This window comes from Citrobacter sp. Cpo037 (assembly GCF_030332945.1).
Classification (GTDB): Bacteria; Pseudomonadota; Gammaproteobacteria; order Enterobacterales; family Enterobacteriaceae; genus Citrobacter; species Citrobacter portucalensis.
On sequence record NZ_JAOWGW010000053.1, the window covers coordinates 1 to 48917 of the forward strand.

The window sequence follows — 48917 nt, forward strand, 5'->3', positions numbered from 1 at the left end:
GGTGTGTTCGAGTCTCTCAAATTTTTGCAAACCGATGATGAATCGAAAGAAACATCTTCGGGTTGTGAGGTTAAGCGACTAAGCGTACACGGTGGATGCCCTGGCAGTCAGAGGCGATGAAGGACGTGCTAATCTGCGATAAGCGTCGGTAAGGTGATATGAACCGTTATAACCGGCGATTTCCGAATGGGGAAACCCAGTGTGTTTCGACACACTATCATTACGTGAATACATAGCGTAATGAAGCGAACCGGGGGAACTGAAACATCTAAGTACCCCGAGGAAAAGAAATCAACCGAGATTCCCCCAGTAGCGGCGAGCGAACGGGGAGCAGCCCAGAGTCTGAATCAGCATGTGTGTTAGTGGAAGCGTCTGGAAAGTCGCACGATACAGGGTGATAGTCCCGTACACAAAAGTGCATGTGTTGTGAACTCGAAGAGTAGGGCGGGACACGTGGTATCCTGTCTGAATATGGGGGGACCATCCTCCAAGGCTAAATACTCCTGACTGACCGATAGTGAACCAGTACCGTGAGGGAAAGGCGAAAAGAACCCCGGCGAGGGGAGTGAAAAAGAACCTGAAACCGTGTACGTACAAGCAGTGGGAGCACCCTTTGGGGTGTGACTGCGTACCTTTTGTATAATGGGTCAGCGACTTATATTCTGTAGCAAGGTTAACCGAATAGGGGAGCCGAAGGGAAACCGAGTCTTAACTGGGCGTTAAGTTGCAGGGTATAGACCCGAAACCCGGTGATCTAGCCATGGGCAGGTTGAAGGTTGGGTAACACTAACTGGAGGACCGAACCGACTAATGTTGAAAAATTAGCGGATGACTTGTGGCTGGGGGTGAAAGGCCAATCAAACCGGGAGATAGCTGGTTCTCCCCGAAAGCTATTTAGGTAGCGCCTCGTGAATTCATCTTCGGGGGTAGAGCACTGTTTCGGCTAGGGGGTCATCCCGACTTACCAACCCGATGCAAACTGCGAATACCGAAGAATGTTATCACGGGAGACACACGGCGGGTGCTAACGTCCGTCGTGAAGAGGGAAACAACCCAGACCGCCAGCTAAGGTCCCAAAGTCATGGTTAAGTGGGAAACGATGTGGGAAGGCACAGACAGCCAGGATGTTGGCTTAGAAGCAGCCATCATTTAAAGAAAGCGTAATAGCTCACTGGTCGAGTCGGCCTGCGCGGAAGATGTAACGGGGCTAAACCATGCACCGAAGCTGCGGCAGCGACACTATGTGTTGTTGGGTAGGGGAGCGTTCTGTAAGCCGTTGAAGGTGTACTGTGAGGTATGCTGGAGGTATCAGAAGTGCGAATGCTGACATAAGTAACGATAATGCGGGTGAAAAACCCGCACGCCGGAAGACCAAGGGTTCCTGTCCAACGTTAATCGGGGCAGGGTGAGTCGACCCCTAAGGCGAGGCCGAAAGGCGTAGTCGATGGGAAACAGGTTAATATTCCTGTACTTGGTGTTACTGCGAAGGGGGGACGGAGAAGGCTATGTTAGCCGGGCGACGGTTGTCCCGGTTTAAGCATGTAGGCGGGAAGTTTAGGTAAATCCGGACTTCTTTTAACGCTGAGGTGTGATGACGAGGCACTACGGTGCTGAAGTAACAAATGCCCTGCTTCCAGGAAAAGCCTCTAAGCATCAGGTAACACGAAATCGTACCCCAAACCGACACAGGTGGTCAGGTAGAGAATACCAAGGCGCTTGAGAGAACTCGGGTGAAGGAACTAGGCAAAATGGTGCCGTAACTTCGGGAGAAGGCACGCTGATATGTAGGTGAAGTGGTTTACCCATGGAGCTGAAATCAGTCGAAGATACCAGCTGGCTGCAACTGTTTATTAAAAACACAGCACTGTGCAAACACGAAAGTGGACGTATACGGTGTGACGCCTGCCCGGTGCCGGAAGGTTAATTGATGGGGTTATCCGTAAGGAGAAGCTCTTGATCGAAGCCCCGGTAAACGGCGGCCGTAACTATAACGGTCCTAAGGTAGCGAAATTCCTTGTCGGGTAAGTTCCGACCTGCACGAATGGCGTAATGATGGCCAGGCTGTCTCCACCCGAGACTCAGTGAAATTGAACTCGCTGTGAAGATGCAGTGTACCCGCGGCAAGACGGAAAGACCCCGTGAACCTTTACTATAGCTTGACACTGAACACTGGTCCTTGATGTGTAGGATAGGTGGGAGGCTTTGAAGTGTGGACGCCAGTCTGCATGGAGCCATCCTTGAAATACCACCCTTTAATGGCTGGTGTTCTAACGTAGACCCGTAATCCGGGTTGCGGACAGTGTCTGGTGGGTAGTTTGACTGGGGCGGTCTCCTCCTAAAGAGTAACGGAGGAGCACGAAGGTTAGCTAATCCTGGTCGGACATCAGGAGGTTAGTGCAAAGGCATAAGCTAGCTTGACTGCGAGAGTGACGGCTCGAGCAGGTGCGAAAGCAGGTCTTAGTGATCCGGTGGTTCTGAATGGAAGGGCCATCGCTCAACGGATAAAAGGTACTCCGGGGATAACAGGCTGATACCGCCCAAGAGTTCATATCGACGGCGGTGTTTGGCACCTCGATGTCGGCTCATCACATCCTGGGGCTGAAGTAGGTCCCAAGGGTATGGCTGTTCGCCATTTAAAGTGGTACGCGAGCTGGGTTTAGAACGTCGTGAGACAGTTCGGTCCCTATCTGCCGTGGGCGCTGGAGAATTGAGGGGGGCTGCTCCTAGTACGAGAGGACCGGAGTGGACGCATCACTGGTGTTCGGGTTGTCATGCCAATGGCATTGCCCGGTAGCTAAATGCGGAAGAGATAAGTGCTGAAAGCATCTAAGCACGAAACTTGCCCCGAGATGAGTTCTCCCTGACTCCTTGAGAGTCCTGAAGGAACGTTGAAGACGACGACGTTGATAGGTCGGGTGTGTAAGTGTAGCGATACATTGAGCTAACCGATACTAATGAACCGTGAGGCTTAACCTTACAACGCCGAAGATGTTTTGGCGAAAGACAGAGACAATATTCAGCCTGATTACAGATTAGATTGACATGCAAAAGCGTGTTGATAAACAGAATTTGCCTGGCGGCTGTAGCGCGGTGGTCCCACCTGACCCCATGCCGAACTCAGAAGTGAAACGCCGTAGCGCCGATGGTAGTGTGGGGTCTCCCCATGCGAGAGTAGGGAACTGCCAGGCATTAATTAAAGTGAAGAAGCCCATCCTGCCGGATGGGCTTTTTTGCGTCTGTGCGGGATGAAAACCGCCGGATGCGGCGTGCCGCCTTATCCGGCCTGCAGGGGCTGGGTTGAACGTATTTTGTAGGCCTGATAAGCGCAGCGCATCAGGCACATCACATCGCAGTACCATCGGGTGCAAAGCAATATCCAAAACCTCCATAACACAAGCCTTCCTGCGGCATATGCGGTAAACCCCCAATCTGAATTTTCTGTATTACCTCCCGAAAATATCAGGATCGCCTGCGACAGTTACGTGTACCTTTATCTATTAGTAAGGGTCTATCCGGAGAATAAAGTGTTCGGAAAAATGGTATTAAACTACATGCCGGGGCTAAAAAATTTATTAGCGTACGATAAAAGCTGGCTAAAACATGATGTTAAAGCCGGGTTATCCGTTGCTGCCGTAGCACTACCGGTTGCGATTGCTTACGCTGAGTTGGCGGGAGTCGGGGCTATCGTCGGGTTATATTCCTGCGTGTTGCCAATGCTAGCTTATGCGCTGTTTGGTTCTTCCCGCCAATTGATTGTTGGTCCTGATGCCACGACCTGCGCGGTGATTGCGGCCGTTGTGGTTCCTCTTTCTGCCGGAAACCCAGAACTTCACTGGCAGTTAACAATCGTCATGACTGTGATGATGGGAGGATGGTGCCTGCTTGCCAGTAAATTTCGCCTGGGGGCGCTTGCTGACCTGCTTTCTCATCCCATTCTAACGGGTCTGCTTAACGGCGTTGCCGTGACGATTATTGTCGGGCAACTCGGTAAGGTATTGGGGATTACGCTTGATGAAGAGCAAGTGATTGAGAAGATCATTGCCCTGCCTGGTCGACTCTCAGAAATTCATTTATTAACCTTAGGGATCGCCATCCTAACGTTAGCGATTTTAATAGCTATCAAGACGTTTCGTAGCCAATGGCCAGCACCGTTGATTGCTATTGTGATAACAACGGCGCTGGTATGGATTACATCTGCGCAGCAGTATGGGATTGCCACTATTGGGGGATCGGGCTTTCAGTCTGGTTTGCCCGTCGTTCACTGGGGATCGTTTCAGCCTGGTCTGGCGCGTGATTTATTGATCCCTGCGCTGAACCTGGCGTTAGTCAGTTTTGTTAGCCTGATGCTCACCGCTCGCAGTTTTGCCGCGAAAAACGGATACGAAATAAATGCTGATGCTGAGTTCAGGGCTTTGGGGGTCGCGAATCTAATGTCTGGCTTATCTCAGGGGTTTGCGATTAGCGGAGCCGATTCCCGGACTGCGGTAAATGATTCCTCTGGAGGGAAAAGCCAGCTTGTTTCAGTTGTTGCTGCCTTAATCATCGGAATCGTCGTGGTATTTTTCACGCAGCCATTACAATTTATTCCGGTATCTGCATTAGGCATTGTTCTAATTTATGCATCGTGGTCATTAATTGATTTACGCGGACTCTGGAACCTGAGGCGAAGAAATAAACCCGCATTTCGCCTGGCGTTCTTCACCTTTGGCTGTGTTCTGATTATTGGTGTTATTCAGGGGATTGGCCTTGCGGTATTGCTGGGTCTGTTGCAGTTCCTGCGCACAGTTTTTCGTCCCACTGAACACTTATTGGGAATTGACGAAAATGGGATGATTCACTCATTAGGTAATTCAACTGATGTGAAAATGATCCCTGGCGTGTTGATGTACCGATTTAACTCACCGCTGACCTATTTTAATGTGGCTTATTTTAAGCGCCGCGTTTTGAATTTAGTCGATGGTGCAGTATTACAACCTAAATGGGTGGTCATTGACGCCGTTTCTTGCTTTACCTATTCAGATATCAGCGTTCTGGCAACCATTAATGAGTTAAAACGGGATCTGAAGGGGCGGCAGATTAAGTTAATTCTTGCGGGCCGGAAAACGGAGTTAACACGCTGGTTTAAGGAGAGTCGACCGACAATGAAAGACGACGACATGATTCTGGCACCAGACCTTTATTTGGCGCTCCGGTTTATTCAAAGCAAAGAAAGCATGAGTGAGGATGAATCTGGCGTTATTGAATAATGCAGATTTAGGTAAGTGATCAGGCTGGATGGAAGGGCTGGGGACGGATTTCTCGTCCAGCAGGACCTGACATTGACCGGAACCCACAAAGCAAGGAAATCAGCCCGTAAACTGATTTTGCCGAATCAACATAACGCCGGGCCCGAGGTGCCTGTGGCGATGAACATGCCCAGGCACCCATTTGCTAAAGGGCGATCAGCATCCGCGCGGGGACGGTGAGATCCCCGGCAGAGCATTGATACCGACATGCTACCTGAAATATAGACAGCGTGACTGTTGTTAACCTTACGCTATGAATGCGACAAATCGCTTAAATGCTTTCCTTCCCATTGCTGGCTTCGAGCTCGCGGATCAAGCGCTTGTTGATCTTGCCGACGCTGGTTTTGGGAATTTCCGGGACTATCCTTATCTGTCGTGGGATCGCCCATTTGGTTATGTGGCCGCGGTCGACAAATCCTTGTAGATGTGCCGCTATGGCCTGCGGCTCCAGGTCCTCCCCTTCCTTGCAAACCACCAGAGCCAGGGGGCGTTCGCCCCACTGTTCATCAGGTATCCCGACGACGGCTACCGACCTGACCGCCGCGTGTGAGCTGATGAGGCTCTCCAGCTCCAGCGTGCTTATCCACTCACCGCCCGTCTTGATTACGTCTTTGATGCGATCCTTGATTTCCACTATCCCATGGGGATCGATAGAGGCAATGTCACCGGTATGCAGCCAACTGCCATTCCATAGCTCAGCCCCTTTCTCGGGTTCCTTCAGATAGCCCTGAGTCAACCAAGGGGCTCGCACCACTATTTCACCCAGGGCTTCGCCGTCGTGCACTACCTCCCGACCTTCGCCATCGACGATACGCAGATCCACCAACGGAACAGGCAGGCCGGTCCGAATCCGCAGGGGTAGCTGCTCATCCATGGGAAGGGCCAGCTCGGCATCGCTTAAGTGGGTCATACAGAGCAGGGGACAGGTCTCAGACATGCCATAGCCGGCGTGAATGCGTATGCCCTTATGGTGGGCCTGTGTTGCCAGTCCAAGGGACAGTGAACTGCCACCCAGCAACATCTTCCATCCCGACAGGTCGGTCTGTGTGGCTTCGTCGCACTCAAGGATCATCTGCAAAATGGTTGGCACACAGTGCGAGAAGGTTACACCCTCATCGCGATAGAACCGCACCAGCTTGTTGGGTTCGTAACGACCGGGGTATACCTGCTTCACACCCAGCATTGTTGCGACATAGGGAGCGCCCCAGGCGTGCACGTGAAACATAGGAGTGATCGGCATGTAGACATCGTTCGATCGTAGCAGCGACTGTCCCTCGTGGGCTGCCAGGAGGCCCAGTTCATTGAGCGTGTGCAGGACCAGCTGACGATGGCTGAAGTAGACCCCCTTGGGATTGCCCGTGGTTCCAGTGGTGTAGAACAAGGTCGCTACCGAGTTTTCATCGAAGTCGGGGAAGTCAAAGCGATCTCCCGCTGCGGCCTGAAGGGTCTCATATTCCCCCAGCACCGGCAGGCTGGTTGCCTTCGATTCTTCGTCGCTAAGCTGGATGTATCCCCGGACAGTGGTTAGCGTCTCTGCCAGTGACTCGACAACCGGCAAGAAGTCGTCGTGCACCAGTACCAGGTTGTCCTCGGCATGATTCATGGTGTAAGCGATTTGGTCCGCCGAGAAGCGGACGTTCACCGTGTGTAGCACGGCACCAATCATAGGCACCGCAAAGAAGCACTCGAGGGCGCGATGGCTGTCCCAATCTAAGAGGGCGACGGTGTCTCCAGGCATGACACCGGCCGCTGTCAGCATGTTTGCCAGGCGATGGATACGCTGTTTGAGGGTGCGATAGTCGTAACGCAACTTGTCGGCGTAGACGATTTCTCGCTCGGGATGAGAACGCCCACCCGACAGCAGCAAGCTCTTGATCAGCAGCGGATAGGCATGGGCTCCCTGCGCTGACTGTATGACTCTTGTTTTCACCATCCAGGTTCCTCGTTGACTCATTATTTGCTCGGTATGATGGCAATTGTAGATGAAGGTTGGTATTTACTCCCTGGCGTTTGCTTCAGATGTCGAGGCGGCGCACCAACTCCAGCCCCTGGGGATGAATGTGCGTACCCTGCAACGCCATCTGGAAGAGGGTGATGCGACCTTCAGCGAGCTTATCAATGAAATGCGGCGCGACCTGGCGCTCCCGCAACAGTATTGTGCCCAAGGTTGTTCAGATAAATTACTCAAATCTGGCCTACGGTTAAGCACGCCAGAAAAAGAGGTGTGTCTGATACCGCTATATTTTTTGCCGTACTATGGTGGTTCCAGTGAAGGTTTAAGTGTCGTGATGAGGTGGGGTAGGAGTTGCTGTGGTCAGAAAGATAAGAAATCTCGCGGAGCCCAGAAAGCAAAAAACCCGCCATAGGCGGGTTCTTCTAAATAGTGGTGCCGGACTCGGAATCGAACATCACCATACCTCATTGATTTATATGATTAAGAATTGTTTATGGTATTTTTTACCAACTTGTTTTTACCAACAAATCATAGCGTATGTCAATTTAAATCAATGATTTACTTAGCCACTCTGCAGTAGACATTGTTAGACATTAAGAGCGAAAAGCAGTAGAGATCTACTCTCTTGTATACCATTTCCACACACTCGAAAATAAAAGCACTTTTTGCTAAAAATTATAACATTTTGTTTTTTAAGGGTATTTTATGTGTGTTTGTGGATTATATCTTAACTTTTATATTAAAGCTAGTGTTTTTTTTAAGTTGCTTATTGATTGTTACCTTCGAAATATAAGATAATAACGTCTCCAAAATAACAGAGAGGAATTATATGAAAAAGACAAAAAGACTTATTAGACTTAAAGAGGTGATCGAGAAAACTGGCTATTGCAGAGCGTGGATTTACAGACTGATTAAAGATAACAGTTTCCCCGCTCCGGTAAAGATTGGTGAGAGATCTATTGCTTTTATTGAAAGTGAAGTTGATCAGTGGATAGATAGCAAGATATTCAATTCACGTAATAAAGCCGCCTAAAATCATTATCAGCTATTGGATTTATACTTAACATATTTATTGTTGAAGTATAAAAGTTCAAAAATCGAGCGCAAAGCGTTTCAGAGCTAAATATGAAAAACATAAGCAATTAAAATAATACAAACCATCAGTGTGGCTTGTATTATTATTGTTTTTTCTGTAATAAATACCTTCTGTAATATGCGATAGCACTGTTTTGAGTTGTATTCATTCTTTCTGCAATTTCTTTCCATTTTAATCCCGACTCTCTTAAACTAAAAGCAAGATTTCGTTTCTCTTCGGCCTCTTTCTCGTATTCATCACGAGGTAAAGAAATGTATCTTTTTACTGTTGAAACCGACACGCAGAATTTTTTTGCCATCTCTTTTTGTGTCATTGGTCTTTTAACCCTTTTATTTACTATCATAATTCCTCCAGAAATTTAATTAGTTCTTTTGTTTTTCTTGGTGCTGTGTTTTTCCTTGCCCGTGCAGACTGAATTTCAGAAAATCGACTTTGGGAAAAATTTCTCCATGTCCATTTGCAAATACTTTTACAAATTTGGTTAACTTCATTATGTGATAATAGATCGTTAACATTACAATGGTTGTTTAACATAATTGCACGAGAAAGAATATGCTCATAAAAATCATAATATGTTTTGTTTGCTTTATATTTTAAAACATCTTTATAAGATAAAATTCTTAAATCTTCAAATAAATTAACATTACGGCCTAAACCATATACTGGACTTGGTTTAGTATTTTTAGTAATTCTAATATCAGGCACAAAATCTGCTAAATAATCTAAATCATATTCTGGAATGTTTGTCCAGGTACTTCTCCATTCATTTATATTGATAGGGTTTTTCATTAAAATATCAGCATAGGCTCTGTCTGCGTCCAGTCTTTCCGTAAAACCTCGCTGAACAATTGAGGCTAATCGCAACGGCTTTATTCTTGCAAAGTCAGTCTTCAGAACTGGGTTCTTTAAAGCATAAAGTAGGTGTGCGTGACCGTTTTTGGTATTTTGAATTATTATATTAGGTTTGGGTAAGTCAGCTAAATCCCAGGCAATTGCTCCATTTTGATGGTCTACATCGAAGACCAAACCATTTATAAATGACTTATTATTAAAAGCAATGTATTTTTTTAATAGTGCTTTATCTTTGGGGCTTCTGTAAACACCATCATTAAAATCGTCACAGCACAAAGCGTATTTTTGAATTTTATTTTCAAATTTTTCTATGTTATATATCTCTTGTTCTAATAGCATTTTACATTTCCTTTGAGTAATTACTCCTTTTTGATAGTTAGTGAAACTTTTCAAATATGAGTCTTGTTGTTAGTTTTATTTTTTAATAATACATTTAAAAATATTGTCAAGTGGTTAATAAGCCATATCAGATATTATGTTTTATTGTGGCTCAATTTTATAAGGGAAAACAATATATGTCTTTTTTGTGTAAAAGGTTGTTATGAGTGATTAAGTAGGTTCTGATGATGTAAATAAAAAGAATAAATATAAGTAAGAGGGATGGTATTTATTTTGATAATTATGTTTATTAATGAAATGAAAGTTATAGAATACCATGAGGAATTGTTAATAGAATTAAGTGCGAGTGAGCTTAAATGTGCTTTTAAGTGATGTTTATTTACCCTTAATAGAATTGGATTATCATAATATAAAACGTCTCAAAATAATTTACAGGACATATAAGAGTGAATGTAAGAGGAACGTTGAAATTAAAACTAAATATGAGATCGGAAACTGTATTCGATCCGTTCGTTAGCGTTTCATACTGAGAGACTAACACACATATCCTGCGACGCGTAGAAAAAGTACAATAAGACAGAAAAAAGTGGATAGAGGAGAACAGGCACGATTTTTCAAAAACACACCCCAGATACATGACATCATCATATCTTTATTATGGTAATATACAAGACCAAAACAAGAGGGTTAAATAAATGCACATTTTTGAATTTAAAACAACACATAGATTTACAGAACATGAGATTATGAATTACTTAAAAAGCAAAAAAATAAAAGATTTAGATCACTTTAATGTTGAAGTGCTTATTGAACAAATAGCAAAGAATGAAGGGATTGATTATTACGATATTATCCATCCCAATGATGAAGAAAAAAAAGAAATTATTGAAGAGGCACGGATTGTTTTAGATGAAATAAGAAGAGGAGTAAGAATAGAAAAAGGATTTGAATATTTGAAAGAATAAAACGGTTTAACAGGTGGAAGGTTCACTTTGTTCTCCTTCCACCTTTGCCAGTGTGCGGGGCGTTCCAAGCCGTCAAGGGTTCGCTATCGCCGCTACGCGCCCTTGACTGCTTTCCTCTTAAAATAATTAATAACCCTGAATATAAAAACAGCCGACAAGTTGTCAGATGAGTTTGTGAGAATTAAAAAAAATCTTATTTTAATCTATCACTTTGGTTTTTTTAGAACTTTTTGAATGTTCGTGCTATTTTCTTATCTTTTCTTTCTTTGAGTTCGTTTTCTGCCCACGCAATTATTCCATTTTTAAAGTCTTCACTCTGATGCTCAAAATATGTCAGCAATCCAACCAGTTTCTTAAAGTTGTTATATTGTGGAATATCATACTTTAAAATTTCAGCCATAATTGCCTTAATGTTTTTGGCTTCCGCCTGTTTCTTTAAGTACTTTTCTTTTTGCTCTAATCGTGCGAGTTCACGCTTTAATCGCTCTTTTTGTTGGTTTAAGTCCATACATTACCTCTTTTTGTAATATTTATTCTTTATCCTTGACTGATTTTTGTCTTTCTTTGATTTTTTCATTAATTATCTTTATGAAATACTCTTTCACTTCATTTAAATACTCATCACCTCTGGTTTCATATTCTTTTTTATTTATAGTAAATGCGGGGTAATAAAATTTATTTTTTAAGTCTTTTATTGCCATAGTAAAATAACTACTGTTTATATGTTTGGTTTTTCTATATTGATATTGTGTTTTAAAGAAATTGAAAAAATTCTCTCTGAAAGCCCTTTGTTCTACCTGTTCCCAAGTTTTAACTCTGTAAGTTGCTGAATTTGCAAAAATACGACCGTTGTTTTCTTTTAAGCAAAGGAAATAATGATCTTTTATTTCTTTCGCACATATATTGATGTTGTTTCTTTCCATTTTATAACTCCTGTTTTAATATTTCATTATGTTCAATACATCTAAAAATAATAAAGTCAATTTTTATGTCATTTTATTTGATTTTATTGAAAAAGTTTTTATTAAATAAATAAGGCACGAAGTGGCGAACGAAGAGAGCAACATTTTAGTGTTAGCTAATAATGCCCACTTATACATTCCCCTTCGGGTAATGTGTGGTCCCTGCGGGGCTGTGTGCTTCGCACTAACGGCAAGCCGTGAAGCGGGAGGCTTACCTGCCGCCCAGTCGAAGACTCAATGCCAGCGGCAAAGGTTGCACGATAAAATGAAAATTATGAATATAATAAAGGAGGCCAAAATATGGCAATATTTCACCTAAGTTTTAAGGTGCTTACACGTATAACAAAAGAGGGTAAAAGTAAAAGCTCCGTTTATTTGGCTGCTTACAATTGCCGCATAAAATTGACAGACGAAAAAACAGGCAAGATATTCAACTACACTAAAAAACAAGATCTGTATAAAAGCGGTATTTTATTACCAGAGTCGGCCCCTGCTCGTTTCCGTCATCGTTCCCAACTTTGGAATGAAGTTGAAAAGATGGAAAAAAGGAAAGACTCCCAATTATGCCGTTATTTTATTATTGCCCTACCCAAAGATATTACACCGGAAAAAAATGAAGAGCTTTTAAAGAGGTATTTAAATAGTTATTTCGTTGAGAAAGGCATGATTGCAGATTATGCAATACATGATATAGGAAGTGGAAATCCACATGCTCACGTTATGCTCACGATGAGAAAGGTTAATAAAAATGGTTTTTTAAACAAAAAAGCCAGAGAATGGAATGACCCAAGACTTGTTGAGGTGTGGCGTAGATCATGGGCTGTTTTAGTAAATAAAACATTAAGGGACAATAACATTGCTGACACAATAACAAATCTCAGTCACCTTCGACAAAAAGAATTGTTCATATACAAGGCAAAAGAAGAGATTAAAAAAGGAGATTTAAAAAAAAACAGAACAGTTTATTAACGGTGTAAATATCTTAAACATGAAACCACCACGAAAAAGAAGAAATCGTAATTTATATATTAATTTAAAAAATAATGCAATCAAAACTAATGGAATAAGAGATAGATTGAGACAACAACTAAAGCAAATAGAAGAAAACCAGAAAAAAAATACTTGGCTCGGCTTGCTTTTTTGTAAAATCACGTTAAGTATTATTAGTCCTGGTCGTGAAAGTAAAAATAATTATAAAGTCACCGACGTTGAGTTTTATAAAAATATGAGAATCGAAAAAGAAGACATAAAGGAAAATTTAGAACTTGAACAATATATAGAAGAAGAAATTAAAAAAGGAGATTACTATGAGTTTAATAAGAAAAACCACATACCACACACCGCTAAACGGCTTGGAATTAGAAACAAATAGGAAAAGAATTGGAGTATATGTGGATGAAATTGGAAAGAAATGGAAAGTTGAATTTTTATTGAGAGATTCAGAACAAGAATTGAAAGACAAGAAGGAGAGGGAATTTAATAGGAGAGAGGTTCAGAACAAAAAGAGAAAATGAGCATAAGAAATAATCTTCATGTGTTGGGAGAGGAGAACTCGTTTTGCTTCTTGAACTTACATACAGGAAAAGGTAATTGTATACAAAAAAAAGCATACCACCTTTAAAATGTCAAGGAACATGATATAAATTAAAAATAAAAGGTTATCTATACCAAACTACCTTATCCATTTTAAGGGATGCTTTTATTATTGCAGGAGAAATGTTACAAAACCGAAAAAATAAAAAATAAAATAAACGGATATGTTGCTATTCCGATTTACAGTCTGAAAGTAAAGTATATGACAATTCCAAATATACCTTAAAGACCTGTTACGTGCTTCATTTGCGCTACTGTTCTTCCAAAGTGACTCTTAACATTTGTTTCTGTTCGGCATGACATGTGGATCTACGGTAGCAGCATCAATGGCTGTGCTTTGCAAAATGGGGAGATTGCCTTAATATCCTCTTAACATAAAATTATATCGGTCTGTAAACTGTAATCATAAGGGCCTATACATAATATATGTGTATAGGCCTTTTGTTTTATTTTTACTTTGAGGTTATATATTCTTTGGTGTTATCATTTTTATCTCTTAACACTAATTTCAGACTCGAGTTATAAGCATTTAGACCATTATTAGTAGTTGTTCCATCGAGATATAGATTCATTTCCAACCCTATTCTTTTGTCATAGTTAGAAATAGCATCGTAGACGTATTTCGCCTCATCTCGGTCTTTAAATTTTATTAAACACGGGGCCTGGTTATTTATAGCAGTTATACTTATATATAAACGGCCCGCACCAACGAATCTATTTATTGAATTTGGATCTTCACTTCCGTTATTGCAGAATGCGCTATAATTCGTTTTTGACAAATCTAGGGTGTTATTTGAAACATCGAAGCCAGAAGCTAAACTACCTCTCCCATCAACCTCCGCTCCGACATAAGAATCCATTTCTTTTCTTGTCATTCCCATAAAATTAGTGTTTTTTGAAAGGCTACTTATTATTGCAGGGTATTTAATAAAAATAGGCTCTCCTTTTTTAAACTTGCTAAACTCTGATTTTATTCTTTCTAATTCACTCGCTTTAATATCTTCTTTTTTAAAAGGGTCGCTCTCGTTATTATACGCTGAGCTGAAGTATTCCAAATATTTTTCATCTGTCAAATTATAGTTACCATTAACAGTGTCAAATATTACTAAGTCATTCTTACTGACTAAGTGATAACTATCATCACTCATTGCTTTCATTTTGTTAAATATTTCTTCTGTTTTTTTGCTCTCTTTTTCTTTTTTCTCTATTTCTGACTTTTCTCTATCTGCCTTTTCTTTTTCTCTTTCAGCTTCTTTTTTTCTCGTTGATTCAATTAATGCGGCTTGCTTTTCAGTTGGTTTTACATCCTTATTCTCTATTATGTTTTCATTTCTTATTAGTTCAATAACACTACTAACAACATCATTTCGAGATATTATTGAGGTGACGCCATCATTTTCAGATAGTTTTACCCTTATAGGGGTGGCATTGTAAAATTCAACTGCGCTATCCGTTGCAGGATGCATTTTGAAATTATATTCACATACTTGGATATCTTTGTTTTCACTTTTTATGGCCTTTCCTTCTATATCAATAGTAGCACCGCTTTCCAGTGATACCTTGTCATACATCATTGGGAATATTTTAGTAAAGCCCAATATAATACTCGATTTAATGTCATCGGTGACAGAGGTCGTATTACAATCTATTTTATCATTACATCCAGATAAGAATATAATAAAAGCTAATGCAAAGAGTTTTTTCATGATGGTTTCCGGTTTATATACAGAAAAGGTGGTTGTATGAAAAAACACCACCTCTGAACTGTTAATGGACACAAAATAACTGAAAAATGAAAAGATTATCTATACCAAACTACCTTATTTTTTTTAAAGAGTGCTTTTATTATCGCAGGGAAAAACGTTACGAAAATGAAAATTACAACACCTACAAGAAAACCAGCAATCCAAAATGTTTTTAAACCTATGAGTGTTCCGAAAGAAAAACCTATGAGAAGCCCAAACATACCAAATAACGTTAGCATTGGTTTCATTTGTTCTGCTGCTCTTTCAAAGTGACCTTTAAAAGTTGTTTCTTTTTCGGCATGGCATTTGGGGCACACGGTCGCATCATCGCTGACAGTGCTTTTACAAAATGGGCAGATTGCCATAGTATCCTCTTTATTAAGTTAACATGAGTCTATGAGTAATGTTATGGATAGATATTTTGTTTTAATTGCGTTGATTAATATCGTTTTTTACCCATGTTCTTTATTATGTCATCTGTTGCTTTATCTAATTCTTGCATTTGTGCTTTCTGTAAGTTTTGACAATTCTCTATTATAGTGTCTGATGGGTTAGTTACCTTTTGACATTTTATGACCCACTTTTCCATTAATTCATGATTGCCAGTAAAGTCACTAACACTATATGATGAATCGCAAGCGCTGAGGAGAAAAACGGCGACTAATAATATATATTTATTCATTGTTAACTCCATTTTATTATTAAGTGATAACTATTGTTTTTATTTATTTAAAATCTTGGCAGGTGATAACGATATTTGATTGCTCGCTCCACCAACATTATCTATAAGTACAAACCCTTTTACTGTAACTACATCGCCAACGTTATATTTTTTAAGATCATCATATTTAACAAATGCACCTGCCTTACATGCCCTATATCCACTTGATATAATCCCTGAGTCGAAAATAAAAACAGCTTGTGTGCCTTTAAAATCTGGATCTCCAGTAAAACGTGGTCCAGCTTGTGCTACATTAATTATCTTATCTGTAAACTCAATGTATTTACTATCCCACTTGTCATTTGCCATATACTGATTTTTTTGAAAATCTGAACAAATTGCTTTTAAGGATGTTTTTGTGAACGACTTTTCGTCTAATTCATTTTTCTTTGAATTAGTAATGTTTGGTATTGAAATTTTATTTAGCCCCTCTGATAAAGAATTATATGAGCTTTGAAGTTGTTGGCAACCCGATAAAATAAAAGAAGAAACTAGAACAAGCCCGGTAATTTTTTTTACTTTAACCACAACGTTGATCCCCATAATGTAAATCCCCATTCCAATGTGTCTTACCTCTCGCTCGCTCGAAAAGCATAACATCAGAAAGGAGCTTCTCAATAGCAATGATCGATAAAAAGGATCAATAAGTATCTATTGATAGGTTATGACGATTAAGTCAGTGGTCATCGATCGGTAACTGCATCGATAATACCGATCGATAAATGTTATATGATAGTTATTGTCTATCATTATTTTGGTTTTGATCGTTTTAAACGATACTGGAAGGGGGAGATTTAATTGAGTTATGTCAGATGATTATGGAAATGCTTTCCTGTTTTGATTGGTTTTACACAGAATCCAGGCTTTTTGGGATAGGGGGGCTATTCAGAAGATAGTCAGCAACGAACAGTTGGAATGATACAGGGTGGCAACGTGGGAGTGCGAAAGTGTCTTTTTGATGAGGGAGTACCAAGTGCTCCTCCCTCCTGTTATTTTTAATTATTTGTTCTTGCAAAATCAAAAGGCATAATATGTTTTTCCTTATTAGCATCGAGATAATCAGCCCACCACTGCAACATTAATCGACGCTGTGTTATATGTTTTGCTTTATGGGTATAAGCAGCCCTGACATTGTTTTGCTCTTTGTGGCTCATTTGTCTTTCAATAGCATCTTCTGTCCATATACCAGACTCAACAAGAGAACTACAAGCCATTGTGCGGAAACCATGACCGCATATATCCTTTTGGGTGTCATAACCCATTTGACGAAGAGATTTGTTGATTGTGTTTTCGCTCATTGGTTTACGATAATCATGAGCACCAATAAATATTAGACCTTTCCCATCAGAAACATCATGGCTAATATCTTTTAACTCTTTAAGTATTTCTATTGACTGTCTGCACAGGGGAACATAATGCGGTATGCGCATTTTTGAACCTCGTTCTGAAAACTTGACGTTTTCTATTTCTTCCCTTTCAGTTGGAATAACCCATAAGGCATTTTTAAAATCTATTTCTGGCCATCTGGCGAAGCGTAATTCACTTGACCTGATAAATACAAGCATCGTGAGCTTTAAAGCCAATATCGTTAATCTACGGCCATTATAAGCATCAATACGAGCAAGTAGATCGGGTATCTGTTCAAGTTCAAGCGCTGGGTAATGCGTTCTTTTAGGTGTGATTAACGTACCGCCAAGTTCATTAGCGGGATTATGGGTAATCATATCTTCCTGAACGGCATAACGCATGATAGCTGTGATCCGCTGTTTCAGACGTGAAGCGGTTTCGTGCTGACCTTTGGCCTCAATTTTACGCAAGGGCCGAAGCAGATCGCGAGTGGTCAGCTTCGTAATATCTTTTGAACCAATTGTGGGGAAAAGATGATTGATGAGGCTGTTTAAAATTCGTTCACTATGTTGAGGTATCCAGCGCTCACTAACGGACATCTTATCGTGCCAGACGCGCGCGACAGCTTCAAACGTAAAATCACCGCGCTCCTCAGCCTTTACAGCCTTTTTTTGTTGGAGTGGATCAATTCCATCAGCTAACAGAGATTTCACCTCTACGAGCTTTGTGCGAGCTTCTGCGAGGGGAACATTGGGATACGTGCCGAGAGAAAAGACTTTCTGCTTACCATCATAGCGATAAGCAACCTGCCAATACTTCGACCCGTTAGGATGCACCAACAGATACAACCCCTTTCCATCAGATAGCTTGACCTGCTTGCCGGAAGGCCTGGCGTTTTTTACAGCAATATCAGTTAAACGCATGACAAGTCCCCTTGCCCAAATGTTGGTAAAAAACTCATCGAACTGAGTTTACCAGCTTTTTTACCAACAAAAAGGGAGCAATACCAGTAGATTTTAACTAACGGTAGTAGACGTGGTGAAGGGTATAACTTATTGACTTTATAAAGCAAAACGGACGTCAGTAGACGCCCGTTTCTAAATAATTGGTGCCCGGACTCGGAATCGAACCAAGGACACGGGGATTTTCAATCCCCTGCTCTACCGACTGAGCTATCCGGGCAACGGGGCGCATTAAACCGTATTCACGTCTGTCAGTCAATCAAATTTCTGGAAACATTGTTCAACCGCTTAATATTGCGGCAATCTGCATGGTTATGCCTGAAGTTTGCACAAATCTATCCGGCAGAGGCGACGAAAACAGGTAATGCTCGCTTAGGTCAGCGCACCGCCCATTCGGCACTGGGCAAAGCGCAGGATATCTTCAGCCAGGCGGTGTGCCGTTTCGACATCAGCATGGCTACGATTAACCAGCATGCGGCTCAGGCAGCCTTCCAGCACCAGTTCCATCTGTTTGGCGACCATTGCCGGGTCGTCAACTTCCAGCGTAGTCAGCAGCTCATGGGTGAAGTCATGTGCCGCCTTTTTTTGCTGATCGGCTAACTGATGGATCGGATGCCCGGGATCGGGGTAAAACGTACAGGCGGCGATGAACAGACAGCCGGGATAGCGATTATTGCTCACGCATTCGGACAGCGCAGTGTAGCGCGCCAGTAATTTCTGCTCAGCGCTCAGCGTGTCATCCAGCAAAAGCTGACGCCGCCAGATATCCACCCGCTGGCTGAGGTAGCGTAGCGCATCGTACAGAATGGCCTCTTTATCGGGCCAAAAGCGCTGCAGTTCATCCAGAGGATAATCGATGCGTTCGGCCACCATTTCCAGCGTGGTATTGGCTATCCCTTGCACCTCAAGTAATTTCAGGGCTTCTCCCAGGACATCTTCACGTTGCACGGTATTCTCCTCCGTATTTCCTGTTGCAAGTGTCGCTCACGGTTGGCGATCGCGCAAATGTGCGCTGAAGGTCGCGGCATCCATAAAGCCCGTAACCCGAGCTTCCGGGTGCTCTTTCCCCTCGGCATCAAAGAACAAGATAGTCGGCAAACCTAAAACCTGTAGATGTTTCAGGAGAGCGACATCCTGGGCATTGTTTGCTGTCACATCTGCCTGCAATAGCACCGTGTTGCCTAGCGCTTGCTGAACCTGCGGATTACTGAACGTGTACTTTTCAAATTCCTTACAGGCTACACACCAGTCGGCATACAGATCCAGCATGACTGGCCTGCCTTTAGCTTGCGCCAGTGCTTGATTTAACGCATCTACCGATGCCACCGGCGTGAAGTTAAGATGTGCCTGGGTTTGAGCATGTGGTGCGCCGAACGCCCAGTCTTGCAATGGACGCACGCTTACCAGTGCTGCGGCTAACAGGACAATCTGCACGATACGCATCCAGGCGTGCTTTGCCTGTAGGCTGGTGATGAACGCCCAGCCAAAGAACGCGACGGCTAGCAGTGACCATAAGCGAACGCCCCACTCGTCGCCAACGATACGTTCGAGTAAGAAGACGGGAAGCGCCAGAATGACAAAGCCAAAAGCGGTTTTGACATGTTCCATCCATGGGCCACTTTTAGGCAGCAGGCGGTTGCCAAATACGGTAATCAGCATCAGGGGGAATCCCATCCCCAAAGCATACAGATACAGTGTGCCGCCTCCCAGCCACATGTTCCCGCTCTGAGCGATATACAGCAAAATCGCGCTTAGCGGGGCCGTTGTGCAAGGAGAACAGATGAGGCCAGCAATCGCTCCCATCGCAAAGACGCTGCCGGGAGATCCGCCTTGCTGGCGGTTACTCATTAGCGTGAGACGCGTTTGCAGTGATGAAGGCAATTGCAGCGTGAACAGGCCAAACATCGACAGAGCCAGCAGCGTAAAGATGACGGCAAGGCCAATCAGGACGTAGGGATGCTGAAGCGCGGCCTGGAACTGCAAACCGGCGGCTGCAACAACCAAACCCAGCGCGGTATAGGTGAGCGCCATCCCTTGAACGTAGATAAAAGTCAGCAGCAGTGCCCGTCCGGTTGATAAGCGTTGCTTGCCACCCAGTACGATACCGGAAATCAGCGGATACATCGGCAGTACGCAAGGCGTAAATGCGATACCAATTCCGATCAGCAATGCCCACAGCGCGGAGAAGGGGAGTTGGGCCGTGGGCTGCGGTTTCTCTTGCGGATCTGCAGTGGCTGGGGCTGGCGCAGGGGCCGCCGCAGAACCGGCAGACACTTCACTTAATGGCACCGTTTTTGTTTCTGGCGGATAGCAAAATCCAGCGTCGGCGCAGCCCTGATATGTGATCGTTAATGTTGCGCCAGACTTAGCCTGATTGACCGTGATCGGGACAGTCAGCTGTTTACGGTAAATCTCACTTTTGCCGTAAAACTCATCTTCATGCCAGACGCCTGGCGGTAGTTTTACCTCAGCAATATCGGCCTGAGATGGCGCAATGCTTATCTGTTTGCGATACAGATAGTAGCCATCTTTAACCTGCCATGTGAGGTTCAGATCGTGTTGGTTTTGCTGAAAATCAAAAACAAACGCCCGATCGGCAGGAACAAACTGCGAGCGGCCAGGCGCGTCAAATAATCCGGCAAAGGTAGATGTGCTGCACAGCAGCAGGATCAGCGTAAGGATGCGTTGAGCCATGAGCGGTAATCAAAGTCTCCGTGAGTGACGGGTAAAATCAGAAGTTCAGGCGTTTGATACGGATGATGTGACTTCAGGCAATCGAGAAGGGCTTGCTGGTGTGTGACGGTGGTTTTTAAAATCATCTGGACTTCATATTCCTGTTCCAGTTTGCCTTCCCAATAGTAGAGGGAGGTCGCACCGGGTAGCAGGGTCACACAGGCAGCCAGCTTCTCCGCCAGCACTTTGGCGGCGAGATCCTGGGCGGTTGCTTCATCCGGGGCGGTACAGAGCACCACAACGGTATCGGGGATGGAAATATCCTGACTCTTTACATCAAGCATAAACACCTCGAAAGAACAGAGTAACCAGCAAAAGAATGGTCACTATACAACGGACGAGGGAAGGATGTTAGTTAAAGCGGGGTGGGGAGGAGGAACTGCAGGGCGCCCAGGCACCCTGCAGGAAAAACTTACAGCATGAAGCTGCCCAGCAAGAAGCCGAAGCAGACAGCCAGAACCACACCCAGAGTACCCGGGATGAAGAACGGATGGTTAAAGACGAATTTACCGATGCGAGTTGTACCGGTGTCATCCATCTGAACTGCCGCAACCAGAGTTGGGTAGGTTGGCAGAATGAACAGGCCAGAAACCGCGGCGAAAGACGCAACAGCAGTCAGTGGGGAAACGTTCAGAGCCAGAGCCATCGGCATCAGTGCTTTAGCGGTTGCAGCCTGAGAGTACAGCAGTGCAGAAGCAAAGAAGAAGATGACAGCCAGCAGCCACGGATGACCCTGAATTACGCTACCTGCAGTATCTTTGATCCAGTCAATGTTGTGAGATACGAAGGTATCACCCAGCCATGCAACACCCAGGATACAAATACAGGCGCTCATACCGGCTTTGAAAGTGCTGGAGTTCAGGATGGAGTCAGTTTCAACGCGGCAGATGATCGTGGTCAGCGTCGCGATGCTCAGCATGATGATCAGGATTGCGTTGGTGGTGTTCATCAGCGGTTTAGCGACCAGACCGAGGCTTGGGCTGTTGACGATCGCATATACGACGACACAAACCACGCCCAGCAGGAACAACCAAACAGAAGTTTTTGCGCCAGCTTTGATTTCAACTTGTCTTTCACCACGCAGTTCAACCAGGCCTTCTTCCAGACGCTTACGATAAATCGGGTCGTCAGACAGTTTGGAGTTGAACAGTGCAGTTACCAGGAAGGACATGACCAGAACAGCCAGCAGGGTGGACGGAATGACCACGGACAGCAGGTGAATGTAGCTGATGCCATGACCTTCCATTACAGAGGACATGTAAACCACGGCTGCGGAGATTGGAGACGCCGTAATCGCAATCTGTGCAGAAACTACTGCAGTAGAGAGCGGGCGGCAAGGTTTGATCCCTTGTTCTTTCGCAACTTCGGCGATAACTGGCAGCGTTGCCAGAGAGATGTTGCCGGTACCTGCGAAGATGGTCAGGAAATAGGTCACGATAGGTGCAAGGATCGTGATGTATTTCGGGTTTTTACGCAGCAGTTTTTCAGTTTGATGAACCAGATAGTCCAGACCACCTGCAATCTGCATAGCTGAAATGGCAGCGATAACCGCCATGATGATGGAAATAACATCGAACGGGATATTACCGGGTTTTACGCCGATAGCGGCGAGAACCAGAACACCCAGCCCACCTGCAAATCCAATACCGATACCCCCAAGTCTGGCACCTAAAAAGATTGCCAGCAAAACGATGATAAGTTCTAAAACTATCATATTAGCCTTCCTTGTTGTTTAACAAGTTGATATTAAATTGTTGTTTTTAAGTAACTTCGAGTAAGAAAAAAGGCACGTCATCATGACGTGCCTTCTCCGGTACTACCCTACACGATTACTGTTCGCTTTCATCAGTATAACGTTTTGCTTTATAAGCAGGGTGCATCAGGTTCTGTGCAGAGAAGATATCGTCCAGTTCAGACTCGGTCAACAGACCGCGCTCCAGGACAACTTCACGTACGCTCTTACCGGTTTCGGCACAAATTTTACCGACGATGTCGCCGTTGTGGTGACCAATGAACGGGTTGAGGTAAGTAACGATGCCGATGGAGTTGAATACAAACGCTTCACAGACTTCTTTGTTAGCAGTGATACCACTAACGCATTTTTCCAGCAGGTTGTAGCAAGCGTTGCTCAGAATGTGAATGGATTCAAACATTGCCTGACCAATGACCGGCTCCATTACGTTCAGCTGCAGCTGACCAGCTTCAGATGCCATGGTTACAGTGATGTCGTTACCGATGACTTTGAAGCACACCTGGTTTACGACTTCCGGAACAACCGGGTTCACTTTAGCTGGCATGATAGAAGAACCTGCCTGCAGTTCCGGCAGGTTGATCTCGTTCAGACCTGCACGCGGACCAGAGGAGAGCAAACGCAGGTCGTTACAGATTTTGGACATCTTCACAGCCAGACGTTTCAGTGCGCCGTGCACCATAACGTATGCGCCACAGTCAGAAGTTGCTTCAATCAGGTCTTCTGCCGGAACACAGGCGAAGCCGGTGACTTCAGCCAGTTTCTGTACTGCCAGCGGAGAGTACTCTTTCGGCGTGTTCAGACCAGTACCGATTGCTGTCGCGCCGAGGTTAACTTCCAGCAGCAGCTCAGCGGTACGGCTAATGTTTTTCACTTCTTCTTTCAACAGTACGCTAAAAGCATGGAATTCCTGACCGAGGGTCATCGGTACAGCATCCTGCAGCTGGGTACGACCCATTTTCAGGATGTCCTGGAATTCAACAGCTTTTTTCTCGAAGCCTTCGCGCAGCTGGTTCAGTGCATCAACCAGTTTGATGATGGATGCGTATACAGCGATACGGAAGCCAGTTGGGTATGCGTCGTTGGTAGACTGACATTTGTTAACGTGGTCGTTCGGGTTCAGGTACTGATATTCACCTTTCTGGTGACCCATCAGTTCCAGACCGATATTGGCCAGAACTTCGTTGGTGTTCATGTTGACGGAGGTACCCGCACCACCCTGGTAAACGTCTACCGGGAACTGATCCATGCATTTTCCGTTATTCAGGACTTCATCACACGCCGCGATGATGGCATTTGCCACGCTCTTAGGAATGGTTTGCAGCTCTTTGTTGGCCATAGCCGCTGCCTTTTTAACCATTACCATACCGCGAACAAATTCAGGAATATCGCTGATTTTGTTGTTGCTAATGTAGAAGTTTTCAATCGCTCTCAGAGTGTGGACACCGTAGTAGGCGTCCGCTGGAACTTCCCTGGTACCCAACAAGTCTTCTTCGATACGAATGTTGTTTAACATGTGAACCTTCTTTTTCAAGCTGCCAATGATTTGACTAAACACACAGGATATATGTGATTTCGATTGTTTCTCGACCGACGATTATCCCCTGCATCGGTCTGATACCCGAGATCATATGCTGGTTCAGGATTTCTACCGTAATCTGGATCACTTAAAGCGTGGAATTTACCCCTTATTTATTATTCTGTGAAATGGATCACCCCTTTGTGATTAACCCTAAATATTAGTGTACAAGCCACTTGAAATTTTGCTAACCACCACAATATCAAATCGATGCGATTAACATAATTTTTCGAACAGAAGTTGAACAAAACGGCTGTTATTAACAGGAGATCCCTTTGCGCTGGATACCATTACTTGCCATTTTTCTCTATGTTTACATAGAGATATCTATTTTCATTCAGGTTGCCCATGTGATGGGCGTCCTGATGACGCTGATTTTGGTTATTTTTACATCGGTTATCGGTATGTCTCTGGTTCGTAATCAGGGATTTAAGAACTTTTTACTGATGCAACAGAAAATGGCGGCAGGTGAAAGTCCGGCTGCAGAAATGATCAAAAGCGTATCGCTGATTATTGCCGGTCTGCTGTTGGTGCTGCCCGGATTTTTCACCGATTTCCTCGGTCTTCTTCTTTTATTACCCCCGGTGCAAAAACATCTGACGATGAAACTGCTGCCACATTTGCGTTTTTCGCGTATGCCTGGCGGTGGTTTTAGCGCCGGAACGGGCGGCGGTGAGACTTTTGATGGTGAATTTCAGCGCAAGGATGACAAGCGCGACAGCATCGAACATAAAGACGATCGCCGGGATTAAGCATCAGTATGTAGGCCGGATAAGCGTTAGCGCCATCCGGCAAAAGTGTTTATAGGCCGGATGATGGCGTCAACGTTGCCTTATCTGGCCTGCGGGGTAAAAACAGCCACAGTCCTGCCAGCATAATCAACGCGTACAGACTCTTCCAGCCGACCATCGCCAGTAGCAGTAGACACAGCAGACCACCAATGACCGCCAGTGCGCGATAATGCCCTTTCAATAATCGACACCCCGCCAACATGCACAACAAATAAATCATAATAAAGATGCCGTTGGCGTAGACGATTAACGCATCGAGATTGATTTGCAGCATATAGATGCACAGAGTACTGACTACGCAGCAGCCCAATACGGCGTTAAGCGCATTGCGCGGAAGGTGGCGGGGGGACAGACGAGCCAGATAACTCTCCGGCTTATACTGCGCTTGCGACCAGACCAGCCGGGCGAAGCTTTGTATATAAATGTTGAGGCTGGCAAAACAGGCCAGATAACCAATGATGCAGGCGACCCACAGAGCTTGTACGCCAAACAGTTGCACGACGATCTCTGGCAGCGACGCTGCGGCCGCCATTTGCTCGCCGTAGGCACCAAAATGGAGAACGACAACGGTGCATGCCCAATAAACAGATCCCGCCAACAGCAGGCCGATCATCAGTGCGCGTGGGAAGTCTCGCTCCGGATTTTTGAATTCAGACGCCAGGTGAGCAAACGCTTCAAGGCCGACAAAGCACCAGAACATGACCGACAACGCGGCGAACAGGCCGGGAAGCTCAATATCGGTAATCGCAGGGAAGGGGATTTCGCCAGGTGTCAGATCGCCCGCCCACCAGATAGCAACAACCAGGGCAACAATCAGCCCGGCAATGACCGTTTGTAGATTCGCGCTGGAGCTTGCGCCGCGGGAGCCGATGTACCAAACCAATGCCAGCGTACCGAGCTCAGCCAGCAAAAGCTGCTCGTCATGCCAGCCAAACATCGCCTGACCGAATCCGGCGGCGATATGCAATGCCGCAGGCAAGCCGACAGGAATGACCGACAAAAATAACCATCCGGTGACGCGCTCCAGGCGCGAACCAAAGGCCATGCCGACAAAATGCGCCACACCGCCTGCGCTGGGAAAATGACGACCCAGTACGGCGAAGACAATCGCTACGGGAAAGACCAAAACAATCAGCGCCGGCCATGCCCACAGGCTGTTGTTGCCCGCAACCACTGCGGCCAGCGCGGGGACGGCAAAAACGCCTGTACCCAACAATGATGTCGACAACAGGCCAACGCCCTGAGCCAGTCCCAGCTCTTGTTTCAGTCCGCTCATAAGTTGTTATCCGGTTATGCCCATTGACCGGGCTACAGCGCAGATTTTTGATGGTATCACAATCAGATTTGCTTATGACGACGTGACTGAAATCGTTATGAAATGTGAGGTGCGTCGGCGTTTTGACGGGATTTTCTGCTGATAAAAAATTTTTTTCGCTTGCCCCCTTGAAGGCACAAAACCCCATCCCCATCTCTCTGGTCACTAGCCGGGAAACCGTTTACGGGCCGGCGTCACCCATAACTGATAAAGACTTTCTCAAAGGAGAGCTATCAATGAGTATTCGTCCGTTACATGATCGTGTGATCGTCAAACGTAAAGAAGTTGAATCCAAATCTGCTGGCGGCATCGTACTGACTGGTTCTGCAGCAGGTAAATCAACTCGTGGCGAAATCATCGCTGTCGGTAAGGGTCGCATCCTGGACAACGGTACCGTACAGCCGCTGGACGTGAAAGTCGGCGATATCGTTATTTTCAACGATGGCTACGGTGTTAAATCTGAGAAGATCGACAATGAAGAAGTGTTGATCATGTCTGAAAGCGACATCCTGGCGATTGTTGAAGCCTAATCCGCGAACGACACTGAACATACGAATTTAAGGGAAAGAGAAAATGGCAGCTAAAGACGTAAAATTCGGTAACGACGCTCGTGTGAAAATGCTGCGCGGCGTAAACGTACTGGCAGATGCAGTGAAAGTTACTCTCGGTCCAAAAGGCCGTAACGTAGTTCTGGATAAATCTTTCGGTGCACCGACCATCACTAAAGATGGTGTTTCCGTAGCACGTGAAATCGAACTGGAAGACAAGTTCGAAAACATGGGTGCGCAGATGGTGAAAGAAGTTGCCTCTAAAGCGAACGACGCTGCAGGTGACGGTACCACCACCGCAACCGTACTGGCTCAGTCCATCATCACTGAAGGTCTGAAAGCCGTTGCTGCGGGCATGAACCCGATGGATCTGAAACGTGGTATCGACAAAGCTGTCGCTGCTGCAGTTGAAGAACTGAAAGCACTGTCCGTACCGTGCTCCGACTCTAAAGCTATTGCTCAGGTTGGTACCATCTCCGCTAACTCCGACGAAACCGTAGGTAAACTGATCGCTGAAGCGATGGACAAAGTCGGTAAAGAAGGCGTGATCACCGTTGAAGACGGTACCGGTCTGCAGGACGAACTTGACGTGGTTGAAGGTATGCAGTTCGACCGTGGCTACCTGTCTCCTTACTTCATCAACAAGCCGGAAACTGGCGCAGTAGAACTGGAAAGCCCGTTCATCCTGCTGGCTGACAAGAAAATCTCCAACATCCGCGAAATGCTGCCGGTTCTGGAAGCTGTAGCGAAAGCAGGCAAACCGCTGCTGATCATCGCTGAAGATGTTGAAGGCGAAGCGCTGGCAACTCTGGTTGTTAACACCATGCGCGGTATCGTGAAAGTCGCTGCAGTTAAAGCACCAGGCTTCGGCGATCGTCGTAAAGCAATGCTGCAGGATATCGCTACCCTGACCGGTGGTACCGTTATCTCTGAAGAGATCGGTATGGAGCTGGAAAAAGCAACTCTGGAAGATCTGGGTCAGGCGAAACGCGTTGTTATCAACAAAGATACCACCACCATCATTGATGGCGTGGGCGACGAAGCTGCAATCCAGGGTCGCGTGACTCAGATTCGTCAGCAGATCGAAGAAGCAACTTCCGACTATGACCGTGAAAAACTGCAGGAGCGCGTAGCGAAACTGGCAGGCGGCGTTGCGGTTATCAAAGTTGGTGCTGCGACTGAAGTTGAAATGAAAGAGAAGAAAGCCCGCGTTGAAGATGCCCTGCACGCTACCCGTGCTGCGGTAGAAGAAGGCGTGGTTGCTGGTGGTGGTGTTGCGCTGATTCGCGTAGCGTCTAAAATTGCCGGCCTGAAAGGTCAGAACGAAGACCAGAATGTAGGTATCAAAGTTGCGCTGCGCGCAATGGAATCCCCACTGCGTCAAATCGTACTGAACTGCGGCGAAGAGCCGTCTGTAGTGGCTAACACCGTGAAAGCTGGTGACGGTAACTACGGTTACAACGCTGCAACTGAAGAATACGGCAACATGATCGACATGGGTATCCTGGATCCAACCAAAGTAACTCGTTCTGCTCTGCAGTACGCGGCTTCTGTTGCGGGTCTGATGATCACCACCGAGTGCATGGTTACCGACCTGCCGAAAGGCGATGCGCCTGACTTAGGTGCTGCCGGTATGGGTGGCATGGGTGGTATGGGCGGCATGATGTAATTGCCCACACCCTGCATCCTTCAGGCCGCAGATGCGTTGGCTGCGTTTGCTAACCCCAGTCACTTACTTGAGTAAGCTCCTGGGGATTAACAAACTGGCCGCCTTCCTGCAACCAGAATGATTTGGGTGCTCATCTCCCAGAATTGAGAAACCCTCGGGCAGAAATGTCCGGGGGTTTTTCTTTTGGTCATCTTTTTAGTATATGATTCAGCTACGGACAAAACGTCCAACTAATTGATTATGGGGAATGACATGCACGTGAAATATTTAGCAGGGATCGTTGGTGCCGCGCTACTGATGGCGGGTTGTAGCTCCAGCAACGAACTGAGTTCTGCCGGGCAAAGCGTACGTTTTGTTGAAGACAAGCCTGGTGCAGAGTGCCAATTGATAGGCACCGCAACCGGTAAGCAAAGCAACTGGCTTTCAGGCCAGCACGGCGAAGAGGGCGGCTCAATGCGTGGCGCAGCAAACGATCTGCGTAACCAGGCTGCGGCAATGGGCGGTAACGTGATTTATGGCGTCAGCAGCCCATCGCAGGGAATGCTGTCCAGCTTTGTTCCTACCGCCAGTGAGATGATTGGTCAGGTTTATAAGTGCCCTAACTGATTACACTTCATCCTTCAAGCTGCCTCTTTGTTGACTGCGCTATGAAACCCCAGTCACATAGTTATCTATGCTCCTGGGGATTTCTTCGCTTGCCGCCGCGATGCAGATTGAATGATTTTGTGTAATAAAGTGGCCTGGACAGGCTCATGCAATCGTAGGCCTGATAAGCGCAGCGCCATCAGGCATTCTGAGTTTTATGCGCAGACTGAACGCGTAAATGATGCAGTGCGCGCAGGCACTGATCCTGATTGAGCTTTTGCGCCTTATCACCCGTCAACGTTCTGACAAACACCTGGCACGGTACACCGGCAAGTTTTTTCAGCCGCGGGCTGAAGTCGAGAAGGCGGCGAGTAATGGCTTCGGCTTCTTTGCTACCGGAAAGGGCGCGAGTTTTCACTACCGAACCACAAAACTGGGCTTTTCCTTTATCATCTTTATAGCGGTAAATAATCGCCAGATAATGATTAAACAGGTTATGTTTCCATTCGGGTTGTGTATAAGAGTCGTATTCCAGATTGTCGTTTTGCTGACAATCAACATCGTACAGCGGCAGGAAATCCAGCAGCGATGTTATTCGTAGCGCGAGTTCTCTCATGCCAGCATTATTTATTGCGTGAATAATTGCATGCGCCAACACCTGAATCTGTAATTCATTAACCAGTAATTCGCATGTTTGTCCGTCATGTAACGTCAGAGAAAATGTTAAATTCTCGCCTTTGTCATCCACTAACATCAGCGAATTTATGCGACGGTTAATATCCGCATTTTTTAGTTCATCTTCCTGAATTGACGGAATATTCTCGTGCATTTTTTTGCTGGCTTTATCGCATGTCTTTTCATATTGCATACGCTCGTCTTTGTTTAGCTGAGAAATGGCGAACAGCCGGCTCTCCAGCGCGATAAGCAGGTCTCTAAGTCCAAGTGGAGAGAGAAAAAAGAGAGATTCTTTGTTTCTTGGTTCTTTTATTTTTAATGCCATGGCAACAAATTCATTCTTTTGGCGAATAATGCCAGTATTAATGCCCTTAATACTTATAGCCATAAAAGGTTCTCCTTAACCATATATTTATTAATATTCTGCATTTGAAACTATTGATAATGTTTACGAATGAATGATTGAACTGCGCTAATTAAAATAGCACAGATTAAAAGCGAGGCTCCACTTGTGGAGATTTAAATAATAATTAATCGTGGTGAGTGTCCGGAATCGGACACTCAGTAATGGCTATTGTTGGCGTAACTGCAGATCCAGCGGTGTTTTACTTGGCTCTCCACCAATTTCACGCGCCAGTTTGGGGACCATATAGCCGGAAACTAGCGTCAGAAGCTCACGCATAATGCGACGCGCTTCATCGTCGCTGACCATAAAGTGTGCGGCACCCTGCACTTTATCCAGCACGTGCAGGTAATAGGGCATCACACTGGCATCAAACAGTGCGTTGCTAAGGTTAGCCAGGGTTTGTGCGTTATCGTTTACGTCACGCAGCAATACGCTTTGGTTGAGTAACGTAACGCCCGCGGCGCGCAGACTGCTCATCGCCTGGCGAAACGTCTCATCAATTTCATTGGCATGGTTAATGTGATTGACCAGCAGAATCTGCAAGGAGGAGTGCGCAAAACGCTCGACCAGTCCTTCTGTAATGCGCGCCGGGATCACTATTGGCAAACGGCTGTGAATACGCAGACGCTTAATGTGCGGGATAGCTTCCAGTTGCGTGAGCAACCAGTCCAGTTCGTGGTCCTTGGCCATTAACGGATCGCCACCAGAGAAGATGATTTCATCCAGCTCAGGGTGCGCGTTAATGTAGTCGAGGGCGACCTGCCAGTTGCGCTTATTGCCTTGGTTTTCGGCGTATGGGAAGTGTCGGCGGAAGCAATAGCGACAATTTACCGCGCAACCGCCTTTAACCAGCAGCAGTGCCCGATTGCGATATTTATGCAGCAGACCGGGAACCACGCTGTGCTGTTCTTCCAGTGGGTCGGTTGAGTAGCCTGGCGCGGCCACAAACTCTTCCTGGGCAGTCAGCACCTGACGTAAAAGCGGATCGTCCGGGTTGCCTTTCTCCATGCGGGCAATAAACGCACGCGGCACGCGCAGGGCGAAAAGCCGTCTCGCGTCGCGTCCGGCCAACAGTTTTTCATCTGCATCTATGTTCAAAAGATGCAGAAGTTCATCGGGATCGGTCACAACATCGGCAAGTTGCGATAACCAATCTTCTCTGGATGGGGTATTTAGGGTTACAATATGCGCCATTTTGTGGCTTAGCTACCAGTTAACAATTTTCAGAGGGCCTTATGGCAACGTACTATAGCAACGATTTTCGTGCTGGTCTTAAAATCATGTTGGACGGCGAACCTTATGCGGTTGAAGCCAGCGAATTCGTTAAACCAGGTAAAGGCCAGGCGTTTGCGCGCGTTAAGCTGCGTCGCCTGCTGACCGGTACTCGCGTAGAGAAAACCTTCAAGTCTACTGACTCCGCTGAAGGCGCAGACGTAGCCGACATGAACCTGACCTTCCTGTATAGCGACGGTGAGTTCTGGCACTTTATGAATAACACCACTTTCGAACAGTTGGCTGCAGACGAGAAAGCGGTAGGCGATAACGCCAAATGGCTGCTGGACCAGGCTGAATGCATCGTGACCCTGTGGAACGGTCAGCCGATCTCCGTAACTCCGCCGAACTTCGTTGAGCTGGAAGTTGTTGAAACCGACCCAGGTCTGAAAGGTGATACCGCTGGTACTGGCGGCAAACCGGCTACCCTGTCTACCGGCGCAGTCGTTAAAGTTCCGCTGTTCGTACAGATCGGCGAAGTGATCAAAGTGGATACCCGCTCCGGCGAATACGTTTCTCGCGTAAAATAAGTCTTCCATTTGATCTTATGGCGCAGGTTGCTGCGCCATACTTTTTCCAGGGCAGGAATGATGAAACGTCTTCTCGGTCTTGTAATGCTACTCCTTTTCACCAGCATCCTCATGACGGGATGCAATACCGCGCGCGGCTTCGGTGAAGACATCAAACATCTTGGCAATTCAATTTCTCACGCCGCCAGCTAATCCTTTCATATAGTCTTAAAAACGGGTGTTTATCCATCACACTCCCGGATCTTGTCTATTATTAAGTAGCTATACACAAACAATATTGGCTAGAAAAGGAAGACGTTATGGTTAAGAAGACAATTGCTGCGATCTTTTCTGTGTTGGTACTTTCTTCCGTTTTAACCGCGTGTAATACCACACGAGGCGTAGGACAGGATATCTCTGAAGGCGGTAGCGCAATCTCTGGTGCAGCGACAAAAGCTCAGCAATAATGAAGAACGGTACGACGTACGTGTCGTACCGTTAATCTCCCTTCCCTGGGAGTGAAAGGAACGGCGAGAAGCGGTTCCCCAGGTGCAGTTTCATACGGATATTCCGCTTATAGGTGTAGACCGTTTTGCCATGAATGCTGAGCGCGGCGGCAATGGCATTGTTACTCACACCATCCATCCACATTGATAATACTTTCTCCTCCTGCGGCGTAAGCAAAGGCGTGGCGTTTTTGGCTATTTCTAATGCGGGGCGAACCTGAAGCGCTTCCTGAATTGTGTTGGAGAGTGTGTTCAGCGTGGTGTGCTTGGTTAAGACCGAATGGGCTACGGATTGAGAGGGCACGATGGGGGCATGCTGTCTGTCTGCTGATTGCAGTAAAATCAGTGGGATGACGCCACAACTCATAAAAAAAGGTTTAATTGGCGGACTGGAGTGCGTCTCGCTAATAAAACTGTATAAATCCGCGATCACCAGATGCGGTTTCCATTGCAAAATATGCTCTTTTGCTAACAGGAGATTATTGATTCCTGATACCAGAAATGAGGAGCTGAACCTGCCAGAATGATTAAGCAAGGCCTCTATCCCTGTGCGGGTAAAGTGGCACCGGTCAATCACTAAAATTTTAAGCATAAACGTTTCGCATTCAGAAGAGGGGCAATCGACTTTCTGGTTTCAGAAAGCCCTTCATCATAGAGAACTCCGATGAGTGCCAAATGCGGGAACTACGCCGCTAATTATGCTTAATTCTTGCTTTTAGCAGGCGGTGAATAAAAAGGTTGAAATTCATTTTCTTCCGGGCAAAAATGCCATTTCACACATTAGCTTTGCAGGACGACCTGCAAACGCTTCTTTCACCGGGGACGGCCCCATTGTTCTGGAGCCTGATATGTCCTGGATCGTTTTATTAATTGCAGGTTTGCTCGAAGTTGTCTGGGCGATTGGCCTGAAATACACCCACGGTTTTACGCGTCTTACGCCAAGCATTATCACTATTGCGGCGATGATCGTCAGTATCGCCATGCTCTCTTGGGCAATGCGCACGTTGCCTGTAGGAACCGCTTATGCGGTCTGGACCGGTATTGGCGCTGTTGGGGCGGCCATTACAGGGATTTTGCTGCTGGGTGAGTCTGCCAGCCCGGCACGTTTGCTGAGCCTTGGGCTGATCGTTGCTGGCATTATTGGTCTGAAGCTGAGCACTCACTAAGCGCCAGGCTGTTTCACCCAAATCAGTTTATTCACTTCAAACCCTTCCCGGGTCGCGATGGCTAACATTTGCTGTTTCATTTCATCTGAAATAGTAGGGGTCCGTGAAAGGATCCACAGGTAGTCGCGATCCGGACCACAAACCAGCGCGTGACGATATTCCCGGTCGAGTGCAATTACGTTATACCCGCCATAGAAGGGGCCGAAAAAAGAAACCTTAAGCGCGGCTCTGCTTGGGTCGCCGGTGAAATAGGCTTTCCCTTCCGTTTTCTGCCACATCTCCCTGTCAGGGTTATAGCCCTTGTTAATAACGTTGATGCCGCCGTCGTCGCGCAAGCTGTATGTTGCGGTCACTTTATCCAACCCGCGCTCGAAACGATGGTCGAAGCGCGCAATTTCATACCAGGTTCCCAGATAGCGTTTGGCATCAAAGTTATTTACCACGGTAACGCCTTTCGGCGGTGTCGGGGAGCTGCACGCGACAACCAGGAATGCAGCCGTAACTGCAGCAACGACGGGCAAAATGCGCATGGGATTTTCCTTGCTGTATTTTTGTTAAGTGTAGATGACAACAGGAAAAAAAGAGAAAGAAAGGAGGCCCAATATCCTGGGCCTCATCGTCAGTTATTGCAGCTTTTCAAGAATGCGCCAGGCCGCCTCGACACGGACAGGGTTAGGATAGCTTTTGTTTGCCAGCATCACGATGCCAAGGTTTTTTTCTGGAACGAAGGCTACGTAGCTGCCAAATCCACCAGTGGAGCCCGTTTTATGCACCCATGAGGCTTTCACTGCGGGGGCGGGCGGGTTTACCTCAACGGCGGGAAGCGCTGCCAATGCCACTTTGCTGTCGCTGCCGTTGATGATCGAATCAGCTTTCAGCGGCCAGTTCAGCATCTCCCAGCCTAATCCCTGGTACATATCGCCAATACGCCAGTAGCGAGACTGCGCAAGCGCAATGCCCTGCTGGAGCGTTTTCTCCTGAACGTGGCTGGCATCCATGTTGGCCTGAACCCAGCGGGCCATATCAATAACGCTGGATTTCACGCCATAGGCTTCGGCGTCAAGTTGTCCCGGAGAAACGTGTACGGGCTTCCCTTCGCGATAGCCCCAGGCATAATCTTTTTGTTCGTTCTGCGGAACCGTAATCCAGGTATGCGCCAGTTTTAATGGTTGCAGGACGCGTCTGGTCATTGCCTCTTCGTAACTCATTCCTGAGGGTTTCACCGCCAGCGCGCCAAACAGACCAATGCTGGAGTTAGCGTAAAGTCGCTTAGCGCCCGGAGTCCATTGCGGCTGCCAGTTTTGATAAAAATGCAGTAATGCGGCTTTATCCGTAACGTCATCGGGGATCTGCAGCGGTAGGCCGCCTGCCGTATAGGTGGCTAAGTGCAGCAGGCTGATACCCTGCCACTGTTTGCCTGTCAGTTCTGGCCAGTATTTCGTGACCGGATCGCTGAGCTTAATTTCGCTGCGGGCGATAGCATCGCCGCCCAACACGCCGTTAAACGTCTTACTAACCGATCCTAGCTCAAACAGCGTTTGCTGCGTGACTGGGTGGTTATTGGCGATATCGGCTTTACCCCAGGTGAAATAATAGGGTTTTCCCTGGTAGATAACGGCAACGGCCATACCCGGAATAGCCTGCTCCTGCATCAACGGGGTGATGGTGCGATTAACGATATCGGCAATCTGTTGTTCTGTTTTTGCGGCAGCAAATGTGGAGAAAGAGGCTGTCAGCAGCAGAGCGCAGCATAACGATTTTTTCATCATGAAATCAGTTCCGTAATTAAAAGCAAAAAGGTGTCCGGGCCCGTCAGACGCAATCAGTGTGTTTGATTTGCACCGTGTTGACAAACGGTTAAATTTAGCAGCAGATATAAGTTTTTCTAACAGGCCGGATGATGACGCGTAGCTATATCCCTCTTAACTCGCTGCGGGCTTTTGAAGCCGCCGCCAGACATCTCAGTTTTACCCGCGCCGCGATTGAGCTCAACGTGACGCATTCTGCCATCAGTCAGCATGTAAAAGCGCTGGAGCAGCAGCTAAATTGTCAGCTTTTTGTGCGCGGTTCTCGTGGATTAATGTTGACGACTGAAGGGGAAAGTCTGTTACCTGTACTTAATGACTCTTTCGATCGTATGGCGGGGATGCTGGATCGTTTTGCTACCAAACACACCCAGGAAAAACTTAAAATTGGCGTGGTGGGGACCTTTGCGGTTGGGTGTCTGTTTCCTCTACTGGGCGATTTTAAGCGCAGTTACCCGCATGTTGATTTGCATATTTCTACCCATAATAACCGCGTGGATCCCGCTGCCGAAGGGCTGGATTATACCATTCGCTACGGAGGGGGAGCTTGGCACGATACCGACGCGCAATATTTATGTAGCGCGCTGATGTCTCCACTGTGTTCGCCAACATTGGCTTCGCAGATTCAAACGCCTGCGGACATCCTGAAATTTCCGTTATTACGATCGTATAGGCGGGATGAATGGACGCTTTGGATGCAGGCCGCCGGAGAGGCGCCTCCGTCACCGACGCACAACGTGGTGGTGTTTGATTCGTCCGTCACCATGCTGGAAGCCGCGCAGGCGGGGATCGGTGTGGCAATTGCGCCAGTCAGAATGTTCACGCATTTACTCAGTAGGGAACGAATCGTTCAACCGTTTTTAACGCAGATTGATTTGGGAAGTTACTGGATAACGCGTTTGCAATCGCGTCCGGAGACACCCGCGATGCGTGAATTTTCCCGTTGGTTGACAGGAGTGCTGCACAAATAAAAAGGCCCGCCAATGGCGGGCCTGATTATTAACGCATGTACTTAGATGGTCAGAATACCAATAGCCGTTACAACGGTCAGGATTGCTGCCAGTCCGTAGAATACCCATTTGCCAGCAGGCACGTGGATTTTCAGGTCATGCATCGCGTGGTGCATACGGTGTAAACCACACCACAGCGGCAGAACGATCATCAGGAACAGAAACGCACGTCCGATGAAGCTCTGAGCGAATGCCAGTACGCGTTCATAGCTGAAAGCATCAGGAACAAAGCCCAGCGGCAGCATAATGCCTACCAGCAGGATCATTACCGGCGCAATGATTGCGCTCCACATACCGCCTGCACCAAACAGGCCCCAGAATACGGGTTCGTCAGAGCGTTTTGGATTTGGATTAATCATTCCGGACTCCTTACCAGAACAGGGCAACAAACAGTATGACTACTGTCGCAACCACAGTAACTGCCCAGAGACCTTTGATGATCGGCTCTGGCCCCATTTTTTCGTCTTTTACGATGATGTTGGCTGCTTTTGGCGCCAGCTCAAACCAGGTTTTGGTATGCAGCAGCGCTGCTGCCAGGGCGATAATGTTAAGGATTACCACCACCGGGTTTTGCAAAAAGGCGACAAAGCCCATCCAGGACTCTGCACCATGCTTGAGTGCAAACAGGCCGATAATCAGTTCAATGCTGAACCAGACTGCCGGAACTGCCGTGCCTTCACGCAGCATGTAAAAACGATAAAATGGCAGCTTTTTCCACCAGGTGGACGTCATTGGCCGCACATAGGCTTTACGTTTAGTCGTCATCGTGCACTCCTTAGCGTGGTTTCAGGGTAGCGATAAGAAAGTCTTTTGAACTTTCAACTTTACCCTGCTGAATGGCCGCAGCCGGATCGACGTGTTTCGGGCAGACTTCGGAGCAGTAGCCCACGAAAGTACAGGTCCAGACGCCGTTCGGGCTGTTCAACTGAGCCATACGCTCCTTCTTACCGTGGTCGCGGCTATCTTCGTTGTAACGATGCGCCAGCGTAATCGCAGCCGGTCCAATGAACTCAGGGTTCAGGCCGAACTGCGGACACGCTGCATAGCACAGACCACAGTTGATGCAACCGGAGAACTGATGATACTTCGCCATCTGCGCCGGAGTCTGGGTGTTTGGACCCTGATCCGGTGTACGCGGGTTACCGATAATGTACGGTTTGATCGCTTCCAGGCTTTCGATAAAGTGCGTCATGTCGACGACCAGATCGCGCTCAATCGGGAAGTTGCCCAGCGCTTCAACCTTCATGCCGTTGGTGTAATCACGCAGGAAGGTTTTGCACGCCAGTTTCGGTACATTGTTGACCATCATGCCGCAGGAGCCGCAGATCGCCATACGGCAGGACCAACGGTAGCTCAGGTCCGGTGCCAGGTTATCCTTGATGTAGCCCAGCGCATCCAGCAGTGACGTGGTTTCATCATAAGGAACTTCGTAGAAAGCACTGTGCGGCGCGGTATCGGTTTCCGGGTTATAGCGCACCACCTCAACTTTCAGGTTTTTCATCTCAGCCATTCGCCTTCTCCTTCTTATCGGCTGCTTCCGCTTCGCCACCGTAAACACGTTTAGCCGGTGGCAGAGTGGTGATTTTCACGTCGCTGTATTCCAGGCGAGTCGTGCCGTCAGCATCGCGGAAGGCGAGGGTGTGTTTGAGGAAGTTCACATCGTCACGCTCGGTGCAGCCTTCATCCAGACGCTGATGCGCGCCGCGGGATTCTTTACGCGCCAGAGCGGAGTGCGCCATACATTCAGCAACGTTCAGACCGTGACCCAGTTCGATGGTATACAGCAGGTCGGTGTTGAAGACGCTGGAGGTATCAGTGATACGTACGCGCTTGAAGCGTTCCTGCAGTTCCGCCAGCTTATCAACGGTTTTCTGCATGAGTTCCGGCGTACGGTAGATACCGCAACCTTCTTCCATGGACAGGCCCATTTCGTCACGGATCTTAGACCAGTTTTCGTTACCTTCCTGGTTAACCAGATCTTTCAGACGTTTTTCAACGCCAGCAACCTGTGCATCAAGAGCGGCACTGTTTGCAGCGCCAGCCGTTGCAGCGCGTTCTGCAGCCTGCTCACCGGCCATACGACCGAAGACCACCAGTTCAGCCAGGGAGTTAGAGCCCAGACGGTTAGCGCCATGCAGACCAACAGAGGAACATTCGCCGACAGCGAACAGACCTTTAATGCGGGTTTCACAGTGCTGATCGGTTTCGATACCGCCCATGGTGTAGTGCGCGGTCGGACGTACCGGGATCGGCTCTTTAACCGGATCGACACCCACGTAAGCTTTCGCCAGTTCGCAGATGAACGGTAAACGTTCGAGCAGTTTTTTCTCTCCGAGGTGACGCAGGTCGAGGTGAACCACATCGCCACGCGGAGTGGAAATGGTGTTGCCTTTGCGCCATTCGTGCCAGAACGCCTGAGAAACTTTGTCGCGCGGACCGAGTTCCATGTATTTGTTTTTTGGCTCGCCCAGCGGGGTTTCCGGACCCATGCCGTAGTCTTGCAGATAACGGTAGCCGTTTTTGTTAACCAGAATACCGCCTTCACCACGGCAGCCTTCAGTCATCAGGATACCGGAGCCTGGCAGACCTGTTGGGTGATACTGAACGAATTCCATATCACGCAGCGGAACGCCGTGGCTCAGCGCCATGCCCATACCGTCGCCGGTTACGATGCCGCCGTTGGTGTTGTAACGGTAAACACGACCTGCGCCGCCCGTTGCCATCACGACAGCGTTAGCACGGATTTGCACCAGCGTGCCTTCCATCATGTTCATGGCAACCAGACCACGAGCATGGCCATCGTCAACCAGGATATCCAGAACGAAGTGTTCGTCAAAGCGCTGAATCTGCGGGAACTGCAAAGATGTTTGGAACAGCGTATGCAGCATGTGGAAGCCGGTCTTATCCGCGGCAAACCAGGTACGCTCGATTTTCATGCCGCCGAAGCGACGTACGTTGACGCTACCGTCTTCACGACGGCTCCATGGGCAGCCCCATTGTTCCAGTTGCGTCATTTCAGTTGGGCAGTGGTGGACAAAGTAATCCACGACATCCTGCTCACACAGCCAGTCTCCGCCTGCTACCGTATCGTGAAAATGGTAGTCAAAGCTGTCATGATCCTGCGCGACAGCAGCAGAGCCGCCTTCGGCAGCAACGGTATGGCTGCGCATTGGGTACACTTTTGAGATCAGTGCGATTTTAGCGTTGGGATTTGCTTGTGCGGCAGCAATTGCAGCACGTAATCCCGCGCCACCGGCGCCTATAATGGCAAGATCGGCTTGAAAGGTTTGCACGACATTCCTCCAGATTGTTGTTATTTCATCCCTGCCTGAATCAGATGCTTCATCGGCTTCAAACAGGTTATGAACGCGTTTCCACTGCTCCTTTATAGGTACAATAGTATAGTCTTAGGGATGTGCGGGAAATTTGACGTGTTCGATTTTTTTAGCGTATCAGAGGGGGGAATTATCATTGAATTTGATTAATTTAATTACTAAACCACCCTGTGTCGCTTTTTTTATCCAATTGCCAGTGCTGATTACTGGTGCGCGAAATTTGTCTCGTTAGCGCGATACGAGTAGACTTCGTGCCCTTGTCTTAAATCGGAGAAACAACCATGAGCGAAACGGCAACCTGGCAGCCGAGCGCGTCCATCCCCAATCTGTTGAAACGTGCAGCAATTATAGCGGAGATTCGCCGCTTTTTTGCCGATCGTGGCGTGCTTGAGGTTGAGACCCCTTGTATGAGTCAGGCAACGGTGACGGACATCCATCTGTTCCCGTTCGAAACGCGTTTCGTCGGCCCTGGGCACTCCCAGGGAATGAATCTCTATTTAATGACCAGCCCTGAATACCATATGAAGCGCCTGCTGGTGGCAGGGTGCGGCCCGGTGTATCAATTATGCCGCAGCTTCCGTAATGAAGAGATGGGGCGTCATCACAACCCTGAATTCACCATGCTTGAGTGGTATCGTCCGCATTACGATATGTATCGCCTGATGAATGAAGTGGATGATTTGCTCCAGCAGGTGTTGGACTGTTCGCCTGCGGAAAGCCTTTCTTACCAGCAGGCCTTTCAGCGCCATCTGGAGATTGACCCGCTGTCTGCGGATAAAACCCAACTGCGGGAAGCGGCGGCGAAATTGGATCTCAGCAATATCGCTGATACCGAAGAAGACCGGGATACCTTACTGCAACTGCTGTTTACGATGGGCGTTGAACCGCATATTGGTAAAGACAAACCGACGTTTGTGTATCATTTCCCGGCCAGCCAGGCATCACTGGCGCAAATCAGTACCGAAGATCACCGCGTGGCTGAACGTTTCGAGGTTTATTACAAAGGTATTGAGCTGGCGAATGGTTTCCATGAATTGACCGACGCGCGCGAACAGCAGCAGCGATTTGAACAGGATAACCGCAAACGCGCCGCACGTGGCCTGCCGCAGCAACCTATCGATACCAACCTGCTGGAAGCGCTGAAAGTGGGCATGCCGGATTGCTCAGGCGTGGCGTTGGGTGTTGACCGTCTGGTGATGCTGGCGCTGGGCGCAGAGAGCCTGGCCGAGGTAATCGCATTTACCGTCGATCGCGCATAATTTACTCTTCTGCAATACAAAGTGGCGGCTTAATCGCCACTTTGTAGCATATTTTTTCATTTCCCCTCTAATAGCCACAATTTACACCTGGATATTTGATATCGTTTAGGTATCAATTCTGTGTTGATTTTTTTATCGCTGAACTCTGCAAAGAGAGCAGTGCCAACCGGCGAGCGGCGTTTGTTAAACGCTTGCCAGAGTAAGGGATGGTTTAATGACCCAAACAATAAAAAAGATGAGCCTGATAGGTCTCATTCTCATGATATTTACGTCAGTTTTCGGTTTTGCTAATAGCCCCTCCGCATTCTATTTAATGGGGTATAGTGCAATACCGTGGTATATATTTTCTGCATTATTATTCTTTATTCCATTTGCTTTAATGATGGCGGAAATGGGTTCTGCCTATCGGAAAGAAGAGGGGGGAATCTATTCGTGGATGAATAATAGCGTTGGACCGCGTTATGCGTTTATCGGCACGTTTATGTGGTTTTCTTCTTATGTGATATGGATGGTAAGCACCGCGGCGAAAGTCTGGGTACCTTTTTCAACCTTCTTGTTTGGCGCAGACATGACGCAGCACTGGCGTATTGCAGGGCTTGAGCCTACGCAGGTTGTCGGGTTGCTCGCCGTCGGTTGGATGATCCTGGTGACCTGCGTGGCATCCCGGGGTATTAATAAGATTGCGCGTATTACGGCTGTAGGTGGAATTGCCGTAATGTGTCTTAATTTAGTTCTGTTGTTAGTGAGTGTCGCTATTTTGTTATTAACTGGTGGCCACTTTGCACAGGATATTAATTTCATCTCCTCGCCTAATCCCGGATATCAGTCCGGACTGGCAATGTTGTCATTTGTTGTGTTTGCCATTTTTGCTTACGGCGGAATTGAAGCTGTGGGGGGACTGGTTGATAAAACAGAAAAACCAGAAAAGAACTTTGCTAAAGGCATTGTTTTTGCCGCTATTGTCATTTCTGTTGGTTATTCACTGGCCATCTTTTTATGGGGTGTTAGCACCAACTGGCAGCAGGTATTAAGTAATAGCTCAGTTAACCTCGGGAATATTACCTATATCCTGATGAAAAGCCTCGGAATGACGTTGGGTAATGCGCTACATCTTTCCCCTGATGCCGCAATGGTGATGGGCGTATGGTTTGCACGTATTACCGGGCTTTCCATGTTCCTTGCCTACACCGGCGCTTTTTTCACCCTCAGCTACTCACCGCTGAAAGCGATTATTCAGGGCACGCCGAAGGCGTTGTGGCCCGCGCCGATGACCAAACTGAATGCTGTAGGGATGCCGACGACGGCAATGTGGTTACAGTGCCTGCTGGTGAGCCTGTTTATCCTGTTGGTTTCATTTGGTGGTGATACGGCTTCAGCGTTCTATAACAAACTGACGCTGATGGCGAACGTCTCGATGACGCTGCCGTATCTGTTCCTGGCGCTGGCGTTTCCGTTCTTTAAATCCCGTCCGGGTCTGGAAAGGCCGTTTGTTGTATTTAAAACCCGAGCGGCGACGTTGCTGGCAACGGGAGTGGTCGTGCTGGTGGTGACGTTTGCCAACGTGTTCACTATCATCCAGCCGGTAATTGAAGCCGGAGACTGGAACAGCGCACTGTGGATGACCGGCGGTCCGATCTTCTTCTCACTGCTGGCGATGGCGATTTATCAGAACTACAGCCGTCGCACGATCAACGAGCCTGAGTGGGCGGTGGAATAAACGACCTGCCTAATCCGGCCTACAAAGTAGCATCTTCGTAGGCCGGATTAGACCCAACGGGTCGCCATCCGGCATTTCTTGCCTGCATTGTGCGTTACAAACTCCCTGCCGGGCGACTACCTCTTCCTGCAGAACTTAATGTTCTCCCTGTTTGCTTACCGCCGAGGCTCTCCAGACGCATCTGGAACGGAGGGAACGGCATATCAATACCGTGCTCGCGGAAGCCTGCCAGAATCAGTTGGTGGATTTCATGGCGCAGCGGCATGCGATGCCCCATCTCTGCGGCATAAATACGCAGTTCGAAGATTTGAATCCCCTGCTGCAGGTCAACCAGAAAGACTTCAGGTGCCGGATTATCGATAACCAGAGAACAGCGCTGCGCGGCAGTCAGCAGGATCTGCGTAACCTCCTCGCTGTTCGCCTCCGACGGTGCCGGGATGGTTAACACCACACGGGTAACGGAATCGGATAACGACCAGTTGATAAACTGTTCGGTGATAAAGGCTTTGTTGGGCACGATGATCTCTTTGCGGTCCCAGTCGCTGATAGTGGTGGCACGGGTATTAATCTTCGTCACGCTACCGGTAAGATCGCGAATCGTCACCGTGTCGCCAATGCGGATTGGTTTTTCAAACAGGATTATCAGGCCGGAAATAAAGTTGGCGAAGATCTCCTGCAAACCAAAGCCCAGACCGACACCGAGAGCCGCCACCAGCCATTGCAGTTTGGACCATTCAATACCGATCATCGAGAAGCCAACCAGACCGCCAATCAGCATCAGCAGATACTTGGTGATGGTGGTGATGGCATAACCGGTACCGGGGGTTAAATCAAGATGTTGCAGTAGTGCCAGCTCCAGCAACGCGGGCAGGTTGCGTACTAACTGGGTGGTGATGATAAACACCAGAATCGCGATAAGCACTGCGCCCAGCGTTATCGGTTCTAAGCTTTCCACGCCCTGAACCGTGGAGGTGACATCCCACAACGAGATGTTTTCCAGGAAGCCGAAAGCGGAATGAATTTCTGACCACAGTACAATGACCGAGAGCAGGGCGATAAGCATCAGGATAGAACGCACCAGGCGCAGCGATTGTGCGCTGATAGCATCCAAATCCACTTCGCTTTCATCAACGTCAATCGCGCCTTCAAGGCTGGTGGAATGCGGTGGTTCTTCTTCGCCTCGCGCGCGCTGCGCCAGCATTTCAGCGCGTCGATGCTTGGCGCGGTCAAACGCCAGGCGGCGGCGCTGAATTAGCATCCAACGGCGGATAACGTGATACACCACCAGTAATAAGAACCAAATCGCTACGGACGTTTCAAGACGCGCCAGCAAGGCTTGTGACGTAGCGAGATAGCCCACCGCTGCGGCGAGAATAGCAATCAGCGGCGCACCCATCAGCAAATTCCACAGCATGCTGTTGACCATGTTATCGCTGTTGCCCTCTTTATCGAGGTACAGCGGTATCCCGGCGCGTTTCAGGCTCAGGGTTACGACAGCCAGCGCACCGCAAATCAGAATAAAGCACAGACGCCCCAGTGAGGCGGAGAATTCTCGGTCATTGAGGTTATCAAACATAATCACCGCCATGATCAACGGGACAATCAGCCCGATGCTCATCAGGTAATAGTGCATGGCTTTCGCGACGCGGTTCCGCGGCCAGCCAAAGTGGGCAATAAACAGACCGTTGGGACGCGCAAAGGTAGCGCAGATCATTACCGCCCACAGCATGGGCACCGTGGCGGTAACGCCATCGCCGATCGCGACAGCCAACGGATAAGGCCAGGCTTCCTGCAATCCGTAACCGAGCGTTGCCCACAGCACTGGCAACGGCGAAGCGACGAGTATTGACCAGAATACCGTGCGTATTGTCAGCCAGAAGTGGTCCTGGGTGACTTTCCCGACCCGCGCGGACGAGCGTTCAAGGAAACGGGTGAAGTGCTTGCGCGAAGAGAGGCTAAAGCCAACCAGCACCAACGCCGCGAACAGCGGTAGCAGCGTTTCTTTGCTGGTCAGCATCATGATGCTGGCCTGGCCCAACTGATTAAACGTATCTAATGAAATCAGACGCCGCAGATCCTGAACGATGTCGACAGGCCAGGAGAGGGAGATAGGGCTAACGTCTGACGTCCAGAACAGGTAGCGGTGCGTCGCTTCGTTGACCTCTTTTAGCGCATCTTCCAGTTGGCTGTTGGAAACTTTGAGCTTGGTCAGCTCAAGGATCAGCGTATCGCCACCCTGTAACAATGAGTTCAGCAGCTCACGCTGGGTCCGTAGCTGGGCGTTGAGGATGCTGCTCTGTTCAGCGGTCAGCGGTTGTCCATCGGCCTGATGAATCTGACGCAGCTGCGGCTGTTTGTTGAGGAGATCCTCATAGCGCATGCGGTGTACGCGAAGCTGCGCCATTTCGGTATCCAACTGCTGAGGTTTAGGCATTTCCGGCAGACGGGATACCTGCGCTCGCAGCGCTTCTCCCAGCATATTTGAAACCCCAAGCCACTGAGACTGCTCTCGCAGCGTATTCAATGCCTGACGCACCTGCAGCGTTTGGCTGGCGGCCTGACGCTGCTGCGAAGCGACCAGGTCCATACGCTGTGCTTGCTGGTTTAAGGCCTGAGACAGCTCGCGGTTCACCTTGAACTGGTCGACAATGCCTTCCGGCAGTCCCGCGCTGTTTTCCGCCAGCAGTTCGGTGCTTTCCAGCGCTCGCTCAGCTTCACGCTGACGTTGACTGTTGAGTTGATTGCGCAAAGCCTGCAGGTAAGTGTCGAGTTGTTGACTCTGTTTTTCCGCCAGTTCGGAGCGCATACGCGCCAGTTCCTGACGGTTATTGGCAGAAAGCTGCGCCAGCTCCAGTTCATCGACCTGGGCTTTAAGTTTGGCGGATTCAGCCTGCATCGCCTGATTCTGTGCGGAATTGCCGTTGGCGGTACCAATGCGTCGCTCAAGCTCATTGAGCTGGCGGCGGGCATCGGTTTGCTGTTGAGGAAGCAGGCTTAACGAGTCGGCGATTTCCCGGGCGCGATCCTGCTCCTGCTGGGCCTGACGACTCTTTTCCAGCAGTTGGCTGCTAACCTGGAGGATCTCCTGGTTTAACGCATCGGTAGTGAGTCCGGTTGGCACATTGCGCGGTTCATCACGCAGGTTGCTAAGCTGCGCGCGTAACGTTGCGGACAGCTTGGGGAAGTTATCAATAACTTGCTGGTATTGCTGGGCGCGCTCGAGAGAGCCTTTACGCTCCTCAAGGGCATTCAGCGCGGACTGGAGCGCCTCAACGGTTTCTGGCTGAGCGGGTTTTGCCGCCTTTGCTTGCTCCAGTTCCTGGGTGAGTTGTTTGGCATCGGGGGCCGTCGCAGCGTACGCCCCCAGGCTGAGGCACCAGGCCATCAGAAAAGTGATAATCAGGCGCACAGCAGCGATTCCTATGTTTAACTTTCGTCTTTTTTGTCGTCAACCAGCGGGCTGGCATCGTGTTCTGCTTCGATCTCTTCTTTCGCCAGCGGGGCCGGTTCTGCCTCTGGTGTCACGAAAGTCTCGGTCGAGATGGCCATTGGCTGGCCGATTTTAGTCACGGACAGATCCTGCAATTGCTCAACCAGGTTAACTTTGCCAGGTGCGAACAGGTTGATGACGGTGGAACCGAGCTTAAAGCGGCCCATTTCCTGACCTTTCAACAGCGCCACCGACCCTTCGCTTTCGCCTTCCGGCCAGGTCCAGCGCTTGATGACGCCTTCTCGTGGTGGGGTAATGGTGCCAGCCCATGTGGTTTCAATGCTGCCGACGATGGTCGCGCCGACCAGAATCTGCACCATCGGGCCAAATTCGGTATCAAACAGACAGATTACACGTTCGTTGCGGGCAAACAGGTTCGGTACGTTTTGCGCAGTCAGGATGTTTACAGAGAAGAGATCGCCCGGCACGTACATCATTTCACGCAGGATACCGTTACACGGCATGTGTACACGGTGGTAATCGCGTGGAGACAAGTAAGTGGTTACAAACGTACCGTTGCGGAATTTATCCGCCATCTGGTAGTTGCCAGCCAGCAGCGCTTCAAGGGTATAGCTGTGCCCTTTAGCCTGCAGCAGTTTGTCTTCTTCGATGTTACCTAACTGGTTGATCACGCCGTCAGCGGGCATGACCAGTACGTTTGGATCGGTGTTAATCGGGCGAGCATCGTCGCGCAGCGGGCGAACAAAGAAGTCGTTAAAGGTGCGATAGCTGGCGGTGTCCGGCTTTTGCGCCTCTTTCATATCGACCTTGTAATATTTCACGAACAGATCGATAACCAGTTTGGTCAGCCATCCCGCTCGTTTGCTCGCACCCCAACCCGCCAGGCGAGTGAGCCATAGTTTCGGCAGAATGTATTGTAGCGAAAGCTTAAATGAGTTTAACAAGGTAGCCTCCAGGCCATAATTTGTTCCCGATCCGGCATACGGGCCGGATCCTGAAAAAAGGGGGACGATTCTAGCGATGCTTAGCTTAGTTGTCAGTTGTCTGTATCAGAAAAGTTTTTACGCGTTTTTACCTGCGCCATGCTTTCCAGGATGCGGTGATAATTTTCAAACCGGGTTTCGGCTATGGCCCCTTTTTCTACAGCCTCACGGATAGCGCAGCCTGGATCGGTATCATGCTTGCAGTCGCGGTATTTGCAATGGCCCAGATAGTCATGAAATTCGACAAAGCCATGCGTGATTTGTTCCGGCTCCAGATGCCACAGTCCAAACTCACGCACGCCAGGGGAGTCAATAACGTCGCCGCCGTGCGGGAAATGATACAGGCGAGAGGCCGTGGTGGTGTGCTGTCCAAGGCCGGAGTTGTCAGAGACATCATTGGTCAGGATCTCTTCCTGCAGGCCGAGGAGATTATTGAGCAGGCTGGATTTACCTACGCCCGATTGACCGGCAAAAATGCTGATGCGATCGGTTAATGCTTCTTCAAGCGGTTTCAGGCCGTCTTTTGTGCGGCTTGATACCATCAACACCCGATAGCCAATGTTGCGATAGATATCCATCTGTTCGTTAACGAAGGCCATGCCTTCATCATCCAGCAGATCGATCTTATTCAGCACGATAATCGGTTCAACGTGTAGCGTTTCGCAGGCTACCAGATACCGGTCGATAATATTGAGTGACAGCTCGGGTAAGATGGCTGAGACAATAACGATCTGGTTGATGTTGGCGGCAATAGGCTTTACCCCGTCGTAAAAGTCGGGTCGTGTCAGTACCGAGGTACGATCGTGTACCGCTTCAACGATACCTTTGACATTCACGCCTTCAGCTGCCGCTTTACCCGGGCGCCAGACTACGCGATCGCCGGTCACCAGCGAGCGAATTGTACGGCGGATGTTGCAACGGTGAATTTCACCGTCAGCAGACTCTACGTCGGCATGCATGCCAAAACGGCTGATAACGATGCCTTCGGCGGTTTCGCCAAACAGGTTGTCGTCGTAGTCGGGCTTCTCCGTGGACGTTTTAAGACGACGCTGGTGATTGGCGTTCACACGGCGCTGTTGGCCTTTGGAGAGTTTATTCTTACTCAATCGGACTGGCTCCTGGTCGCCCATGATGGGCAAAACATTTATGATACACACAATTTTAGATCAATGTAGTCACACTGAATGTGACGCTGAAGGGTGGAAAATAGCATGAGTGCCAATGAAAACAACCTGATTTGGATCGATCTGGAGATGACAGGTCTGGATCCCGAGCGCGATCGCATTATTGAGATCGCCACGCTGGTGACGGATGCCAACCTGAATATTCTGGCTGAAGGACCGACAATTGCGGTGCACCAGTCCGACGAACAGCTGGCATTAATGGATGACTGGAACGTACGTACGCATACCGGGAGCGGGCTGGTGGAGCGCGTGAAGGCGAGCACCATGGGCGATCGTGAAGCAGAACTGGCCACGCTGGCTTTTTTGAAAGAGTGGGTTCCGCAAGGGAAATCACCTATCTGCGGCAACAGCATCGGGCAGGATCGTCGTTTCCTGTTTAAATACATGCCGGAGCTGGAGGCGTATTTCCATTATCGCTATCTGGACGTCAGCACGCTCAAAGAACTGGCGCGTCGTTGGAAGCCGGAAATCCTTGCGGGCTTCACCAAGCAGGGAACACATCAGGCGATGGACGACATTCGTGAATCTGTTGCTGAGCTTGCTTACTATCGCGAACATTTTATTAATCTTTGATTTTGTTCTCCGGTGGCTTGCGTCACCGGTTTTTTGACGCTAAATTGTTCAGCTTGATTGTAAATTAATCACTTGAACGAATTTTCGAAAAAAACGCTTTCAGGGGGGTTGCAGCTAAACGGATTTCTCGTATAATGCGCCTCCCGTAACGACGCAGAAATGCGAATTACGACAGCAACAAAAGCAGTACAGATTTGCGGGAATAGCTCAGTTGGTAGAGCACGACCTTGCCAAGGTCGGGGTCGCGAGTTCGAGTCTCGTTTCCCGCTCCAAAA

At 47.9% G+C, this 48917-nt stretch carries 46 protein-coding genes, 2 tRNA genes and 2 rRNA genes; 21 read left to right on the top strand and 29 right to left on the bottom strand.

Annotated features, from left to right (window positions below; all coding sequences use genetic code 11):
• Positions 1-68: 68 nt before the first annotated feature.
• The 3 genes from OGX94_RS09080 to OGX94_RS09090 all read left to right on the top strand — a co-directional run bounded on the left by OGX94_RS09080 (position 69) and on the right by OGX94_RS09090 (position 5246).
• Positions 69-2976, top strand: a 23S ribosomal RNA gene (locus tag OGX94_RS09080).
• Positions 2977-3072: 96 nt separating this feature from the next.
• Positions 3073-3188, top strand: a 5S ribosomal RNA gene (gene rrf / locus OGX94_RS09085).
• A 336-nt stretch (positions 3189-3524) separates the two neighbouring features.
• Positions 3525-5246, top strand: a complete 1722-nt coding sequence (locus OGX94_RS09090) for a SulP family inorganic anion transporter (RefSeq protein WP_257662419.1) — start codon at positions 3525-3527, stop codon at positions 5244-5246.
• A gap of 310 nt (positions 5247-5556) precedes the next feature.
• Here the strand turns inward: OGX94_RS09090 and OGX94_RS09095 are convergent, their stop codons facing one another.
• Entirely contained in the window at positions 5557-7218 is a 1662-nt protein-coding gene (locus OGX94_RS09095) for a fatty acid--CoA ligase (RefSeq protein ID WP_164563222.1), read from the bottom strand.
• Positions 7219-7267: 49 nt separating this feature from the next.
• Between OGX94_RS09095 and OGX94_RS09100 the strand changes: the two genes are divergently transcribed.
• Both OGX94_RS09100 and OGX94_RS09105 read left to right on the top strand, forming a co-directional pair.
• Positions 7268-7651 (top strand): helix-turn-helix domain-containing protein, encoded by a 384-nt coding sequence (locus OGX94_RS09100; protein ID WP_257662418.1) that lies wholly within the window; start codon positions 7268-7270, stop codon positions 7649-7651.
• A 417-nt stretch (positions 7652-8068) separates the two neighbouring features.
• Positions 8069-8272: a helix-turn-helix transcriptional regulator gene (locus OGX94_RS09105; RefSeq protein WP_134866889.1), complete on the top strand. Its 204-nt coding sequence runs from the start codon at positions 8069-8071 to the stop codon at positions 8270-8272.
• A 145-nt stretch (positions 8273-8417) separates the two neighbouring features.
• Here OGX94_RS09105 and OGX94_RS09110 read toward each other — a convergent pair whose 3' ends face one another.
• Both OGX94_RS09110 and OGX94_RS09115 read right to left on the bottom strand, forming a co-directional pair.
• Complete coding sequence (locus OGX94_RS09110; protein ID WP_134866888.1) at positions 8418-8678, bottom strand: helix-turn-helix domain-containing protein; 261 nt, start codon at positions 8676-8678, stop codon at positions 8418-8420.
• Positions 8675-9526, bottom strand: a complete 852-nt coding sequence (locus OGX94_RS09115; protein WP_134866887.1) for a replication initiation protein — start codon at positions 9524-9526, stop codon at positions 8675-8677. Before OGX94_RS09115 ends, OGX94_RS09110 begins: the two co-directional genes overlap by 4 nt.
• Before the next feature lie 695 nt (positions 9527-10221).
• On the opposite strand from OGX94_RS09115, the gene OGX94_RS09120 reads away from it, so the two are divergent.
• Positions 10222-10491, top strand: coding sequence for a hypothetical protein (locus OGX94_RS09120; protein WP_134866886.1), 270 nt, complete (start codon positions 10222-10224; stop codon positions 10489-10491).
• A 220-nt stretch (positions 10492-10711) separates the two neighbouring features.
• Here the strand turns inward: OGX94_RS09120 and OGX94_RS09125 are convergent, their stop codons facing one another.
• Together OGX94_RS09125 and OGX94_RS09130 are read right to left on the bottom strand one after the other, a co-directional pair.
• The gene (locus OGX94_RS09125; RefSeq protein ID WP_134866885.1) at positions 10712-10999 is read right to left on the bottom strand and encodes a hypothetical protein; all 288 of its coding nucleotides are present in this window, start codon (positions 10997-10999) and stop codon (positions 10712-10714) included.
• 22 nt (positions 11000-11021) lie between these two features.
• Positions 11022-11414, bottom strand: a complete 393-nt coding sequence (locus OGX94_RS09130) for a hypothetical protein (protein ID WP_134866884.1) — start codon at positions 11412-11414, stop codon at positions 11022-11024.
• A gap of 339 nt (positions 11415-11753) precedes the next feature.
• Here OGX94_RS09130 and mobQ point away from each other — a divergent pair, with 339 nt between their 5' ends.
• Both mobQ and OGX94_RS09140 read left to right on the top strand, forming a co-directional pair.
• The gene (mobQ, locus tag OGX94_RS09135; RefSeq protein ID WP_286569080.1) at positions 11754-12422 is read left to right on the top strand and encodes a MobQ family relaxase; all 669 of its coding nucleotides are present in this window, start codon (positions 11754-11756) and stop codon (positions 12420-12422) included.
• 19 nt (positions 12423-12441) lie between these two features.
• Positions 12442-12825, top strand: coding sequence for a hypothetical protein (locus tag OGX94_RS09140; RefSeq protein WP_286569082.1), 384 nt, complete (start codon positions 12442-12444; stop codon positions 12823-12825).
• Positions 12826-13498: 673 nt separating this feature from the next.
• Here the strand turns inward: OGX94_RS09140 and OGX94_RS09145 are convergent.
• From OGX94_RS09145 to aspA, 11 genes are all read right to left on the bottom strand, one after another.
• Complete coding sequence (locus tag OGX94_RS09145) at positions 13499-14752, bottom strand: hypothetical protein (RefSeq protein ID WP_134866881.1); 1254 nt, start codon at positions 14750-14752, stop codon at positions 13499-13501.
• 95 nt (positions 14753-14847) lie between these two features.
• Positions 14848-15156, bottom strand: a complete 309-nt coding sequence (locus OGX94_RS09150; protein WP_134866880.1) for a hypothetical protein — start codon at positions 15154-15156, stop codon at positions 14848-14850.
• A 74-nt stretch (positions 15157-15230) separates the two neighbouring features.
• Positions 15231-15473, bottom strand: a complete 243-nt coding sequence (locus OGX94_RS09155) for an EexN family lipoprotein (protein WP_142962270.1) — start codon at positions 15471-15473, stop codon at positions 15231-15233.
• 39 nt (positions 15474-15512) lie between these two features.
• Positions 15513-16055 carry a hypothetical protein gene (locus OGX94_RS09160; protein WP_134866878.1) on the bottom strand — a complete coding sequence of 181 codons (543 nt, stop codon included), beginning with the start codon at positions 16053-16055 and terminating at the stop codon, positions 15513-15515.
• A gap of 452 nt (positions 16056-16507) precedes the next feature.
• Positions 16508-17782, bottom strand: a complete 1275-nt coding sequence (locus tag OGX94_RS09165; protein WP_134866877.1) for a tyrosine-type recombinase/integrase — start codon at positions 17780-17782, stop codon at positions 16508-16510.
• 183 nt (positions 17783-17965) lie between these two features.
• Positions 17966-18041 (bottom strand) — tRNA-Phe (locus OGX94_RS09170).
• A gap of 152 nt (positions 18042-18193) precedes the next feature.
• Positions 18194-18769: a transcriptional regulator gene (locus OGX94_RS09175; RefSeq protein WP_008785982.1), complete on the bottom strand. Its 576-nt coding sequence runs from the start codon at positions 18767-18769 to the stop codon at positions 18194-18196.
• A 36-nt stretch (positions 18770-18805) separates the two neighbouring features.
• A complete protein-coding gene (locus OGX94_RS09180) occupies positions 18806-20515 on the bottom strand; it encodes a protein-disulfide reductase DsbD (protein WP_063941668.1) in 1710 nt (569 codons plus the stop codon).
• Entirely contained in the window at positions 20491-20838 is a 348-nt protein-coding gene (gene cutA / locus OGX94_RS09185) for a divalent cation tolerance protein CutA (RefSeq protein ID WP_257662388.1), read from the bottom strand. Before cutA ends, OGX94_RS09180 begins: the two co-directional genes overlap by 25 nt.
• 128 nt (positions 20839-20966) lie before the next feature.
• Positions 20967-22268, bottom strand: a complete 1302-nt coding sequence (dcuA, locus tag OGX94_RS09190) for an anaerobic C4-dicarboxylate transporter DcuA (protein WP_003830670.1) — start codon at positions 22266-22268, stop codon at positions 20967-20969.
• Between the two features lie 115 nt (positions 22269-22383).
• On the bottom strand, positions 22384-23820 hold the full coding sequence (aspA, locus tag OGX94_RS09195; protein WP_003830668.1) for an aspartate ammonia-lyase: 1437 nt from the start codon (positions 23818-23820) through the stop codon (positions 22384-22386).
• Positions 23821-24158: 338 nt separating this feature from the next.
• Between aspA and OGX94_RS09200 the strand changes: the two genes are divergently transcribed.
• Positions 24159-24635: an FxsA family protein gene (locus tag OGX94_RS09200; RefSeq protein ID WP_003025457.1), complete on the top strand. Its 477-nt coding sequence runs from the start codon at positions 24159-24161 to the stop codon at positions 24633-24635.
• Positions 24636-24684: 49 nt separating this feature from the next.
• Here OGX94_RS09200 and yjeH read toward each other — a convergent pair whose 3' ends face one another.
• Positions 24685-25950, bottom strand: coding sequence for an L-methionine/branched-chain amino acid transporter (gene yjeH, locus OGX94_RS09205; protein WP_257662389.1), 1266 nt, complete (start codon positions 25948-25950; stop codon positions 24685-24687).
• Positions 25951-26225: 275 nt separating this feature from the next.
• Between yjeH and OGX94_RS09210 the strand changes: the two genes are divergently transcribed.
• The 3 genes from OGX94_RS09210 (at position 26226) to OGX94_RS09220 (ending at position 28812) form a co-directional block, all read left to right on the top strand.
• Positions 26226-26519, top strand: a complete 294-nt coding sequence (locus OGX94_RS09210) for a co-chaperone GroES (RefSeq protein ID WP_000027827.1) — start codon at positions 26226-26228, stop codon at positions 26517-26519.
• Between the two features lie 43 nt (positions 26520-26562).
• On the top strand, positions 26563-28206 hold the full coding sequence (gene groL, locus OGX94_RS09215) for a chaperonin GroEL (protein WP_003830576.1): 1644 nt from the start codon (positions 26563-26565) through the stop codon (positions 28204-28206).
• A 252-nt stretch (positions 28207-28458) separates the two neighbouring features.
• Entirely contained in the window at positions 28459-28812 is a 354-nt protein-coding gene (locus tag OGX94_RS09220; RefSeq protein ID WP_003025468.1) for a DUF4156 domain-containing protein, read from the top strand.
• A gap of 178 nt (positions 28813-28990) precedes the next feature.
• Here the strand turns inward: OGX94_RS09220 and yjeJ are convergent, their stop codons facing one another.
• Positions 28991-29854, bottom strand: a complete 864-nt coding sequence (yjeJ, locus tag OGX94_RS09225; RefSeq protein ID WP_149282147.1) for a YjeJ family protein — start codon at positions 29852-29854, stop codon at positions 28991-28993.
• Between the two features lie 183 nt (positions 29855-30037).
• Positions 30038-31066, bottom strand: a complete 1029-nt coding sequence (gene epmB / locus OGX94_RS09230; RefSeq protein ID WP_063941665.1) for an EF-P beta-lysylation protein EpmB — start codon at positions 31064-31066, stop codon at positions 30038-30040.
• Positions 31067-31107: 41 nt separating this feature from the next.
• Between epmB and efp the strand changes: the two genes are divergently transcribed.
• The 3 genes from efp to ecnB all read left to right on the top strand — a co-directional run bounded on the left by efp (position 31108) and on the right by ecnB (position 32120).
• The gene (efp, locus tag OGX94_RS09235; protein ID WP_003025478.1) at positions 31108-31674 is read left to right on the top strand and encodes an elongation factor P; all 567 of its coding nucleotides are present in this window, start codon (positions 31108-31110) and stop codon (positions 31672-31674) included.
• Between the two features lie 57 nt (positions 31675-31731).
• Entirely contained in the window at positions 31732-31866 is a 135-nt protein-coding gene (locus tag OGX94_RS09240; RefSeq protein ID WP_286569092.1) for an entericidin A/B family lipoprotein, read from the top strand.
• A gap of 107 nt (positions 31867-31973) precedes the next feature.
• Positions 31974-32120 carry a lipoprotein toxin entericidin B gene (gene ecnB, locus OGX94_RS09245; protein ID WP_003025482.1) on the top strand — a complete coding sequence of 49 codons (147 nt, stop codon included), beginning with the start codon at positions 31974-31976 and terminating at the stop codon, positions 32118-32120.
• Between the two features lie 31 nt (positions 32121-32151).
• Here the strand turns inward: ecnB and OGX94_RS09250 are convergent, their stop codons facing one another.
• The gene (locus OGX94_RS09250; RefSeq protein WP_032942159.1) at positions 32152-32751 is read right to left on the bottom strand and encodes a helix-turn-helix transcriptional regulator; all 600 of its coding nucleotides are present in this window, start codon (positions 32749-32751) and stop codon (positions 32152-32154) included.
• A 256-nt stretch (positions 32752-33007) separates the two neighbouring features.
• On the opposite strand from OGX94_RS09250, the gene sugE reads away from it, so the two are divergent.
• On the top strand, positions 33008-33325 hold the full coding sequence (sugE, locus tag OGX94_RS09255) for a quaternary ammonium compound efflux SMR transporter SugE (RefSeq protein ID WP_000118520.1): 318 nt from the start codon (positions 33008-33010) through the stop codon (positions 33323-33325).
• Here the strand turns inward: sugE and OGX94_RS09260 are convergent.
• Together OGX94_RS09260 and blaCMY are read right to left on the bottom strand one after the other, a co-directional pair.
• Positions 33322-33855, bottom strand: a complete 534-nt coding sequence (locus tag OGX94_RS09260; protein ID WP_001221666.1) for a lipocalin family protein — start codon at positions 33853-33855, stop codon at positions 33322-33324. The two genes, sugE and OGX94_RS09260, sit on opposite strands and share 4 nt — an antisense overlap.
• Positions 33856-33948: 93 nt before the next feature.
• A complete protein-coding gene (gene blaCMY / locus OGX94_RS09265; RefSeq protein WP_257662390.1) occupies positions 33949-35094 on the bottom strand; it encodes a CMY-2 family class C beta-lactamase in 1146 nt (381 codons plus the stop codon).
• Between the two features lie 131 nt (positions 35095-35225).
• Here blaCMY and ampR point away from each other — a divergent pair, with 131 nt between their 5' ends.
• Positions 35226-36101 carry a LysR family transcriptional regulator AmpR gene (gene ampR, locus OGX94_RS09270; RefSeq protein ID WP_003830523.1) on the top strand — a complete coding sequence of 292 codons (876 nt, stop codon included), beginning with the start codon at positions 35226-35228 and terminating at the stop codon, positions 36099-36101.
• 41 nt (positions 36102-36142) lie between these two features.
• On the opposite strand, the gene frdD is transcribed toward ampR, so the two are convergent.
• Genes frdD through frdA form a run of 4 tightly spaced genes read right to left on the bottom strand, consistent with a single transcriptional unit; the run spans position 36143 to position 39433 of the window.
• The gene (gene frdD, locus OGX94_RS09275; protein WP_003025535.1) at positions 36143-36499 is read right to left on the bottom strand and encodes a fumarate reductase subunit FrdD; all 357 of its coding nucleotides are present in this window, start codon (positions 36497-36499) and stop codon (positions 36143-36145) included.
• Between the two features lie 10 nt (positions 36500-36509).
• Positions 36510-36905 carry a fumarate reductase subunit FrdC gene (frdC, locus tag OGX94_RS09280; protein ID WP_003025537.1) on the bottom strand — a complete coding sequence of 132 codons (396 nt, stop codon included), beginning with the start codon at positions 36903-36905 and terminating at the stop codon, positions 36510-36512.
• 10 nt (positions 36906-36915) lie between these two features.
• Positions 36916-37650 (bottom strand): fumarate reductase iron-sulfur protein, encoded by a 735-nt coding sequence (gene frdB, locus OGX94_RS09285; RefSeq protein WP_003025540.1) that lies wholly within the window; start codon positions 37648-37650, stop codon positions 36916-36918.
• Entirely contained in the window at positions 37643-39433 is a 1791-nt protein-coding gene (gene frdA, locus OGX94_RS09290) for a fumarate reductase (quinol) flavoprotein subunit (RefSeq protein ID WP_003830519.1), read from the bottom strand. Before frdA ends, frdB begins: the two co-directional genes overlap by 8 nt.
• 323 nt (positions 39434-39756) lie before the next feature.
• Here frdA and epmA point away from each other — a divergent pair, with 323 nt between their 5' ends.
• Entirely contained in the window at positions 39757-40734 is a 978-nt protein-coding gene (gene epmA, locus OGX94_RS09295) for an elongation factor P--(R)-beta-lysine ligase (protein ID WP_079939036.1), read from the top strand.
• 214 nt (positions 40735-40948) lie between these two features.
• A complete protein-coding gene (gene yjeM, locus OGX94_RS09300; RefSeq protein WP_257662391.1) occupies positions 40949-42451 on the top strand; it encodes a glutamate/gamma-aminobutyrate family transporter YjeM in 1503 nt (500 codons plus the stop codon).
• A gap of 94 nt (positions 42452-42545) precedes the next feature.
• On the opposite strand, the gene mscM is transcribed toward yjeM, so the two are convergent.
• From mscM to rsgA, 3 genes are all read right to left on the bottom strand, one after another.
• Complete coding sequence (mscM, locus tag OGX94_RS09305; RefSeq protein WP_286569095.1) at positions 42546-45860, bottom strand: miniconductance mechanosensitive channel MscM; 3315 nt, start codon at positions 45858-45860, stop codon at positions 42546-42548.
• 17 nt (positions 45861-45877) lie between these two features.
• Entirely contained in the window at positions 45878-46846 is a 969-nt protein-coding gene (gene asd / locus OGX94_RS09310) for an archaetidylserine decarboxylase (RefSeq protein ID WP_003830511.1), read from the bottom strand.
• A gap of 92 nt (positions 46847-46938) precedes the next feature.
• Positions 46939-47991 (bottom strand): small ribosomal subunit biogenesis GTPase RsgA, encoded by a 1053-nt coding sequence (gene rsgA / locus OGX94_RS09315; protein ID WP_257662392.1) that lies wholly within the window; start codon positions 47989-47991, stop codon positions 46939-46941.
• A gap of 105 nt (positions 47992-48096) precedes the next feature.
• Between rsgA and orn the strand changes: the two genes are divergently transcribed.
• Entirely contained in the window at positions 48097-48642 is a 546-nt protein-coding gene (gene orn / locus OGX94_RS09320) for an oligoribonuclease (RefSeq protein ID WP_003830507.1), read from the top strand.
• Between the two features lie 196 nt (positions 48643-48838).
• Positions 48839-48914: transfer RNA gene (locus OGX94_RS09325), tRNA-Gly, on the top strand.
• Positions 48915-48917 lie beyond the last annotated feature (3 nt).

Excerpts from the sequence above, each read along its gene's own strand:
- OGX94_RS09095 (WP_164563222.1), bottom strand. The coding sequence starts at position 7,218 with ATGGTGAAAACAAGAGTCATACAGTCAGCGCAGGGAGCCCATGCCTAT.
- OGX94_RS09100 (WP_257662418.1), top strand. The coding sequence starts at position 7,268 with ATGAAGGTTGGTATTTACTCCCTGGCGTTTGCTTCAGATGTCGAGGCG.
- OGX94_RS09105 (WP_134866889.1), top strand. The coding sequence starts at position 8,069 with ATGAAAAAGACAAAAAGACTTATTAGACTTAAAGAGGTGATCGAGAAA.
- OGX94_RS09110 (WP_134866888.1), bottom strand. The coding sequence starts at position 8,678 with ATGATAGTAAATAAAAGGGTTAAAAGACCAATGACACAAAAAGAGATG.
- OGX94_RS09115 (WP_134866887.1), bottom strand. The coding sequence starts at position 9,526 with ATGCTATTAGAACAAGAGATATATAACATAGAAAAATTTGAAAATAAA.
- OGX94_RS09120 (WP_134866886.1), top strand. The coding sequence starts at position 10,222 with ATGCACATTTTTGAATTTAAAACAACACATAGATTTACAGAACATGAG.
- OGX94_RS09125 (WP_134866885.1), bottom strand. The coding sequence starts at position 10,999 with ATGGACTTAAACCAACAAAAAGAGCGATTAAAGCGTGAACTCGCACGA.
- OGX94_RS09130 (WP_134866884.1), bottom strand. The coding sequence starts at position 11,414 with ATGGAAAGAAACAACATCAATATATGTGCGAAAGAAATAAAAGATCAT.
- mobQ (WP_286569080.1), top strand. The coding sequence starts at position 11,754 with ATGGCAATATTTCACCTAAGTTTTAAGGTGCTTACACGTATAACAAAA.
- OGX94_RS09140 (WP_286569082.1), top strand. The coding sequence starts at position 12,442 with ATGAAACCACCACGAAAAAGAAGAAATCGTAATTTATATATTAATTTA.
- OGX94_RS09145 (WP_134866881.1), bottom strand. The coding sequence starts at position 14,752 with ATGAAAAAACTCTTTGCATTAGCTTTTATTATATTCTTATCTGGATGT.
- OGX94_RS09150 (WP_134866880.1), bottom strand. The coding sequence starts at position 15,156 with ATGGCAATCTGCCCATTTTGTAAAAGCACTGTCAGCGATGATGCGACC.
- OGX94_RS09155 (WP_142962270.1), bottom strand. The coding sequence starts at position 15,473 with ATGAATAAATATATATTATTAGTCGCCGTTTTTCTCCTCAGCGCTTGC.
- OGX94_RS09160 (WP_134866878.1), bottom strand. The coding sequence starts at position 16,055 with ATGGGGATCAACGTTGTGGTTAAAGTAAAAAAAATTACCGGGCTTGTT.
- OGX94_RS09165 (WP_134866877.1), bottom strand. The coding sequence starts at position 17,782 with ATGCGTTTAACTGATATTGCTGTAAAAAACGCCAGGCCTTCCGGCAAG.
- OGX94_RS09180 (WP_063941668.1), bottom strand. The coding sequence starts at position 20,515 with ATGGCTCAACGCATCCTTACGCTGATCCTGCTGCTGTGCAGCACATCT.
- cutA (WP_257662388.1), bottom strand. The coding sequence starts at position 20,838 with ATGCTTGATGTAAAGAGTCAGGATATTTCCATCCCCGATACCGTTGTG.
- dcuA (WP_003830670.1), bottom strand. The coding sequence starts at position 22,268 with ATGATAGTTTTAGAACTTATCATCGTTTTGCTGGCAATCTTTTTAGGT.
- aspA (WP_003830668.1), bottom strand. The coding sequence starts at position 23,820 with ATGTTAAACAACATTCGTATCGAAGAAGACTTGTTGGGTACCAGGGAA.
- yjeH (WP_257662389.1), bottom strand. The coding sequence starts at position 25,950 with ATGAGCGGACTGAAACAAGAGCTGGGACTGGCTCAGGGCGTTGGCCTG.
- OGX94_RS09210 (WP_000027827.1), top strand. The coding sequence starts at position 26,226 with ATGAGTATTCGTCCGTTACATGATCGTGTGATCGTCAAACGTAAAGAA.
- groL (WP_003830576.1), top strand. The coding sequence starts at position 26,563 with ATGGCAGCTAAAGACGTAAAATTCGGTAACGACGCTCGTGTGAAAATG.
- OGX94_RS09220 (WP_003025468.1), top strand. The coding sequence starts at position 28,459 with ATGCACGTGAAATATTTAGCAGGGATCGTTGGTGCCGCGCTACTGATG.
- yjeJ (WP_149282147.1), bottom strand. The coding sequence starts at position 29,854 with ATGGCTATAAGTATTAAGGGCATTAATACTGGCATTATTCGCCAAAAG.
- epmB (WP_063941665.1), bottom strand. The coding sequence starts at position 31,066 with ATGGCGCATATTGTAACCCTAAATACCCCATCCAGAGAAGATTGGTTA.
- efp (WP_003025478.1), top strand. The coding sequence starts at position 31,108 with ATGGCAACGTACTATAGCAACGATTTTCGTGCTGGTCTTAAAATCATG.
- OGX94_RS09240 (WP_286569092.1), top strand. The coding sequence starts at position 31,732 with ATGATGAAACGTCTTCTCGGTCTTGTAATGCTACTCCTTTTCACCAGC.
- ecnB (WP_003025482.1), top strand. The coding sequence starts at position 31,974 with ATGGTTAAGAAGACAATTGCTGCGATCTTTTCTGTGTTGGTACTTTCT.
- OGX94_RS09250 (WP_032942159.1), bottom strand. The coding sequence starts at position 32,751 with ATGCTTAAAATTTTAGTGATTGACCGGTGCCACTTTACCCGCACAGGG.
- sugE (WP_000118520.1), top strand. The coding sequence starts at position 33,008 with ATGTCCTGGATCGTTTTATTAATTGCAGGTTTGCTCGAAGTTGTCTGG.
- OGX94_RS09260 (WP_001221666.1), bottom strand. The coding sequence starts at position 33,855 with ATGCGCATTTTGCCCGTCGTTGCTGCAGTTACGGCTGCATTCCTGGTT.
- blaCMY (WP_257662390.1), bottom strand. The coding sequence starts at position 35,094 with ATGATGAAAAAATCGTTATGCTGCGCTCTGCTGCTGACAGCCTCTTTC.
- ampR (WP_003830523.1), top strand. The coding sequence starts at position 35,226 with ATGACGCGTAGCTATATCCCTCTTAACTCGCTGCGGGCTTTTGAAGCC.
- frdD (WP_003025535.1), bottom strand. The coding sequence starts at position 36,499 with ATGATTAATCCAAATCCAAAACGCTCTGACGAACCCGTATTCTGGGGC.
- frdC (WP_003025537.1), bottom strand. The coding sequence starts at position 36,905 with ATGACGACTAAACGTAAAGCCTATGTGCGGCCAATGACGTCCACCTGG.
- frdB (WP_003025540.1), bottom strand. The coding sequence starts at position 37,650 with ATGGCTGAGATGAAAAACCTGAAAGTTGAGGTGGTGCGCTATAACCCG.
- epmA (WP_079939036.1), top strand. The coding sequence starts at position 39,757 with ATGAGCGAAACGGCAACCTGGCAGCCGAGCGCGTCCATCCCCAATCTG.
- yjeM (WP_257662391.1), top strand. The coding sequence starts at position 40,949 with ATGACCCAAACAATAAAAAAGATGAGCCTGATAGGTCTCATTCTCATG.
- orn (WP_003830507.1), top strand. The coding sequence starts at position 48,097 with ATGAGTGCCAATGAAAACAACCTGATTTGGATCGATCTGGAGATGACA.